Raw genomic sequence first — 48,681 nt, 5'->3', positions numbered from 1 at the left:
CGGGGTTGTGAGCCACAGACCCGAGACTCAAGATCCAAGAAACACGCCCTAGGCGAGGTCGTTGCCACGAATCCCAGAAAGGGCGGAGCGGGTACCGTCGCGGTCGAGGCTCATGCCGGTGGCGTGGAGGTCTTGAATGCGCGCCCGCTGTTCCGACGTGACAGGGCATCCGTGAGGCGCAATCCGGCCACCTCCTGTCGTGGCGGGGTGTGTGGGGGCATGCTGGTCGGATCGTTGTCCCCCGTCGGAGGGTTTCCGGGATGCGTGCGGTGTTAGCGGTTGTTCCGTTGGTGTTGGTGGTGTCGGCGTGCGGTGGCGCGGGGCTGGGGGTGCCGGCCGAGGAGACGTCGCCGTCGGAACAAGGGGAAGAGACGGTGGGGATCCCCGTGCATCTGACCACGAGCACGGGGCGGGCGGCGGCTAACCACGACGGGGTGTACTGCGCGTGGGTGGGAACGTCGTATGTGCTGCGCGATGCCGAGGGGGTGATCGTGGCCGAGGGGGATGTGGAGTCCAGCATCGAGGGCGATGCTCAGGTGGGTGGGGAGCAGGCGCAGATCGGAACGGTGCGCGAGTCGGATCCGTATGAGTGCCGGATGGACTTCCGGATCGAAGACGTTCCTGTGTCGGACTTCTACGAGATCGCAGTGTCCACGGACGTGCTTCCACTCCTGGAGGGGGAGGAAGCGGCCGGGGAGTTGACGGCTCAGGACACCTTCTCCTTAGAGGAGGGAAAGTTGCCTGATGTGGAGCTGGAGTTCTCCGGGTGATGAGATGGCTGACCCGGTCCGGTGCGACCTTCGGCGTACGGGGACCGTGTGGTTGTGACCCGCGCCCGCGCTGGTGGGCATGACGCGGGTAGACGCCGCGAGCCTGCGTCTTCCTTTTCCGGTGAAGTGCGACGAATCTGATTGGCCTTCACGGAAGACGCCCGTTTCCGCTCCCCTCCGATCCGCTACCCGGCCTCGCCCTCCACGAGTTTCTCGACCTCGTCGATGAACGTGGTGTGGTGAATGCCCGTATAGACCTCTTCGATCTCGTCGATCGGTGAGTCGCCGATGACGGCGATCGGACAGTCCTCCGCCCCGGCCGGGACGTCGCCCGTGGCGACCTCGTCACCGGTGTGCAGGGCGTACGCCGTGTACTCGTAGGTCCGCGCGTACAGCGGGTACTCCTGTCCGCCGGTGTACGCGCAGGTGTCGAGGCGCTCGTCCTCCTGGGGGCCGGGGCGCAGGCACACCACCAGCTCGACCTCCTCAGGGGTTTCGGGAAGCCACTTGGTGTAGCTCGGGCTGTCCTTGAGCTTGAAGTCGGCAAGGTGGGCGTTGTTGGACGGGACATCGGCGAAGACCGCGGCGGGGTGCGGCCCCCCGCCCGCGTACTCGGGCGCGGCCGGGTACCCGGCGACGGACTTCTCCTCACTTGTCACCGTCAGCTCCTCGTTGGGGCCGGGGCCGCAGTAGACGTTCAGGTCCTCCATCTCCTTCGGGCTGGGCGTGAGGAGAGTGGAGGAAGGCGACGGGGACGGTGACGGAGACGCCGGGTCGGCACCGGCGGCCTGCCCGCCGCCGGTGCAGCCGGCGACGGCTGCGACCAGGACCACGGGGGCGACGCGTGCCGCGGCCCGAAACCGCCGGGCATTCCAGGGGGAGGGGGGCTGGGGGTTGGACACGGAGGCGATCCTTTCCGGGGGGGGGCGCGCCCACTCTTCCACGAGACACCCGTCCGGGACCTATGGGATCTTTCAGCACGGGAGTGGGCCGTCCGCCGTTCCTCCCCTGACATGCGGCGGACACCGGAATCCCTTGTCGGGACGGGCTTCTCGGGCTCCGGACCGGTAGATTGGTGCGGTGGGCCCGCTCCGGCGACGGCGGCGCGGGCCGCGCGGAATCGGGACCGCTCCGGGAGAGATCGGGTAGAGCGCACATGGACATGAACGTGGTCTGGGGGGTGCTGTTCGGGCTGCCGATCCTGGCGATCATCGTGATCATCGGGTTCGCCCGCTACCAGGCCTCAGAAGTGCAGCAGGACGGCCGGGACGACCGGCCCGAGGAGGAGTGAGCCCGGCCGGTGAGGCACCGGCCGGGCCGCGGGCACCGGCCGGGGTCAGGCACCGGAGCCCGGCGGCGCGTCGAGCACCGTGGGCACGTAGTCGAGCAGCTGGAGCCGACCGTCGAAGGTGCGGCTCTCCACCAGGTCGAGGGTGATGTCGGGGTAGGCGTCGAAGATGCGGTCCCTGCCGGTGGCGCCGGTGATGACCGGGAAGATGACCACGCGGAAGCGGTCCACCACCCCGGCGCGCAGCAGCGACCGGCACAGGCTGAGGCTGCCGATGGTGCGCAGCGGCCGCGTCTCGGTCCGCTTCATCTCCCGCACGGCCTCGACCGCGTCCCCCGCGACCAGTTCGGAGTTCTTCCACTCCAGCGGCGCCTTCAGGGTGGAGGAGAACACCGCCTTGGGCAGCGCGGTCAGCTGGGCGAACCCGGGGTCGTCGGGCGCCTCGGCGGCGAATCCCGACATCAGCCGGTAGGTCGTCGCCCCCATGAGGGCGACGTGCTCCTGTCCGGCCTCCTCCTCGATCAGGGCGAGGTACTCGGGCCCCTCCATCCCCCAGAAGCCGGGCCACCCCTCCGCGGCGCCGTAGCCGTCGAGGGAGATGATGAAGTCCACCATCAGGGTCGCCATGGTTCCTCCTTCTGCCTGGGGGCTCCCGGCCCCCGTGTCCGGCCGTATCGGTCGATGGCCTCTCCCTCCTTGACCGGCCCCGGCACCGAAACTCATCGGCGCCGGGGCCAGGGGACCGGTCCTAGGCGTGCTCCCGCTCCGGCGGCGGCCCGCCGACAGGGCCGAGGGGGCCGCGCGGGCCGGGGATCCTGCTCCCCACGCCCCCGTCCGCGACCGGCACGAACGCGCCCTGCAACGGGTCCAGCACCCGCACCTGGGCGGTGTCCAGGTCGTAGAACATCCCGGTCAGCTCCAGCAGCCCCTGCTCGCTGCGGCGCCGCACCGCGGGGTAGGTGAGCAGGTGCTCCAGCTGCTGCTCGACGTTGGCCTGCGCCAGCGCCCGCAGCGCCTCGGCCCCCGGCGCCGCCTCCAGCGCCTCGCGGGGCGTGCGCTCCAGCGCCGCGCGCCCGTGGCCGAGCCACCGCCGGAGCCGGTCGGCGCGCACCGCCTCCGGGGCCTCGTGCACACCGTCCAGCAGCGCCTTCATCGCACCGCAGTGCGAGTGCCCGCACACCACGACCGACGGCACCTCCAGCACCTCCACCGCGTACTCCACGGCCGCGCCCACCGACGCGTCGTCCCCCCGGTCGTGCGGCGGGACGAGGTTGCCGATGTTGCGCACGGTGAACAGGTCGCCGGGGCCGCTGGCGGTGATCAGGTTGGGCACCACGCGCGAGTCGGCGCAGGTGATGAACAGCGCCGTGGGGCGCTGCCGGTGCGCCAGGCGGCCCATCATCGCGCGCATCCGCCCGGCGGTGCTGGAGTGGTACTCCTGGGCCCCGGCCACCAGCAGCCCGGTCGGCGGGGCGGAGCTGTCGTAGCCGCCGCGCATCCGCCAGGGGGCCCACCAGCGCGCCAGCCCGCCCGGCGCGGTCTTGCCCACCGGCGGGGCCTGCATGCTGCTGCGCTCGTACCAGTTCTCGTGCACCTCGTCGATGTCGACGCTGCCGCCGGTGCGCTCGTGGTCCACGCGCCAGGCGTGGATGGACTCGAAGGCCGCGTGGTCCATGAAGTCCACGTGCAGGTCCAGGTCGACGTGGCAGCCGGTGGGGAGGGTGCGCAGCATGCGGGCCACCCGCGGCACCCCGAGGAAGGTCAGCGACCCCTGCACCACCACGTGCCAGCGGCCGTCGCGCTCCTCGGTGAGCACGGTCAGGCGGGTCAGCCGCCGCAGCGACACCGCCAGCGCCAGGGCGAAGCCGATCAGGACGCCCTCCAGCAGGCCCAGCAGCACCACCGAGGCCAGGGTCACCAGGTAGACGCTGGCCTCGTGGTGGCGGCGCAGGTCGGCCACGTGCCGGGGGCGCACCATCTGCGCGCCGATCATCACCAGCAGGGCGGCCAGCGCCGCCATCGGGATGAGCTCCACCGCCGGGGCGAACAGCAGCACGAACACCACCACCCACACGCCGTGCAGGGCGGCCGCCATGGGGGTGCGGGCCCCGGCGCGGGCGTTGGCGGTGCTGCGCACGATCGCCCCGGAGACGGGCAGGCCGCCCAGGGCCCCGCTGGCCGCGTTCGCGGCGCCCTGGCCGACCAGTTCGCGGTCGAGCCGGATGCGGGGGCCGTCGTGCAGGCGGTCGGCGGCCAGCCCGGACAGCAGGGACTCGACGCTGGCCACCAGGGACACAGTGACCACCCCGATGGCGACCCCGTGCACGTCGGCGCGGTCGGGCAGGACCGGGCCGGTCCACCCCTCGCCCATGGAGGCCAGCAGCGACACCCGTTCCACGTCCAGCCCGGCGGCCACCGCCGCCGCGGTGGCCGCGGCCACCGCCACCAGCGCGGCGGGAACGGCGCGCAGGGCGCGCGGCCCGGGCAGGCGCGGCCACAGCAGGAGCAGGGCGGTGGTGAGCGCGCCCACGGCGACGGCGGGCAGGTGGGCCCCGGCCAGGGCTGCGGGCAGCTCCCGGATGGCGGCCACGGCCGAGCTGGGCGGGTCGCCGCCCAGGACCACGTGGACCTGGGCCAGGGCGATGGTGACGCCGACCCCGGCGAGCATGCCGTGGATGACGGCGGGCGAGACCGCCAGGGCGGCGCGGGCGATGCGCACGGCGCCCAGCAGCGCCTGGAGCACCCCGGCCAGCAGGGTGATCAGGCACATCACCTCCCAGCCGTAGCGCACCACCAGGTCGGCGATGATGACGGTCTGGGCGGCCGAGGGGCCGGTGACCTGGATGCGGGAGCCGCCGACGAGCCCGGCGACGACGCCGCCGACCGCGGCGGCGATGATCCCGGCCATCAGCGGCGCCCCGGAGGCGGCGGCGATGCCGAGCGAGAGCGGGACGGCGACGAGGAAGACCACGAGCGAGGCGCTGACGTCGCCGACGGGGTTGGAGAGTAAGGGCAGCGAGCGGAGCCGGGCGGCGGGGCCCGGACGTCCTGGATGGCCGGCGTGTGCTCCCGGGGCGTCGTGACGCATGTGTCCCCCTCGATCGGGTGTGACGAACTGGCGCTCTGGGGACAGCGGCCCACCGGTGGACGAGGACGCGGGGGTGCGCGGCGCCGCACGAGGGCGGCACGCCGCACGGCCACGCACCGGACGCTGTCAATCACTAAATGTAATCAACCGCGGATGGGAAAGTGTGGCCGCGGACGTGATCTTGATAACCATTTTTCACGTCGGAGGAGGCGGGGCCTGCGGTTTCGTCCGCAAACGCCCGCCTTCGCCCCCGTTTCACCGGTCGGTGGGGTCAGTCGGCGGCCTGAGCCGTGCGGGAGCGCGCGGTGAGGAACGCCAGCGTCGCCATCACCAGCAGCACGGGCACCGTCAAGGCCATCACCGGTATCCGGTCGTACCAGGCGAGCCCGGCCGCTCCGATCACGAGGAGCACGGCCACGGCCACGAGCCGGGAGCGGGCCACCCGGCTGAAGCGGGACCGCAGGAACAGCAGGTTGCCCGCCAGGTAGACCAGCGGCCCCCCGACCACCACCAGCACCGTCGCGGGGTCGAGCCCGTGGTGGGAGATCCGCAGTTCGATCGAGACGGCGACGAGGATCGCCCCGAACACCATCAGCGCGTGCGCGTAGGCGAACGCGAAGCGCAGCGCCCCCGTCCCTCCCTGGCCGCCCGCGACGTCGTGCCCGGCCAGAGCGAAGTAGTTCCACCACAGCACGGTCAGCCCGATGAACCCGGTCAGCAGGCTCAGCAGGACGCCCGCGTCGGCGACGCCCTCGTCGGACAGGGCCCCGCCCATCAGCAGGATGGACTCGCCCAGCGCGATGATGAAGACCAGCCGGTTGCGCTCGGCCAGGTGCTCGGGGTCGGTCTGCCAGCGGTCCATCGGGGCGCTCACGAGCCCGGGGATCGTGAAGTTCACCAAGGGCGCCGCGTAGTCGATGGCCACCGCCAGCAGCCACACCCACAGCCGCTCCTCGGGCGGCAGCACCGCGCCCACGATCCACACCACACCGGCCAGAGCGGACCAGGCCACCAGGGCCCGGTAGTTCGCGGCCAGCCGCTCGCCCCTGAAGCCGACGATCATGAACAGCGGGCGGACGATGCCCATGAAGACGAAGCACCCGGCGAACAGCAGCCCCGAGTCGGCGAAGGCGTAGGGGATGGCCACGGCCATCCCCAGGGAGGCGAGCATGAGCACGGCGTTGAGCAGCTGCACCCGGGTGTTGTTCGGGTTCAGCCAGTTCATCGCCCAGGCGGTGTAGTTCCATCCCCACCAGATGGCGGCGAAGACGACGGCGGTCTCGGCGAACCCCCTCCAGGTGAGGTGCTCGATGAACAGGTGCGATATCTGGATGATGGCGAAGACGTAGACCAGGTCGAAGTAGAGCTCGACCGGCCCGACCTCGGAACGGCGGTCCGCGCGGCGCCCGATTCCGCGCCACGGCGGCGGGGTGGTTTCAGTGGCCATGGGCTCATGGTGGAACGCCCCGGGGCGCGAAGCACCTCTCACGGGGCGTGTCGTCCGCTCCGGCGCCGCCGGACCCCGGTCAGGGCCTCGGCGCCAGGCGCACCGACGGATCCAGGCACCACTCCAGGACCGAGGGCCACGGGCCGTACCCGTCCGGGACGGCGATGTGCCCCGCGCCCGGCAGCAGGTCGACCTCGCACCCCATCGGCTCGCCGTAGGCGTCGGCGGCGCCCTCCGGGCAATAGGGGTCGCCGTCCGAGCAGACCAGCCTGGGGGCCGCCGCGGCGGGCCTGAGCGCCTTCAGGTCCAGACCCGCCGGGGTGAACCCGGCGACGGCGTCCCAGTCGAACACCGAGGGCCCGGGCGGGGCGACCAGCAGCACCCGGTCGGCCGGGGGTTCGGCGCGGTCCGCGGCCACGTGCAGCCACGCCACGCACGCCAGGCTGTGGCAGACGACCACGCGCTCGCCGCGCATCATCCCCAGCTCGGCCTCGACGGCCCCGGTCCACCCGCGCAGGGTGGGCCGGTCCGGGTCGGGGAGCTGGGGGTAGAAGACCTGCTCGCCCCGCTCCCGGAGGCGCAGCGCGAGGTCGTGCTGCCAGTGCTCGGCGGGGCGCCGGTTCTCCACCCCGTGGAGGATCAGGAAGCTTCGATTCCACATGAAGGGCAGCATGCCGGACATCTCCCCGGGAATCGCTAACGATTCGGCCGCACCGCCCCCTACGCCTCCAAGTGGTGCGTGTCGTTGAACGACCTCAGCAGCATCGGGCCGTCGCTGAACACGTCCACCCTCGTCACGCTCGACACGTCCACGTGCATCCGGTACAGCGCCTCCACGGGCGCCCCCAGGGCCTGGGCCACCAGCGCCTTGATCGGCGTCACATGCGTCACCACCAGCACCTTCCGGCCCCGGTGGCGCGCCGCCACCTTGTCGCGGCCCTCCCCCGCGCGGCGCACCGCCGCCGCCAGGCTCTCGCCTCCCGGCGGCGCCGCCTCCGGGTCGGCCAGCCACCGCGCCAGGTCCTCGGGGCGGCGCTCCTGCACCTCCCCGAAGGTCATGCCCTCCCACTCGCCGAAGTCGGTCTCGCGCAGCCCCTCCTCGGGCTCGACCTCCAACCCCAGCTCCCCGGCGACGATGCGCGCGGTGTCCATGGTCCGCCGCAGCGGCGACGCCACCACGGCCTCGATGCCCTCCCCCGCCAGGCCCCGGGCGGCCCGACGGGCCTGCTCGCGCCCGGCCTCGGTCAGGTCGATGTCGCCCGTCCCGGCGAAGCGCCGCTCCACCGACATGGGCGTCTCCCCGTGCCGCAGCAGCACCAGCCGCGTCGGCGCCGTGTCCGGCTCGGCCGACCAGCCGCTCCCCGAAGGCGGTCCCGCAGGAGTCGCGCGCGCGGCGGGGGGCGCCGCGCCGTCCCCGCCCAGGCGGACCGGGCGGCCCTCGGCCGCCGCGTCCATCGCCTCGTTCGCCAGCGCGTCGGCGTCCGCGTTCTCCGCCCGCGGCACCCACTCATAGACCACCGCCCCCAGGCCGGCCGCCGCCTCCTTCGCCCGCTCGGCCAGCGGCCGCATCGCCGGGTGCTTGACCTTCCAGCGCCCCGACATCTGCTCCACCACGAGCTTGGAGTCCATCCGCGCCACCACCGACGCCCCCGCGTCGATCCGCGCCGCCGCCTCCAGGCCCGCGATCAGGCCCCGGTACTCGGCCACGTTGTTGGTGGCCGTGCCCAGCGCCTCGGCCGCCTCGGCCAGCACCTCGCCCGTCCCGGCGTCGCGCACCAGCGCGCCGAACCCCGCCGGGCCCGGGTTGCCGCGCGACCCGCCGTCGGCCTCGACGATGAGGGCGCGGCCCATCACAGCCCCGACTCGGTCGTGCGCACCAGGATCCGGCGGCACTCCTCGCACCGCACCACCTCATCGGGCTCGGCCTGGCGGATCTGCCCCAGCTCGGCCGTGCTCAGCGCCAGCTTGCACCCCTCGCACCGGCCGTAGCGCAGCGCCGCCGCGCCCACCCCGTACTGGTCGCGCAGCTTGGTGTACAGCGCCAGCAGGTCGTCGGGCACCTCCGCGGCCACCCGCTCGCGCCGCTGGGCCTGGGAGGCCCGGTCGCCCTCGATGTCGATCATCGCCGCCGACCGCCGGTCCTCGGCCGCCTCGCGCTCGCCCCGGGCGTCCTCCAGGTCCTTGCGCAGCCGCGCAAGCTCCGCCTCGGCCGCCTCCCGGCGCTCCATCACGCCCAGCACGACCTCCTCCAGCTCCTCCTGGCGGCGCTGGAGCGAGGCGATCTCCGACTGCAGCGACTCCAGCTCCTTCGGGGAGGACACCTGCCCGGCGTCCAGGCGCTTGCGGTCCCGGTCGGAGCGGGTGCGCACCTGGTCCACGTCCGATTCGGCCTTGCGCTGCTCCCGGTCCAGGTCCGACAGGGCCGTCTCGGCGGCCAGCACCCGGTCCCCCAGCCCGGTGATGCGCCCGTCGAGCGCCTTCACCTCTTCGGTCTCGGGCAGGGTACGGGCCCGGTGCGCCAGCTGCGCCAGCGCGCTGTCGATCTCCTGCACGTCCAGCAGGCGCATCTGGTGTTCGGGTTCGGCTTTCACGTGTGCTCAGGACTCCCTCGGAACGCCTGGGACCAGGCGTCGGTGACGGTGGCGGATACGCGGGTCTCCACGGTAGCCCCCCGGGCGCTCAGTACGCCCCGCAGCCGCTCGGCGCCGTCGGCCAGCCAGGGCCACTCCCCGGCCCAGTGCGCGACGTCGAGCAGCGCGGGCCCGCCGTGCTCGGCGAACTCCGACGCCGGGTGGTGGCGAAGGTCGGAGGTGAGGTAGGCGTCGACCCCGGCGGCACGGGCCGCGTCCAGCAGCGAGTCGCCCGACCCTCCGGAGACCGCGACCTCGCGCACGGTCCGCTCCGGGTCCCCGGCCACCCGCACGCCGCCCGCCGTGTGCGGCAGCCCCGCCGCCGCCAGCTCGGCGAACTCGTGCAGCGCCATGGGCCGCTCCAGGCGGCCGATGCGCCCGATGCCGCGCCGCCCCTCCGGGTCCGAGGGGTCCGGGTCCAGCGGGCGCAGCTTCCCGACCAGGCCGACCGCCGCCGCCAGCGCGTCCGACACCCCGGGCCGCGCCGTGTCGGCGTTGGTGTGCGCCGTGTACAGCCCGATGCCCGACTCGATCAGCCGGTGCACCAGCCGCCCCTTGGGGGTGGTGGCGGCCACGCTGGTCACCCCGCGCAGCAGCAGCGGGTGGTGCGTCACCACCAGCTCCGCACCCCACGCGGCCGCCTCCTCCACGACCTGGGCCACCGGGTCCACGGCGAACAGCACCCGCCGCACCGGGCGGGCGGGGTCGCCGGCCACCAGGCCCACCGCGTCCCAGGCGGCCGCCCACGAGGGCGGGTACAGCTCCTCCAGCGCGGACGTCACATCGTGCAGGGCCACCTGGGTGCTCGGAGTACTCACGGACCGCAGATTAGCGCCTCCGCGCCCCGCCCCGAGGCGACCGGACCCGCCCGCCCTCTAGGCTCTGGGCATGAAACTCCTCGTCCGCGAACGCATCTTCGACATCGGCGACGACTTCTGGGTGACCGACGAGAACGGCGAGCGCGCCTTCTGGGTCGACGGCAAGGCCCTGCGGCTGCGCACCACCTTCGAGCTCAAGGACCCCGAGGGCCGGCTCCTGCTGACCATCCGGGAGAAGAAGCTCGCCATCCGCGACACCATGCGCATCGAACGCGACGGCGGGACCGTCGCCACCGTCCGCCGCAACCTGATCAGCCCCTTCCGCGACCGGCTGACCGTCGAACTCGAGGACGGCACCGAATGGGAGGTGGCCGGGGACCTCCTGGACAAGGAGTACGCCATCAGCGACCAGGGCGGCCCCGTCGCCTCCATCTCCCGCAAGTGGTTCTCCCTGCGCGACACCTACGCCGTGGACGTCAACACCTACCGCACCGACGCCGGAGGCGACCCCGCGCTGGTGACCGCCGTCGCCGTGGCCGTCGACGCGATCGGCGAGGAACGGCGGGAAGAAGAGGAGGAGGACTGACCCCCCGCGCCCGCCTCGCCTGGCTCGTCCGGTTCGGCCTGCTCCAGGCCTCCTCCTGCGCCTTCGCCGGGTGCCTGCTCGCCGGGCTCGCCCTGTCCACCCTGCTGCCCGGCGCCGTCCCCCGCTACGACGCCCTCCTGGCCTACGGCATCGCCCTGACCACCGCCTTCTGGGCACTGCGCCTGGAGACCGGCCGCGAGGTGCTGGCCATCCTCGGCTTCCACGTCGTCGGCCTGGTCTTCGAGCTGTTCAAGGTGCACATGGGGTCTTGGTCCTACCCCGAGCCCGCCCTCACCAAGATCGGCGGCGTCCCGCTGTACAGCGGCTTCATGTACGCCGCCGTCGGCAGCTACGTCGTGCGCTCCTGGCGCCTGCTCGACCTGCGCCTGACCGGCTACCGCCCGCTGGCCACCGCCGCCGTCGCCGCCCTCATCTACACCAACTTCCTCACCCACCACTGGCTGCCCGACATCCGCCTGCCCCTGGCCGCCGCCATGGTCGCCGCCACCTGGGGAGTGTGGGTGCACTACACCGTCGGCGCCACCCGCCACCGCATGCCGCTGGCCCTGTCGTTCGTGCTCATCGGGTTCTTCCTGTGGGTCGCCGAGAACGCCTCCACCCTCATGGGCGCCTGGCAGTACCCGCACCAGGCCGACGCCTGGGCCATGGTCCACCCCGCCAAGTTCGGCGCCTGGGCGCTGCTGGTCACCGTCGCCTTCACCCTCGTCGCCACGTGGAAGGTGCGCCGCTCGCCCGCTGCCCCCGCCACGCCTTAGGCTGGTGACCAGCCATGACCAAGAAAACGCATTCACCGATCGGGGCGCACGTCCCCGTGTCCGGCGGCCTGGCCACCAAGGGCCTGGCCTACGCGTCCGAGATCGGGGCCGAGACGGTCCAGGTCTTCGTCGGCAACCCCCGCGGCTGGGCGGTCACCGACGGCGACCCCGCCGAGGACGCCGCCCTGCGCGAGCGCACGGACATCCCGAACTTCATCCACGCGCCCTACCTCATCAACCTGGGCACACCCGACGACGCCGTCGGCGACAAGTCGCTGTCCGCCTTGGAGCACGCGCTGCGGCGCGGCGCCGACATCGGCGCCGGGGGCGTGGTCGTGCACACCGGCTCGGCGGTGCGCGGCGGCCGCGACGAGGGCCTGGCACGCATGCGCGACCGCCTGCTGCCGCTGCTGAAGCGCCTCGGCGACAGCGTGCCGCCGGTCCTGCTGGAACCCATGGCGGGGCAGGGCCAGGTGCTCTGCGCCACCGTGGACGACCTGGCCGGGTACCTCGACGCACTGGACTGGCACCCGCGCGCGCAGGTGTGCCTGGACACCTGCCACGTGTTCGCCGCGGGCCACGACATCTCCAGCCGGGAGGGCATGCGCACCATGCTCGACCGCTTCGACGAGGTGGTCGGCGCCGACCGGCTGAAGCTCATCCACGCCAACGACTCCAAGGCGGAGTGCGGCAGCAACAAGGACCGCCACGAGAACATCGGTGTGGGGCAGATCGGGGCCGACCCGTTCGCCGAACTGTTCGTCCACCCGGTCACCGCCGGGGTCCCGTTGACCCTGGAGACCCCCGGCCCGGCCGCCCCGCACGCCAAGGACGTCCAAAAGCTCAAGGAACTCCGCACCGAGGTGACGGGCTCCTAGGGGCGCCTGGCCTCAGGCGTGGCCCAGGGCCGCCTCGTCGCCCTGGTCCGCGCCTTCGGCGTCCGTCCTCGGCTCGCTCACCCGCGCCTCGGCCGAACCGCCCCGGCGGACCGTGACCGCCAGCCCGGCACCCCCGTCGCCGGTGTCCACCACCATCGTGTCCCCTTCGGTCGCGTCGCCGTCCAGCAGCATCCGCGACAGCCGGTTGCCCAGCTCCCGCTGGACCGTGCGGCGCAGCGGCCGCGCACCGAACTCGGGCTTGTACCCCAGCTCCCCCAGACGGTCCTTGGCCGCGTCGCTCACTTCCAGCGCGATGCCCTGGCCCCGCAGCCGCTCCCGCGTCTTCTCCAGCATCAGGTCCACGATGCGGCGCAGCTGCACCTGGTCCAGCCGGTGGAACACGATCGTCTCGTCGATCCGGTTGACCAGCTCCGGGCGCATCGACCGCAGCAGCAGGTCCATGACCTTCTCCCGCAGCTCCTCCTCACCGCCCGACCAGTCCAGGATCATCTCCGCGCCGACGTTGCTGGTCATGATGACCACCGTGTTGCTGAAGTCGACCGTGTGCCCCTGACCGTCGGTCAGCCGCCCGTCGTCCAGCAGCTGCAGCAGGATGTTGATGACGTCCGGGTGCGCCTTCTCGACCTCGTCCAGCAGCACCACCGAGTGCGGGCGCCGCCGCACCGGCTCGGTCAGCTGCCCCGCCTCCTCGTACCCCACATAGCCGGGAGGCGCCCCGATCAGACGGCTCACCGTGTGCTTCTCGCCGTACTCGCTCATGTCGATGCGGACCATGTGGTCCTCACCGCCGAACAGCACCTCCGCCAGCGCGCGCGCCAGCTCGGTCTTGCCCACGCCCGTCGGGCCGAGGAACAGGAAGCTCCCCTCGGGGCGGTCGGGGTCGGACAACCCGGCCCGCGCGCGCCGCACCGCCTCGGCGACCGCCACCACGGCCTCGTCCTGGCCGACCACCCGCTCGTGCATGTGCTCTTCCAGGCGCACCAGCCGGTCCCGCTCCTCCTCGGTGAGCTGCGACACCGGGATGCCCGTCCGCCGCGACACCACCTCGGCCACGTCCGTCGCCGTCACCAGCGGGACCTCGTCCCTTCCGCCGCGCGCCGCCTCCAGCTCGGGGCGCAGCCGCTCGATCTCCTCGCGCAGCTCCTTGGCCCGGTCGAAGTCCTCGGCCGCCACCGCCTGGTCCTTGTCCCGGTGCAGCGCCTCCAGGCGCTCCTCCATCTCCTTGGCGTCGTCGGCCGGGGTCAGTGACCGCAGCCGCACCCGCGCCGCCGCCTGGTCCATCAGGTCGATCGCCTTGTCCGGCAGGAACCGGTCGGAGACGTAGCGGTCCGACAGCCGCGCCGCCGCGTCCAACGCGTCATCGCCGATGCGCACCTGGTGGTGCGCCTCGTAGGTGTCCCGCAGGCCCGACAGGATGCCGATCGTGTCGTCCACGCTCGGCTCGGCCACGAACACCGGCTGGAACCGCCGCTCCAGGGCGGCGTCCTTCTCGATGTTCTTGCGGTACTCGTCCACCGTCGTCGCCGAGATCACGTGCAGCTCGCCCCGCGCAAGCGCGGGCTTGAGGATGTTCGCCGCGTCCATCCCGCCCTCGGACGAGCCCGCGCCGATCAGCGTGTGCACCTCGTCGATGAAGACGATGACCTCATCGGAGTGCTCACGGATCTCGTCGATGACCTTCTTGATGCGCTCCTCGAACTCGCCCCGGTACTTCGACCCGGCGACCATGCCCGTCAGGTCCAGCGCCACCACCCGGCGCCCCTTGAGGGTCTCCGGGACGCTTCCGTTGACGATCCGCTGGGCGATGCCCTCCACGATCGCCGTCTTGCCCACGCCGGGCTCCCCGATCAGGCACGGGTTGTTCTTGGTCCGCCGCGACAGGACCTCGATCGCCTGCTCGATCTCCTCCTCGCGGCCCACCACCGGGTCCAGGGACCCCTCCGAGGCCTCACCGGTCAGATCGCGCCCGTACTCGTCGAGCGTCGGCGTCGACGACGGGCCGCGCCCCTGGCCGCCCGGCGCCCCGGACCCCGATAGCCCGGCCCCCGAGCGCGCGGCCCGCGCACCGGTGGTCATGGCCTCCTGGAGCGTGTTGGCGTCCACGCCCTGCTCCTGAAGGAGGCGGGCGGCCTGCGACTGCGGGTTGGCGGCCAGCGCCAGCAGCAGGTGTTCGACGCCGACGTAGCTGGACTCCAGCGCGCGGGAGATGCGCAGCGCGTCCTGCAGGGTGCGCTTGGCGGCCGGGGACAGGGTCTCGGGCGCCTCCCCGGGCCTGCCGTCCCCCGTCAGGTCGGCGATGCGCGCCGCCAGCGCCGAGGTGTCGGCCCCGGCGGCGGCGAGGATCTGCTTGGCGGGGTCGGTGTCGGCGGCGGCCGCCAGGAGGTCGACCACGTCCAGATCGGGTGCGCCGCGCCTGCCCGCCCGCTCCAGCGCCTCGCCTACCAGCTCGCGTGCGGGCTCGCTGAGCAGCCTGCCGATGTCGACGCGCTGGACCCCGCCCGCCCGCGGCGGCCACACGTCGGCCCCCGGGCCGCCCATCATCCGGCCGCTCAGGTAGTCGAAACGGCGGAACGCGTCGTCGAACATGGAGCCGAAAGGCGATTCGCTCACGGCTTCCTCCCCAGTGTCTCGGGTTCACTCAGGCCGGTGGCGCCTGGCCAGGGGGGGAAGTCGGCACCGCTGCCCACTGTCGCGAACGCCCTGGCAGCGGACAACAATCGAGGCCCAAAAGTTCCCCCATGCGGCTCACTCCCGGTCGGCAACGGCGTGCCGGACCCGCTCCCCCTCCGCGTCCGCTTGGGCCGGTTCCACCTGCTCGATCTCCACCTCCAGCGGCCGCTCCTGCACCGGCGGTGCGGGGCGCCTGCGCCGCCACGCCCATACGCCCGCGGCGACGGCCGCCGCGGCCAGGCCTCCGCCGGCGATCCAGCCCAGCGGCGGGGACGGGGCGATGGGCATGGTGTGCGATGCGCAGTCCACCAGGCCCGCGCCGGGGCGGGGGCGGACGCACGCGATGGTGGTCAGCCGCTCGAACCCCGGGTCGGGCTCGCCGACGTGCCCGGTGACGCCGACGAAGGTCTCGGCGTCGGCGGGCAGGCCGCGCTTCCAGGACGCCTGCATCGGCCCGATCTCACCCTCGTCGGAGGCGTGCGGCTCCTCCAGGCCGGGCGGGAGCAGTTGGACGATGACCGCGTCGGGGTGGTCCTCGCCGCTGTGGTTCTCCACCTCGACCGTGTACTCCAGCTCGTCGCCCGGCCGGAGGCCCTGCTCGACGGGGGTGATCCCGACGGCGAAGCCCGCCTCCCCGGGCGCCGCGCCCCCGTTCTCCGCCGCGGCCGGAGCCGCGGGGACCAGCGCGGCCGCCAGGACGGCCCCGGCCGCCGCGATGCGCGGATGCTGCACGGAAAACGCCCCCTGATCACTTTTCGCATTCACATGACTACTCACCGTTGGTGATGTTGATAACACGGAGGCGGCCGGGCGGGGCCGCGCCATGCCGACGACCCGCGCCTTGACGACGTAGATCAGGAGATTCCCGACTTGTCCGTTCCGCCCGGCCCAGAACCCGGAAAATCCCCGTCGGCCCGGCGCCACCGCGCCCCGCGTCTGGGCGACAATGAGGGGACGGTGCGGGCTCTCCCCCACCGGGACGGAAAGGTGGTGCGCCAACGTGGACCCGGTGACACTCGTGGTCGGTGCCGCGGTCGCCCTCGCCGGGGTGTTCGTCGGGCGGATGCTCCCCCGCCGCGACCGCGCCCCGCAGCGGACGCTCCCCGAGCACCCCCCGCCGCAGCAGGCCCGGAGCCCCCAACCCATCTGCGGCTGCGGGCACCACCTGGTCTTCCACGACAAGCAGAGCAGGCTCTGCCAGGCCCAGGTGATCATCCCCGGCCGGTGGACCGGCCAGCACGGCGGCACCTACGCCCAGTGCAAGTGCCAGGGCTACCGCGGCCCGGTCCCGGTCGACGAGTTCTACGCGCCGGACCTGCTGGAGGACAACGGCCCCTGAGGGCCCACGGGCGCCCCGCTCACGCCCACGCCATGCGCTGGGCCGTGGTCACGTCCGCCGGGTCGGTGCCGTGGTGGACGTCCAGGACCTCCCGCCCGCGGCCGCTCGCGGCGTAGACCGGCGCCCCCGCCGACACCCAGGTGTTCCACGCCCCCTGGAACGCGCCCGCGTCCTCCTTGTTGCGGGCGAAGACCGAGGGCACCGCGTGGTACACCGCCCTGTTCTCCGCCGGGTCGCCGCGAAGGAGGGCCTTCGCGGCCGCCTCCGCGGCTTCGCCGTCCGCCGGGACCTCCACCACATAGCGGGGGACGATGTAGCGCGGGCTCCCCACCAGCGGCGCCAACAGTTCGTCCAAGGCCTCGGTGAACTCCTCCGCCGCCTCAGGGCCCGCCCCGGTGAGCGTGTAGCGGTACACCCCGTCCGCGTCGACGGAGATGCGCACGTTCTGCGCTCCGGCGCCGGAACGGCCCAGCGCCTTGAGGGCGTCCGCCACCGCGCACGCGTACCGGGCCGAGTCGACGGGGCGTGCCGCCTCCCGCAGCCGTCCGACGGCCGCGCGCAGGCGCCGCCGGGCCGCGCTCCTCTGCGCCGCGACGGCGGCGAGCACCAAGCCCGCACCGACCGCGGCCGCTACGGGCCATCCCGGTATCCCCACGACCGCCAGCACGAGGAAGAGGCCTCCGACCGCCCCCAGCCCGACCGCGGGGAACGAGAGTGCTCGGCGCTCGGCGTCGGCCGTGCCGCGCTCCGCGGGCAGGGCCCGCGGCGGTGACAGGGTGTGCCCCGCCCCGGCGGCCGGGAAGGGCGACGCATCGGCCGCAGGTTCCGCGTTCGGCCGCACGCGCAGGGTCGGCAGCAGGTCGTCACGGTACGGGCGGCCGATGTTCCACCGCTCGCGCGTCTCCCCACGGCGCTCCGCGCGCGCGAGCATGCGCGCGTTGAGCGCGTCCAAGGCCTCCTCGGCGGGCGGCTCGAACGGCGAGAACGACGGGTCCACGTGCGCGACGCCGCTCATCACCTCGCCGTCGGCGTCCACCCCCAGGTACCCCTCGTGCTTGCGGACGAACCGCTCCCAGTCCGCAGCGCCCCTGGGGTGCCCCTCGGCCACGCACACCACCGTCCACGTGTGCGCGGTCTTCTCCGGCCATGTGGGGTCGAGCCGCAGCGCGCGCCCCCTGCTCTGCACGACCGACGTGGGGGTGGTGGCGGTCGTCGCGTCCACGACGGTGTTCACCCCTCGGGCGTCCCACCCCTCCCCCAGCAGCGCGCGCGTACCGACCAGCGCCCGGCACCGCCCCTCCTCGAAGAACCGGGTGACCAGGCCGACCCAGACCCGGGAACTCCACGGCCCCTCGACACGGCAGAGCCGCCCGGCCGGTTCGGCGCGCAGGGCCAGGCCGGGGCGGTGCTCCCCGGCGAACGCGATGAACGCCTCCGCCGTCTCCGGGGCGGCCGCCACGGTCCGCCCGGTGACCAGCATCGGGTGCAGGGCGGCCGTGCGCTCGTCTCCGGCGAGGAGTTCGAGCTGGAGCCACGCCGACCCCGCGTCGTCGTCGAGCACGCCGCGCAGGCGGGCCGGGGCGCGCGCCGTGGCGCGTTCGTGGTCGCACAGGACCAGGGCGCGCAACCGCTCCCCCGTCGCCGCTCCCTCCGCCGCCACGATCTCGACGGCCGCATAGGACTTGGAGGCGCTGCGGGCGACGACCCGGTCGACCGGCGAGGCGCCCCGGCGCACTCCGCGCTTGGTGAGGTGGTAGCCGACCGCCGGGAGCGCGGAGCGCAGGCGCTCGCGGGCCGCCCGGTCGCGGTCGGTGTCCGAACCGGTGAGGCAGTGGCGCGCGTAGTCGCCGATCAGCGCGGTCCAGTCCTCCGCGCGCGGGGGATGGCGGTGGCGTTCCAGCAGACGCGCCCCGTCGGGGAGGTCGCACAGCCCGCCGTGGTGCAGCCGGAGCACCGCGTCGGCCAGATCGGGCTCCTGCCCGGCGAGGCGCGACCACGGCAGCCGCGCGCCGCCCTCGGTCTGCCGGTCATGGAAGCGGGCGCGGACCCAGGCGAGGAAATCGGTCTCGGCGAACCCGGGCTCGAGCAGGTCGGTGCACATCTCGGTGAAGCGCGCCCCCTGTTCGGACAGGTAGTCGCGCTCGACGGGTGTACACCGCGTCACATAGGCCAGCTCGGCGAACGGCGCCAGGTAGCCGTCGCGGACCAGGGCGGGGATGGAGGCGCCGGTGACGGGCGGGCCGAAGAGCCGGTCCACCAGTTCGCTCTCCGAGGCCGTCAGGCTGGCGGCGGGTGTGCCGGTCAGGCCGATCACGTAGGCGTCGTCGAGCTCGGCCAGGACCTCGTCGAGCAGTCGCCCCCAGGCCTGCAGGAGGTGGTGGCACTCGTCGAGGAGCACCGTCAGGGGCCCGGCGGCGTGCAGGGCGTCGACGAGCGCCGCGCCGTTGGCGTGCAGCCGCTCCTTGAGGGAGGACGCCGCGCGGCCCTTTTCGCGGCCCTCCTCGTCGGTCTCGGCGTCCGGGTCGAACACCGCGAGGGACTGGTAGGTGAGGACGGAGACGTCGTCCTGGAGGGCGCGGCCGGTCCCGGCCTCGCAGCCGTCGGGCCGTTCGAACGCGTGCCAGTGCGCGGCCCATTGGCCCTGGATGGCGGTGTTGGGCGCGAAGACGACGGTGCGGCGTCCCAGGCGCCGCGCGGCCTCCAGCCCGACGAGGGTCTTGCCCGCACCGGGCGGCAGGACGATCCAGGTGCGCCGCCGCCCCTCGCCCCACAGCTCGTCCACCTGTTTGAGGACCGAGCGCTGGTAGGGCCGCAACTCGCCGGGCCAGCGCGTCCCGGCGAGGGCGGGCGAAGGCGGGTGTGGGGCCATCCGCCCAGCATAGGTCGCCGGGCGGACGGCCCCTCGGCCGCTGCTCGCGGGTCAGGCGATGCGCTCCTTGATCCACTGCCCGGCCGGCTTGAGGCTGTCGCCGCTCCAGGGGCCGCCCGCGTCGCAGGTCCCCTCCTCGAACACCGCGCCCGAGCGGTGGTCGTCGGAGTAGTTCCAGTTGGTCCAGCTGATGCCGCGCTCCTCCATCAGGTCGATGTAGCGCTGGGCGCTTTCGAAGTCGTTGGGGCCGTCGCCGGTGTACTCCTGGGTGCCGAACTCGGTGACGAACATCGGGATCTGCTGGGAGGCCCGGTCCAGCGCGGACAGGTACGCGTCGTGGTGGGAGGCCGCATAGAAGTGGAAGGTGTACATGATCTGCTCGGCGTCGACCGGGTCGTCGACGACCTCCTGCTCGTCGGAGCCCTCCGAGACGCCCAGCGAGGACCAGCCGCGGGTGCCGACCAGCACGACCGAGTCGGGGTCGTGCTCGCGGATGACCGGGATGACCTCTTCGGCGTAGGACTTGATGGACGCCCAGGACACGCCGTGGGGCTCGTTGGCGATCTCGTAGAGGACGTTGCCGTTCCCGCCGTGCCGGGAGCCGATCTCGGCGAAGAACTCCTTGGCGGCCGGGGTGTTGGCGTTGGGGTCGCCGGGGTTGAGCGTGTGCCAGTCGACGACGACGTACACACCGCGCGCGGTGACCTCGTCGATCAGGGAGCTGACCAGCTCGGTGAAGCCTTCGGGGTCGGTCTCGTAGCCGCCCTCCTGGACGTACATGGACAGGCGGACGACGTCGGCGCCCCAGTCCTGCGCGAGGGCGTCGATCGAGCCGCCGGTCATGCAGTGCTCGAACCACTGCAGCCCGTGGCTGCTCATGCCCTTGAGCTGGACCGGCCGCCCGTCCTCACCGCACAGGGTGGTGCCGCAGACGCTCAGGGCGCCGTAGTCGTCGACGGGCCCGGCGGCGGCCGGGGCGGAGCCGGACGCGGGCGTCGCGTCGGCGGCGGGGGCGGGGGCGCAGGCCGCGAGAGCGGCGAGTGAGGCGGCGGCCGCGACGGCGGGAAGAGGGCGGTGGGGCGTAGGGGGACTGAAGGGGGACCTCAATGGGCTCTCCATCGTAAGCGGGGATGATGGGGTGCCCGCTGGGCCTGCGGTTCCCCGTCCGCCCCCCTCATCGGACGGAACGCGGCCCCGCGGGTCTACCGGTCCGTGCGTCGGCAACATAACGCAGCGGTCACCCCACGGCAATACTCGGATGCACAGCGTTCCCATCGCCGCACCGCACAGCCGCCCGGGTGCGGTTTCCCGCACCCGGGCGGAAGGGGCGCCCCATGGCGGCGGCTCCGCCGCGCCCTCTAACGTTTCCAGGCGGCCCCGAGTCGCACCGTCCCGATCACCCATCGCACACCGCCACTGGGAGGAACACCGTTGGAGGGCCTGAAGTGGACGCGGCTGCCGGTCGCCGTCGCACTCGGCGCCGCGACCGCGCTGGCGGGCCTGCTGGTCCTCGCCGCCGCCGTTCCGGCCCTGGCGGTCGCCTCGCCCTCCCCCCGGGCGCGGCGCGGGGTCGCCGCCTGGGTACGGCGCTGCGCGGGGCGCCTGGTGGAGCTGGAGCGGCGGCGCTTCGACGCGTTCGGCCTGACCTCCCCCGGCGGCCCGGCACCCGACTCCGCCCCGCGCGCGTTCGGCTACCTGGCCTCCCGCGCGCTGCCAGGGGCGCTCGGCACGCTGACCGTGGGCCTGCTGGCGATCGGCACGGTACTGGCCCTCATCGTGCTGGCGGCACTGCTCCGCGGCCGGGTCGACCTGCCCGAACCGGTCGTGCGCGCGCTGAGCCACGACGTCGCGTCCGGCGCGTCGGAGAGCGGGATGGGGCTGCTGGAGTTCCTCGGGCAGGTGGTCATCGGTGCGGCGCTGCTCATGCTGAACCTGCAGGCGATGGCGAGCGTGACGGCGCTGGACCGGCGCATCTCCGCGGCCTACCTGGCGCCCAGCGAGCGCGAGCGGCTGGAGCGCCGTGTCAGCGAGCTGGCGGAGAGCCGCGCCGGGGTGATCACCGCTGTCGACGCCGAGCGCCGCCGTATCGAGCGCGACCTGCACGACGGGCTGCAGCAGCGGTTGGTCGCCCTGGGGATGCTGCTCGGGCGGGCGCTGCGCAGCGACGACCCGCAGCGCGCGGCCGAGCTGGTCGCCCAGGCGCGCGAGTCGACGGGGCTGGCCGTGGAGGAGCTGCGGGAGGTGGCCTGGCGGGTGTACCCGTCGGGCCTGGACTCGGCGGGCCTGGAGAAGGTGCTGGCCCTGATCGCGGAGCGGTCCAGCCTGCCGGTGGAGGTCGACTGCGCCCTGCCGGTGCGGCCCGCCCTGGAGGTGGAGACCGTGCTTTACTTCGTCGTGTCCGAGGCGATCACCAACGCGGCCAAACACGCGGGGGCAGGCCTCGTGACGGTCCGGATCAGCGAGGAGGACGGGATGGTCACCGCGCGCGTGCGCGACGACGGCGCAGGGGGCGCCGCCCCGGAGGGGGCGGGGCTGTCCGGGCTGGCCCGGCGAGTGGCGGCGCTGGACGGGACCTTCGCCGTGGACAGCCCGGCCGGAGGGCCGACGGAGCTTCGGGCGGTGCTGCCGTGCGGGTGATCCTGGCGGAGGACTCGGCGCTGTTCCGGGACGGGCTGGCGCGCCTGCTGGCCGACGAGGGCCACGAGGTGGCGGCCGCGGTCGCGCACGCCGACGACCTGCTGGCGGCGGTGCGGCGGGAGCGGCCCGACGTCGTCATCGCCGACGTGCGGATGCCGCCCACGCACACCGACGACGGGCTGCGGGCCGCCCTGGAGGTGCGCAAGAGCCTGCCGGAGGTGGGCATCCTCGTGCTGTCGCAGTACGTGGAGACGCGCTACGCCGCCGAACTGCTGGCCGAGCGCTCCGAAGGCGTGGGGTACGTCCTCAAGGACCGGGTGATGCACGTGGAGGAGTTCCTCGACGTGCTGGACCGGGTGGCGGCCGGGGCGACCGCCCTCGACCCGGAGGTGGTGCGCCGCCTGATGGACGGGCGCGGCCGCACGGAGCCGCTGGGGCGGCTGACCGAGCGGGAGCGCGAGGTGCTGCACACCATGGCGCAGGGGCACACCAACGCGGCGATCTCGGAGAAGCTGCACCTGTCGCTGAGCGCGATCGAGAAGCACATCAACGCGATCTTCGACAAGCTCGACCTGTCGGGAAGGCCGGGGTACAGCCGCAGGGTGCTGGCGATCCTGCGGTACCTCGACCTCTGACCCGCCGCACAGATGAGTTTCCGCGCCGCCGGAGGTCTCCACCTGGGAGCCGATCCCACGACGCCCCCTGGAGGTTTTCCAATGGATCCGGTTATCGAGGCCAACGGCGCCACGCTCGGCGTCGAGCACTTCGGCGACACGGCGGGACCGCTGGTCCTTCTCGCGGGCGGCCCGACCATGCTCTCCTGGCCTGACGCGCTGTGCGAAGCCCTGGCACGGAGCGGGCACCACGTGGTGCGCTTCGACCTGCGCGATTCCGGCGCCTCGACCACCGGCGACCCCGGGGCCCCGGCGTACACGCTGCGCGATCTGGCCGCCGACGCCGCGGCGCTCGCCCGCGCTCTCGACGACCGGCCGGCGCACCTGGCGGGCATCGGCGTCGGAGGGATGGTCGCCCAGGTCGCCGCGCTCGACCACCCGGAGGCGTTCTCGGCCCTCACCCTCGCCGGAACGCGGCCCGTCGCCCCGGGCCCCGTCGACGACGACCTGCCCGACCATGACGCGCCCACGATGGACCGGCTGTTCTCGCGTCCGATGCCCGACTGGTCCGACCGTGCCGCGGTGGCGGAGTTCGCCGCCTCGGGCGCGGAGATCCTCGGCGACGACCCCGCCGCCGCGCAGGCGGTCGCCGAACGCATCTTCGATCGCGCACCGGGCACGGAGCCCGCGGTGCAGATGGCCAATCACCTGGGCACGGTGTTCGCCAAGCTCGACTGCACACCGCGGTGGCGTGAGCGCCTGCCCGAAATCGCGGTCCCGACGCTGGTGGTGCACGGTGCCCGCAACCGGTTCTTCCCGGTCGGCAACGGCGAAGCGCTCGCGCGCGAGATCCCCCGGGCGCGGCTGCTCGTGCTCGACCACGCCGCGACGGCGATCCCCCGCACGGCCACCGGTGAGGTCGCGGCGGCGATGACCGCGGGCCGGGGATGACGCTCCGGCACGTCGTGGCGTCCTCAATCGGCCTGCTGTTCGGCCAGGCGGACCGAGCCGGTGATCGCCCGGTGGAAGACCACGGTCACGGCCGTGATGATCAGTCCTCCGACGACGACCGGGATCGCCAGGTCGATCCGGCCCAGGACGCCGCCGAGCAGGGCGCCGACGGGGGCCAGGCCCCATCCGAGGGCCTTGCGCACGCCCTCCACGCGCCCGAAGAGGCCGTTGGGCGTGATGGCATGCAGAACGGCGTACCCCATCGCGTTCGCCGTCAGGTTGGCCGCCCCCAACAGCCCCCAGAGCAGCGCCGCCGCCCACGGCGACGCCATCGCCCCCATGGCGGCCAGGAAGAGACCCCCGAGCACGAACCCGCCCGTGATGAGCACCCGCTTGGAGATGCGGCGCGCGAGCGGGGCCGCGACGGCCGCACCCGCCAGCGCCCCCACCGCGGACGCCGCCACGAACACCCCGAACAGGTGCGGCGGCACCCCCAGCTTCTGCTGGACGAACAGGACCAGCACCGAAGACGCCGTCTGGAAGCCGAGGCCGAGCCCGAGGGTGAGCCCTACCAGCCCCGCCTGCACCCGGTTTCGGGCCAGGTAGCGGAAGCCGACGCGGGTGTCGGCGGCGACCGAGCGGAGCACCGCACGCCGAGGGGGCCGCCCCTCGCCCTGCACCTCTGCCTGCCCTTCTGCCTCCTCGGCCGTGGGGACCCGGCGCGCGGTCGCCGGGACCGCGATGAGCACGACGGCGCTCAGGAGGTAGGCCAGACCGCCCGTGGCCACGGGGAGTGCGGCGGCGGCACCGAAGAGGACCCCTGCGACGGGGGCACCCGCGAAGTCCTCGGTGACGACGCGGCCGCCCTCCATACGGCTGTTGGCCACGTCGAGCCGGTCCCGCGCGACGATCACCGGGACGTGGGCGCGGGCTGCGCTGTCGTAGACGGTCTCGCACACCATGACGGTGAACATGACGGCGTAGAGGGCCCAGATCGTGGCGTTCCCGGTCGCCAGGAGCGCGGCGAGGAGCCCCATGGCCGAGGCCCGCACGAGGGCGACGGCGCGCATGGCGCGAACGCGGTCGACCCGGTCGACGACGGCCCCGGAGAGGACCCCGAAGAGGAGCCACGGAAGGAACCGGACCGCCGTGAGGCCGCCGACCAGCAGCGGATCGGAGGTGAGGAGCGCGGCGACCAGGGGAAGAGCGGTGAGCATCATCCCGTCCGCGAGGTTCCCCGCCGTGTACGCACCCCAGAACCGTCGGAACACGGGGCCCAGTCCACGCCGCTCCCGGCCGGCGTCGGCCTCTGCGTGCTCGGTCACGACCACCGCCCCCGCTTTCCTCGGCCGTCGCCGTCAAGGCGGTCGGAGCCGCTGGGAGGCTCCACTGTCGAGCGCTCCGGCGGCGCGGTGCACCTGGTTTTCTCCGGGCCGGTGCCGCGTGCGTCCAGGTGGGGGAAGACGAAGATCTGCGTCTCCACGACCGTGGTGCCGGGGCGGACGCGGCCCGGGTCCTCTCCCTCCGTACGGCCCCGCCACCGCTCCATGACCGCTGTGAGCTCGGCGGTGAGTTCGGCGGCCTCGGCGCGGGTCAGCTGGAGGACGTAGTCGGCGTCGGCGGTCGCCTCGACCCACGGGACGACCTCCGCGGGGTTCTCCTCGGCGAAGGACCACCAGCGTGCGCGCCGATCGGAGCGCCCTTGGTCCAGCGCGTCGAGGACGACCCCGGCGGCCTCCCGTGTCGCCGGGTCGCGGCGGTGGGCGAACCCGCGCAGGCTGTAGCCGCCGGGGACCCGCCGCCACCACCGCTCGCGCCCGCCCGGAGCGCGGTCGGGGTCGTCCTCGACGAAGCCGTGCCGGGACAGCACCCGCAGGTGGTAACTGGTGGAGCCGCTGTTCTCCCCCAGCCGGGCGGCGAGCAGCGTGGCGGTGGAAGGGCCGCCGATGGCCAGTTCTTCCATGAGCCTCATCCGGAGCGGATGGGCGAGCCCGCGCAGGGTCTCCGCATCGACCTGGCGGAGTGGGGGCGCGGGAGGGACGTCTTCGTGTTCGTGCGGATTCATGGGCGGGACGCTATGGCAGAGGTTCCTTTGCAGAGATTCCTTGACAGTTTCCGGCCAGGCGTCCTGTTTTCGCTGGTGATGAGGTTGGGAGAGGCAGATGAACCGCTTTTGGGCACCCACGACGACAGAACGGAGGACCCGGCCGCGGGCGCCCTTTGCGGTCGTGTGCCGCGCTATGCCTCGCCGCCGATGTCGGGGCGGCGGTCGGTGAAGAGGTGGACGCCGTCGGCGAGGTTGTGGGAGCGGTGGGAGAGGTGGTCGGCGTCGAGAAGCGAACGGTAGGGGCGGGCGGCACGCCGGGGCGGGTCGTCGAGTTCGGCGAGGAAGCGGTTGACGTCGGGCTGGACGAGGGTGGGCGCGTGGTCGGCGTCGCGGTCGCGGGCGGTGGCGATCCAGAGGTTGTCGGTGCGGCGGATGGACCACCGGTGGCCGTAATAGGTGCGGAGGAGTTCGAGGAGGGGGTCGCGGTCGCCGGTCATCGGAGGCCTCCCCGGAGGGCGGCCAGGACCTGGTGCAGGTCCCGCGAGCGGTGGACGGCGGCGATCGCGCGGTCGGCTTCGAGCACGAGGAGATAGGGCCGTACCCGGGATGCGGGTGGGTGGTTTCGGCGGATAGTGTCCATCTGTCGTCAGCTCCAGTTAGCTGGTGGCCACGCCCCCGGACGGCTGCCACCGTCGCGGGGGTCTTTTCAGGGCCATCAGCCTCACCGCTCACCCGTAATTCGGGAGCTGCCTATCTGTCGGCCAATCTGTAGGCCAGACTGGGACCATGCCCCCCGAAGCATTCGGCGACATGGTCCGGAAAGCCCGACAGGTCCGCGGATGGTCGCAAGCGCGCCTCGCCGAAGAGCTGTGCCGCGTCTCCGAGCGGCCGACGGTCACTCGGCAAGAAGTCTCCCGCTGGGAAACCGGGCGACGCATCCCACGGTTCTGGCTTCGCCACCTGGCCGCCGCTCTTGAGATACCGCGGGCTCGTCTGGAAGAAGCGACCGTCGACCGTTCCGGCTCGCCGACGGCGGCCCCGCTCCTCCCAGAGGGGGACCCGCTCGCTCCGCTTCGTACTGCCGGTGGGAGGCGCGTCGGGCAGGATGCCGCACGCGGCGTCGCTACGCGTGTCCACGCGCTACGGCTCGCCGATGACGTCCTGGCCGGTGGCGACCTGATCGCCCCCGCACGACGGGAGCTGTCCGCCGCCGTTCGCCTGTATCGGGAAGGTGCGCATTCCGAGTCCGTCGGACGCGCGCTCTTGGCGGCGATCGGCGAATTCGCCCAGATCACCGGGTGGATCGAATCCGACGCCGGTCAGCATGACCATGCCGAGTCCACCTACCGGCTCGGCCTGTCGGCCGCCCGTGAGGCAGGGGATGCGACCCTCGCGGGGAACCTCGCCGGGTCGCTCGCCTACCAGTGGTCGAACACCGGCCGGGAGACCGATGGCCTCGCCCTCGCGCAGGCCGCTGTCACTGAGGCCGGACCGCACGCGGTCCCCAAAGCGCGTGCGCTCTTCCACGGCCGCGTCGCCTGGGCTCACGCGAAACTGAACGACGCCCGGCCCGCAATGCACGCTCTCGACAAGGCACATGAAGACCTGGAGGACGAGGAGACAGAGCCCGCCCCCGAATGGGCCTACTGGGTCAGCGCCGACGAACTCCGCATTATGGACGCACGGGTGTACACCGAACTCCATCGTCCCCTTCGCGCAGTACCACTCCTCCGCGAAGTCCTGGAGCGCTACGACGCCACGCACACCCGTGAGCTCGCGCTGTACCTCTCCTGGCTGGCGGTCGCTTATGCGGACGCCAACGAACCCGAAGCGGCGGCCGAGACCGCTACACGGGTAATGGAACTCTCGGCGGAGATCACCAGCGACCGTACGGCCGAACGATCGCGCATCGTACTCCAGCGTCTCACCGCGTACTCCGACGTCCCCGAGGTCCGCGCCCTTCTCGATGCCGCCTGATCCGGTTCTCTCCTCGGAGCCCCCTCCCCGGCCGTGAACGGGCTACGCCGGTCCCCTCGGACGGGGTCCTTCGCCCCCGTGGGGCCCACCCGACCGGATCTGGTGCGCGCCCCGCCCGTGGACGTTCATGGAAGCAGACGAGGAAAGGAGCCTTCCATGGACTGGCCCACCGCGGCGATCATCATCGCGATCATCCTCGGCGTGGCGTTCACCGCCACCGCCCTCGGCACGACCTTCATGGTCAGGGGCCAGAAGGAGGAGAAGAAGAACAAGAAGGAACGGTAAGGGCCCCGCATCCGGCGGGCGCGGTCGGCGGGCCCGCTAATCCGTCCGCCCCTGCCTCCCGGCGGCCGTAGGCGGCGTCCTCTTCCCCCCGAACCTCCTGCGCAGGAACAGCGCCCCCAGCACCACCGCCACCGCCCCACCGATCCACGGCAGGGCGCGCCCCGTCTCCGACGCCAGTGCCTCGCCGAGCGCGCCGCCCTCCGAGGCCTCCACGGCCGCGGCCGGGCCGCCCTTGCCGGTCCCCAGCACGCCCTTCCCGTCGAGCTCCACCAGCATGCCGTCCAACGACTCGCGCACCGAGTCCTCCACCTTCCCGAAGAACACGGCCCCCTCCAGCGACCCCCAGTTCCCGCCGGCGTCCTCCCCGCCCTTCACCGGGGAGCCCGTGATCGCGCCCGCGCCGTCCACCGCGTACACCGCGACCGGCCCGTCCGCCCCCTGCGCCACCGCCGCCGCCAGCGCGTCATCGCCGGGTCCCGTCCCGCCGGTCTCCAGGAACGCTCCTTGCGGCACGACCGCCACGCGCACGGGCTCCTCTCCCCCGTCGCGCTCAGCGAGCGCCGCGTCCACCTTCTCCGCGTCGCCCTCCTCCAGGTCGGTGGCGGCCAGCGGGTGGACGTACAAGTGCCCCTCGGCCAACCCCTCCCGGGCGTCCTCGACCACTCCCCCGTACACGGCCCCCGCGAACGACGCCACCGCCGCGCCCAGCTCCCCCTTCGCGCCGGCCGCCCCCTCGGGCAGCACGGACGTGATCTCCGAGGGCTTCGGCCCCTCCTCCCCCGTCGCCGGGGTCAGCTCGAACGCCCCGTCCCGCCACTGGGCCAGCAGCGCGCTCCCGTCCCCGCCGAGCGGGGCCAGCATCTCCTCCGCCAGCTCGTCGGCCCCCTGGCCGTCGGCGACGTCAGCGAGCGCCGGGACCACCGCGACCCGCACGTCCTCCAGCCCGCCGAGCCTCCGCGCCAGCGCTTCGGCGTCGGCCCCCGGGAAGCCCTCCGCGATGGACGGGTCGACGTACACCCGCTTCCCCGACTCTGCCGCCCTGCGCACGGCCCCGCGCAGGTCCCGGTCGATCAGGTCCACGACCCCCGCCACGCGCTCCAGGGGCCGACCGGCCGACGAGGCGAAGTGCTCGTCCAGCTCCCCGTCGGTGACGGCGGCGGGACCGACCCACGACCAGCCGAAGTCGGGCTCCTCTGCCGGGGCGCCGCCATTGCGCACCGCGGCGACGTACAGCCCCGGCCGTCCGACCCGCGCGGCCGTCCGCTCCGCGGCCTCCTCCGCGTCGCCCTTGGACAGGACCTCCGCCCGCACGACCACGTCGGCGCTCTCCAGCCGCGCCCGCGCGTAGTCCTCCACCTGTTCGGCCCGCGCGCGCTCGGTGGGCCCCGCCCCGCCGTCCCCGGCGCCGCCGTCGATGTGGACGACCTCGCCGGAGGCGAACGCCTCCACAGCGGCATCGACCCCGTCCCCCCGCGCCGACGCCCCCGCGGGCACCGCCGGGGCCGCCCCCAGGACCGGCCCCGCGACCGCCGCCAGGCACACCAGAGCACCGGCCCGCACGGCCTTCCGCATTCCCAGAACCTCCGCATCCCCGCGCCCGGGACCCAGGCCCGGCCAGGTTAGCCCACCCCCTTTGCCCGCGTTTCGTCGGGCCCGAATCCGCGTGCGCACATCGACGCAGTTCACAGCGGGTAGGAGTCCCCCATGGACGGAACCGTGACACTGAACCTGCTGATGGCACTGGTGCTGCTCGTCGGGATCCTCGCCCTGATCGGAACCGTGGGCATGCTGATGAAGCACGAGAGCGACCGGGCCCACCGGTGACCGGACCGGGAGAGAAACGGAAAAAGACGCACGCGAGAGGGGCGCCCCCTACGGGGCGCCCCTCCTGTCGTACCTGTCGTACCTGTCGCGCCGGATGAGCGGCGGCGGTCGCCGCCCGCCCCGCTACCAGCGCAGCTGCGCGGCCACGCCCTCGTCCTCGGACAGCACGTCCGCCGCCTTCTCCGGCAGCACCGTCACCTCGGACCCGTTGCCGAGCGCCATCTCGATCATGCGCTCGCCCATGTCGCGCTCGGGCGCCATCTCCGCCTTGTCGACGCCTGGGGGCACCTCGCCCTGCGGGAAGTAGGCGCCGTCGGGCGTCCGCTGCCCCGGCATCCGGGCGGCCCCGTCGAGGAACAGGTGCGCCACCCGCCCCTCGCGGAAGGCCCCCAGCACGTCGCTCAGCCCCACGGCGCCCGAACCGCCGGACAGGGCCGCGTCCCGCGCCTTCTGCGCAGTGTCCCTGGCGCCCTGCACGCGCACCGCCTCGATCTCCGGGCCGATCTGCGCGGCGATCTCCGGCGGCGTGCGGGTCTCCACCACCTGCCCCAGCACGATGATGTCCCGGTGGCTGTCCTGGGCGAAGCGCCCCCGCAGCGGCTCGGTGAGCTGCGGCTCGCCGGTGATGGCCACCGACGACCACCCGCACTCGTCGGCGATCCGCTTGAGCTGCGGGCGCATGTCGTTCAGGTACCGCAGCATGTGCTCGGCGACCTTGTGGTTGAAGCGGTCGATCTGCCCCGAGGCGCGGTTGAACGTGCGCGGGTGGCCGCGCGCGGGACCGCGCATCTCGCGCCAGTCCTCATCATCGAGCTCGATCGGCAGCCAGGTGATGTCCTTGGCGGTGCCGAAGCGCATGTCCACCACGCGCACCCCGTCCGCCGACACCGCCAGCACGCCGGCCGGGGCCCCGGTGGCCACCGCCGCCGCCAGCGGCCGCAGGTAGGCGGTGCGCTCCAGCACCGCGCAGTCCTCCAGCGGCATCTGCATCGTGTACACCCGCACGTCATCGCTGCTGACCGGGGCGAACAGGGCGCGCCCGACCCCCGACTCGGCACCGCTGTCCAGGACATCGTCGAGCTGCGGGCGCAGCGCCTCCAGACGCGCCAGAACCGCCTCCTTGCGCCGCTTGTCGCCGTTGGAGCTCACCTCGTTGCGCAGGGCGGTGATCTCGTTGGCGACCTGCAGGCGCCATGCGGGGGAGGACGACCGGTCGCGCGGGTCGGCGGTGGCGTAGACGGACAGCACCCCCATGTCGTCCGTCATCGTCGCAAGGTCTCGGAGCGATGTCTGGTCAAGGAGCACGTTCATCCCGCCAATCGTCGCGATGTGCTCGCCCCGGAGGGCCGGGGAGAGATCCCTTCCTGCATAACAGGAGATCAGGAGGCATATCAACGGTCGGTCGGGATCGCACCATGCCGGATCCAAGAAATCCCGCCGCCCGGTGTGACAAGGCGGCGGCGCCCCAGGAGAATGCAGCGTGGACAATCCGACGAAGATGGACAAGGCAACGTGACGACCTCTATCGAACAGCGGATCGCCGAGGAGCTCGGGGTCGCCGGGAAGCAGACGGCGGCCGCCATCGGGCTGCTCGACGAGGGCAGCACCGTCCCGTTCATCGCCCGGTACCGCAAGGAGGCCACCGGGGGCCTGGACGACGCCCAGCTGCGCACCCTCGAAGAGCGCCTCCGCTACCTGCGGGAGCTGGAGGACCGGCGCACCAGCGTGCTGGAGTCGATCGACTCCCAGGGCAAGCTCACCGACGAGCTCCGGGCGAGCATCATGGCGGCCGATTCCAAGGCCCGCCTGGAGGACATCTACCTGCCCTACAAGCCCAAGCGGCGCACCAAGGCGCAGATCGCCCGCGAGGCGGGCCTGGAGCCCCTGGCCGACCTGCTGCTGGGCGACCCCGGGCAGGACCCCGACGGCAGCGCCGCGTCCTACGTCGACGCCGACAAGGGGGTGGCCGACGCCAAGGCCGCGCTCGACGGCGCCCGCGCCATCCTCGTCGAGCGCTTCGCCGAGGACGCCGACCTCGTCGGCGACCTGCGCGAGCGCATGTGGGAGCGGGGCCGGGCGGTGTCCCGGGTCAAGGAGGGCAAGGAGCAGGAGGGCGAGAAGTTCGCCGACTACTTCGACTTCTCCGAGCCGCTGACCGCGCTGCCCGCGCACCGGGTGCTGGCGCTGTTCCGCGGCGAGAAGGAGGACGTGCTCGCCCTGACCCTGGACCCCGAGCCCGAGGACGCCGGCGAGGGCGCCGAGCCGGGGCCGACGGTGTACGAGCGGGCGATCGCCTCCCGGTACGACATCGCCGACCGGGGCCGCCCGGCCGACCGGTGGCTGCAGGACACGGTCCGCTGGGCCTGGCGCACGCGCGTGTTCGTGCGCCTGGACATCGACCTGCGGATGCGGCTGTGGCAGTCCGCCGAGGACGAGGGCGTGCGCGTGTTCGCGGCGAACCTGCGCGACCTGCTGCTGGCCGCCCCGGCCGGGCAGCGCGCCACGATCGGCCTGGACCCGGGCCTGCGCACCGGGGTGAAGGTGGCGGTGACCGACGGCACCGGCAAAGTGGTGGCCACCGACACGGTCTACCCGCACGCGCCGCGCAACCGCTGGGACGAGTCGATCGCGGCGCTGGCGAAGCTGGCCGCCGAGCACGGGGCCGACCTGGTGGCGATCGGCAACGGCACCGCCTCGCGGGAGACCGACCGGCTGGCCGCCGACCTGATCAAGCGGCACCCGGAGCTGAACCTCACCAAGGTGATGGTGTCCGAGGCGGGCGCGTCGGTGTACTCGGCCTCCGCCTACGCCTCGCAGGAGCTGCCGGAGCTGGACGTGTCCCTGCGCGGGGCGGTGTCCATCGCGCGGCGGCTGCAGGACCCGCTGGCCGAGCTGGTCAAGATCGACCCCAAGTCGATCGGTGTGGGCCAGTACCAGCACGACATCTCCGAGGCGAAGCTGTCGCGGACCCTGGACGGCGTGGTCGAGGACTGTGTGAACGCGGTGGGCGTGGACGTCAACACGGCGTCGGCGCCGCTGCTGACGCGGGTGTCGGGCATCGGGTCGACGCTGGCCGACAACATCGTGGCGCACCGGGACGGCAACGGGCCGTTCCGCACCCGCGGCGACCTGAAGCAGGTGGCGCGGCTCGGGCCGAAGGCGTTCGAGCAGTGCGCGGGCTTCCTGCGCATCCCCGGCGGGGACGATCCGCTGGACGCCTCCAGCGTCCACCCGGAGGCCTACCCGGTGGTGCGGCGCATCATCGACCGCACCGGGACGGGGCTGACCGGCCTCATCGGCGACGGGAAGCGGCTGCGGGGGCTGCGCCCGGAGGACTTCACCGATGAGGCGTTCGGGGTGCCGACGGTCAGCGACATCCTCAAGGAGCTGGAGAAGCCGGGCCGCGACCCGCGCCCGGCGTTCGCCACCGCGTCCTTCAAGGAGGGCGTGGAGACGCTGTCCGACCTGGAGCCGGGGATGCTCCTGGAGGGGACGGTCACCAACGTGGCCGCCTTCGGGGCGTTCGTGGACGTGGGCGTCCACCAGGACGGGCTGGTGCACGTGTCGGCGATGGCCAAGCGGTTCGTGGAGGACCCGCGGGAGATCGTCAAGCCCGGCGACATCGTGCGGGTGAAGGTGATGGACGTCGACGTGCGGCGCAAGCGGATCTCGCTGACGATGCGCCTGGACGACGAGGTCGAGGGCGCCGCCAAGGGCGGCGGCGCCGAAAGCGAGGCCGGTTCCGGCGGCGGTGGCGGTGGCGGTGGCGGCCGGGGCGGTCAGGGCCGTCGCGGCGGCGGAGGCCAGCGCGGCGGCAAGTCCGGTGGCGGCAAGCCGGGCGGGGGCAAGGGCCGCAGCGGCGCCTCCGAGCCGGGCGGCGCCATGGCCGACGCCCTGCGCAAGGCGGGCCTGGACAAGCTGCGCTGACCGCGCGGTCGGCGGCCCCGGCCCGGGCCGCCGGTCACTGAGCGGGCGGGGGTCCTACCCCCGCCCGCTCCTTCGTGTAAAGGGACCGACGGACCGGCTCAGGGGACGTCGGTCGCCGCTTCTCCGGGACCAAGGCCGTCGAAATGCCGCGCTCGCCCGTCTTTGCCGAGCTTCACCCTGTACCTCCGCTCTTGCGCACTAGGCTTGCCTCCTTATCGCGGAGTGGACGCTGTGGCTGAAGCGAAACGGGTGACCATCATGGCCGCAGATGACAGACCCCTCACGGATGACCGGCCCCTCACGGGCCCGGCCGGAAGACGGCGGGCACCGGCGTGGTCGGCGGCGGGGTGCCTCATCGCACTGGCGCTGGCGGGGTGCGCGCTCGACGACCCCGCCGCGGTCGACACCGGGAGCGGGGCGGCGGAACCCTCGCCCTCGGAGTCCGCCGAGGCGGCGCTCCCCGACGGGGTCCCCGAGGACGCCCAGGCCGCCGAGGTGGAAGAGGTCCTCGGCGCCGACTCGGTGAAGGTGCTGGCGCTCGGCGGCGGGACGGACGGCCCACTCCCCGAAGGGGAGAGCGCGCAGGTCCTGTTCTCCGGGATCGACGCCCCCGCCTCCGGGGAGTGCTTCACGGACGAGGCCGCGGACCGCACCGAGCTGCTGCTCGCCCCGGGTGACACCGTCTACATCGGCGACGCCGACGACACCGGGGACGGGCTGCTCGCCCAGGTGTGGAGCGCCGACGGCACCTGGGTGAACGAGGACCTCCTGAGCAGCGGGCACGCCGAGTACGCGTCGGTGGACGACTCGGCCGACCGGGCGGCCGACCTGCAGGAGGCGGCGGACGGGGCCGAAGACGCGGGCGAAGGGCTGTGGACCGAGTGCGCACCCGAGCCGCCGCCCGAGCCGGAGCCGCCCCAGGAGCCGGAGGAGCCCGCCGCCCCGGAGGTGGAGGAGCCGGAGCCGGCGGAGCCCCCGGAACCGGCCGAGCCCGAGGAGCCGGAGGAGCCCGCGGCGCCGGACGGGGGGATCATCATGGCCCCGTCCGGGAAGCACTACGCGGCCGGGCAGTTCTGCAAGCACGACCACCTGGGCATGACCACCCAGGACGCGTCGGGCCACACCCTGTTGTGCTCCTTCCACGACGGCGAGGCCAACGCCCGCTGGAAGCGCGTGTAGAACCGGGGCGGCCGGGGTTCAGGTGCTCGTCAGGACCACCAGCCGCCCGGTCGCCCTGGTCATCGCGACGTAGCGGTCGACCGCCCCCGTGATGCCCCCGCCGAAGGAGCCGGGGTCGACGAGGACCACCAGGTCGAACTCCAGCCCCTTGACCAGCTCCGGGGACAGGGACCGGACGCGCGGCCCCTCCCGGAACTCCGGGGCGCCGATCACGCAGGCGGTCCCCTCGGCGTTCTCGGCGAGCCAGGTGTCGACGACCTCCTCCAGGTCGGACGCGGCCCCGTGCGCGACCGGCACCCCGCCGGTGCGGATGGACGTCGGCACGTTGGCGTCCGGCAGGGCCGCGCGGATGACCGGTTCGGCCTCGGCCATGACCTCCTCCGGGGTGCGGTAGTTGATGCTGAGCGACGCCATCGTGACCCGGTCGAACCCGACCCGCTCCAACCGTTCGCGCCACGCCTCGGTGAACCCGTGCCGGGCCTGGGCGCGGTCGCCGACGATGGTGAAGCTCCGGGACGGGCAGCGCCGCATCAGCATCCGCCACTCGGCGTCGGTCAGCTCCTGCGCCTCGTCGACGACGATGTGCGCGAACGGCCCGGCGAGGCGGTCCCGGTCGGCGCTCGGCAGCGCCCCCTCGTCGACCAGGGTCTCCTGCAGGTCCTCGCCGAGCAGCATCGTCACCGCGCCCTCGCCGTCGTCGTCGGCGCCGACGATGTCGTCGATGACGGTGGCCATGCGCGCGCGTTCGGCCGCCGCCGAGGAACGGCGCTCGCGCTCCCGCCGCGCCGCCCCCGGGTCGCCGAGCCGCTGCCGTGCGGCGTCCAGGATCGGCAGGTCGGACACGGTCCAGGCGTGCGGGTCGGGGCGCTGCAGCCGGCGTACCTCCTCGATGTCCAGAGTCGGCGCGCACATGCGCAGGTAGGCGGGGACCGTCCACAGGTCGCCCACGATGTCGGTCGGTTCCAGCAGCGGCCAGGCCCGGGACAGGGCCCGGATCAGTTCGGGGCTGCGCACCAGCGCCGCCCGGACCGCCTCGTCGGGCGCGTCCTCGTCGTCGGGGTCGGCGAGGGCGTCGGCCCCGAGTGCGGCCAGTTCCGCGAGGATCTGCCCGCGCGCCTCGTTGTGCGGGGTGCCCGGCTCCACGGCGTCGAACGCCTCGGCCCAGTCGCGGGCGGTCAGCCGGACGTCGCCCCACTCGGTGGCGACCGTCACCGCCTCCTCGGGCGGGCGCTCGTAGAACCGGACGGCCGGCTCGACCGCCCCGGCCAGGGCGGCGGAGGACTTGAGCCGGGCGGCCTCCGGGTCGGCCTCCGGCGGGGCGTCCTCCCCTTCCGGGACGAGGTCGCGCACGGTGCAGGTGAGGACGCCCTCCTCGCCGAGGCTGGGCAGCACGTCGGAGACGTAGGCCAGGTAGGGCCGGTGGGGGCCGATGAACAGGACCCCGCCGCGCCGGTGGCCCAGGCGGGGGTCGGCGTAGAGCAGGTGGGCGGTGCGGTGCAGGGCGACGACGGTCTTGCCGGTGCCGGGGCCTCCGTCGACGACGAGGGCGCCGTCGGACCCGGCGCGGATGACGGCGTTCTGGTCGGCCTGGATGGTCCCCAGGACGTCGCGCATGCGGTCGGACCGGTTGGCGCCGAGGCCGGCGATGAACGCGGACTGGTCGTCGAGGGCGGCGTGGCCCTCCAGGCCGTCCTCGGTGAAGACCTCGTCCCAGTAGTCGGCGACGCGGCCGCGGGTCCAGCGGTACCGGCGGCGGCTGGCCAGGCCCATCGGGTCGGCGTGGGTGGCGGCGAAGAAGGGCTCGGCGGCGGGTGAGCGCCAGTCGACCAGGAGGCGGCGGCCCTCGGCGTCGGTCAGGCCGAGCCGGCCGATGTAGAGGGGGCCGGTGCCGTCGGCGGCGACGGTGCGGCCCAGGCACAGGTCGAGGCCGAAGCGGCGCAGGGTGCGCAGGCGGGCGGCGAGGCGGTGCACCTCCAGGTCGCGGTCGAGGGCGGCGCGGCCCTTGCCGCCGGGGGCGCGGCGGGCGGCGTCGAGGCGGTCGGACAGGTCGGCGGCGGACTCCGCGAGGGTGCGGGCCACGGCGGCGAAGTGGCGCTCGTCGTCGGCGATCAACGCGGGGTCGGTCTTGCCGGTGTGGTTCTCGGCGAGGGCGGAGAGGTCGAAGGCGCTGGCGGCCTGGGTCGTCACGGCGTCCCCCGGAGTGCGTGTGCTGGTCACGAGCGACGATTGTGCGCCCCGACGGGGGTCTTGCCGCAAGCCCCGGGGTGCGCTATAGATTGAGAGTGGCAGGGAGGTCCCTGCCCACGACCGTCCACAGTGGACGGTCTTTTCCTTCCCCTCCCCCGTCGAATGTCGTCGCCGGGGCACATACTCCAGGGGACGGCACCACCGCGTGCCGCCGGTGTCAGCAGCGGTGCGAACGGGGGGTCCACCATGGCCGAGGTCGTCGTCTTCCACCATGCGCTGGGCCTGACGCCCGGGGTCCGCGTGTTCGCCGACGGGCTGAGCCGGGCCGGTCACCGGGTGCACGTGCCCGACCTGTACGAGGGGCGGCTGTTCGGAACCCTGGAGGAGGGCACGGCCCACGCGCGGGAGATCGGGGTCGGCACCGTCATCGAGCGCGGGGCCGCCGCCGCGGAGGGCGCGGCGTCGGCACCGGTGTGCGTCGGCATCTCGTTGGGCGTGCTGCCCGCCCAGAAGTACGCTCAGACCGCCCCGGGAGTGAGGGGCGCCGTACTGCTGGAGGCGTGCGTACCTCCGTCCGAGTTCGGCCCGGGGTGGCCGGGGGGCGTTCCGGTGCAGGTCCACGGAATGGACGCGGACCCGTTCTTCGCAGGAGAGGGCGACCTCGACGCGGCCCGGGCCCTGGCGGAGGAGTCACCCGATGCGGAGTCGTTCCTGTACCCGGGCGACCGGCACCTGTTCACCGACAGCGGCCTGGCGTCCTACGACCCGGAGGCGGCGAAGCAGGTGACGGAGAGGGTGCTGGCCTTCCTCACCCGCATCGACGACGCCCCACGGCCTCCGACCGGCTGAGCGTTGCTCCCCTGCGGTCGGGGTGCTCAGAGCCTCTCGTCCGGATCCCTGGGGTCGACCTTCGGGGCCGGGGGCTGTGGGGGCGCCTGGCCCTGACCAGGGGTCGGGGCTCCCGCTTCCCCTCCTGGGGCGGGTCGGCCCGACCGGTGCAGGCGTACCCCGGCCCAGCTCACGCCCAGCAGTACCGCACCCGCGATGGCCAGGATCGCCGCCGCCGACACCTGCCCGTCGGTCAGCTCCCACACCATCTGCGGCACGCCGACGGTCGCGGCGATGGTGCCGAACACCAGCAGCACCCCCGCGCGGCGCCATGCGTACAGGCCGAAGAAGGCCGCCGCCAACCCGAGCACGCCCAGGTAGCTCCCCGGAGACGGCAGCACCTCCGCCGCCGCCAGGGCCGTGCCCGCCCCGAGGCCGATCGCGGTCCCCCGCTCGGCCAGCAGCCCCGACAGCGCCACAGCGATCCACACCGCGCCGAGCAGGATGTAGCCGGTCCCGTTGATCGCCATCTCGTCCGAACCGGCGAACAGGATCCCGCCGCTCATGCCCAGCGTCTCCAGGGTCCGCCGCAGCATCCCGGCCACGACGACCGTGCTCATCGCCCACGTGGCCACCACGCCCGGCGCCGACCGCACGAGGGCGTACCCGCCGACCGCCACCACCAAGCCCGCGCCGCCCGCCACCAGGAGCGGGTCCTCCCAGAGCGGCAGCATCGACGAGAAGAACACCTGGACCGCGGCCAGCGCCGCCACCGACGCCAGCGCGAACAGCGTCCCGCCGACGCGGCGCCTGACCTTGGGAAGCCGGTCACGCGGAACGGCCATGGCCTTCGGCCCGCCCGCCATCGCCATCCCGGCCAGCGCCAGCACCGGGACCGCCGCCGCGAGCAGGGCGACGCGGGTGGCGTCGCCGAGGTCCTCCCATGATGTGGCCGCGAACGTGGCGACGGCGGCGAGCAGCAGGCCGCCGCCGATGTAGCCGACGACCTCCGACCAGCGCACCCCCGACGACGTCTGAGCCCGGTCGAGCTCGCCGCTGACGGCCTGGGCCTGCTCGGCCGTGATGACACCCCGCTCGACCAGCCGTCCCAGCGCCTCCTCCCGGGAGCGCCGCGCGTCGTCCGACACCGTGTCCGCCTTCCGCCGTCCGGGATCCGTGTGCTGCGGCGCCGGAACGCCGTCCTCGTTCCGGCGCCGCGTCGCGTCCATCCCATCACGCACGCCCCGCCCGTGGATGAGTACCGGTACTCACCCGCCTGCACGGCGCGCGTAGAGCACCTCGGCGGCGTGCAGGAGCACGCGGTCGTGACCGGGGGCGGCCAGCAGTCCCACGCCCGTGCTTCGGCCGCCGGGAAGCCCTTCGCTGTCGACCGGGACGGTGAGCTGCGGTGCTCCGGCGAGGCTCGCGGGGGTCGACAGCCGCACCGTCGTCCCCCGGAAACGCTGCCGCTCCGCGAGGTCGGCCCCCTTGTGCGGGGCTCCGTCCGCCAGGACCGGCAGGGCGATCACCGCCCCGGGCGGGCAGACACGCGCGAAGGTGTCCCGGTAGTGCTCCCGGCCGGCCTCGTCGGCCTTCCGGTCGGCGAGGGGCGCGGCGGCCAGCGATTCACAGCGGCGTAGGCGTTCCCGCACGTCGGCATCGAGCGCCTCGGCGTTGGCGGTGACCCATTCGGCGTGCTCGTCCCAGATCTCGCGGGACTGGAGGCGCGCGAAGAGTTCGGTGTGCTCGGTGCCGACGAGGCCGGTCAGGTCGGCGCGCAGCAGCGGCAGGCCGAGGTCCCCGGCGAGGAGGACGGCGAGCCCGCGCACGGCGAGCACGGTGGCCTCGGAGGTCTGGGGCGGGAAGTCGTCCGGAAGGTAGATGGCGGTGATGCCGTGTTCCTCCGTGCCCAGGCCCGGCGACGCCCCTTCGACCGTGTCGAAGGAGGCCCGCAGCACGCCCGGTTCACGGGCGAACAGGCCGACCGTGTCGAAGGAGGAGGCGAGCGGGAGCACCCCGGTGGAGTCGAGTGCCCCGTGCGTCGGCCGGAGCCCGAGGACGCCGCAGCAGGCGGCGGGGACGCGCACCGACCCGGCGGTGTCGGTGCCCAGGGCGATGTCGGCGGCGCCCCCGGCGACGGCCGAGGCGCTGCCCGAGGACGACCCGCCGGTGTGGCGGTCGGGGTGCGCCGGGTTGAGCGGGGGCTCCCCCTCCCCCACGTCGCCGACGACCGAATAAGCGAGCTGGTCGAGCTTGGCCATCCCCACGAGGTGGGCCCCGGCCCCGCGGAGGGCGGTGACGGCGGGGGCGGTCCCCTCGGCAGGGCCGTGTGTGCCGCGCCAGCGCGGATGCCCGAACGAGGAGGTGTGCCCGGCGACGGCGAAGAGGTCCTTGGCCGCGAACCCGACCCCGCTCAGGGGCCCGCCGGCGAGCGGGTCGAGGGCGAAGGTGTCCGGCACCCAGCAGTGGAGGTCGCCACAGGTCTCATCCGTCTCGGCCACCATCTAAGGGACCCGCCTCTCCACCCGGAGCACCATCGGCGCCCTGAGCATAACCACCGAGGGCGCTATGCGGGGCGACGTGGAGCGCGGGCAACCCGGAGAACCTGCGCTACGTCTCAGGATCCCGGCGGTCTTCACTCGTGCTCCGCTGACCTCGCTCTTTCCTCGCTGGCTCGCCTCCATGACGCCACACCGTGTAGAGCACCGCCAGCGCAGACGAGAGGCTCGCGATTTGATCAGGCGAAGCTCCGAGCGCGATCATAGCGACAGTTGATACAAGGACGGACACGAAGGCACACAGGTCAGTGACACGATGGCGCATGAGGCCCCCTTACTGGCGTCGTTCATCCAGGGGCCAGCCTGATGTATGCGCTAGACGACATCAGGATTGATCGATTGATCACCAAAATCAATGAACGATTTCACTTGATCAAATAGAGGAACATGATGGGAAACTCCTCCCGGCAGCGCGGACGCCCATGGTCGGACACGGGAACCCTGGACCCGGACACCGCCGCACTGGCGAATTTTCTCCGAAAGCTCATTTCCGACTCCATGAGCTTGCGCACCTTTAGCGAGAAACTAACCGCCGAGCACTACGAAGCCAATCCCCCCAGCTACTCAACCCTTTCAGCAAGACTGGCAGGTAAAGGCCTGGCACGCGACGGACGCCTAGTTCACGCCGTCGTCACACTGTGTGCGCCAACAGGAAAGACTGAGATCCTACGCGAAGAGGCACAGAGACTCCTCCGAAACGCGCGGAACACAAACGCATCCCCAAACCCCACAAGGCGCAACGACGATCAAAATGAAAGTGACAGTGGCCTGCGAAATGAAATAGTTGAACTTAAAAACACGTTAACAAGTATTCAGAAATCTCAGACCAATACTCAAGACATGCTTCTGGCGATCATCCGAGATTTAACACAATTGCGAGACGCCCCACACGCTCCCACCCAAGACAGGAAACTCGACACCGCTGCACCGGTTTCCGGTGAACCGCAGGAATACCCCGACCTCCTCCTTCCGCCCCCCCAGAATCAGATAAACACACGCCAACACGATCGAGATGAGAAACTCCTTGAACACATAAAACACGACATCCTGAGATCCGACCCACATGGGTACCGTGGCTCGCGAGCGATCCGTGAATCCATCGACCGCGTTCTCTACGGGTCTCGGACAGGTCGATTCGACATATTCGAACTCACGAAGAGTGAGCGGACTTACCTTGTATCCCTTATCAAAATGGAGCTTACTCGCTACCTGTCCACCAACCCACCTGAGGCGGAAAATGCGCGAACAAGGAGCGAGGCGAACTACGCACAAGTAAATGGCATCGATATCGACGTAGTCTTTAGTTGGCGCATGAACTGGACAATCTCGAACGAACAGGTCGGCAAGCCATTACTTCTGGCGACTGCCAACGAAAAGAAATCCGTTTGGAGCCTCGGCATCGCACGGGCGTCCCCAGAAAACCTGAGGTCAGCCGCCAATCGCGACGGCAAGCGATCCCTCGCCCCTTCCGGAATGAAGCTCATAACATGGATCTTTCGAGATTCCCCCCTCCCGCCAAACACTCTCCTCTCCCTACCAGAGGAGACAATTAACAAAATTCTCTCATATTCCACCGCACAGAAGCGGGTCGACGCACTGTTCCGCATCGTCAGACAACGCCCGATCAGCTTGACCGCAGCAAAAACCGTGTCAATGCAAGAAGACGCCGGCAAGAGAATCAGGAACTCGAGAAGAATCTTAGCGGAAGAAGGATTGACCATACTTAGCGGAAGAGATCAACAAGACGTCGACACCGCCCAATCATTGGGGCTGCAAAAAATACACCCAGAGGAATACATGACCATTAATCTCATCTCCCCCTAATCAAAACATGTGAACCTACCCACAGTCACACACAAAGGTAAACAATACATCTTCGTAGACTCTCACTTCCCACCCTCGCAAGATCCCTCTATACACAACCGATCGACACTCTAAGGCGGGCTCCCATTCATTCGGGACGGTAGCGACCAAGGCTCGCCCCCGCTCCTCTTCTGGACTGCGCAGGTCTCTAAAACTCCGGAAATGACGAAGCCGCCCCCGGCGCTCACGGCCGGGGGCGGCTTTGCGGGCGGACGCGGCCCAGGTGGGTGTGTCAGCCGCCGTACTCGGCGCGGATGCGGTCGGCGAAGCGGGCGAAATCGGCGCCGTGCAGGAACGCCGACTTCATCGTCGCCGGGTCGGCCTTTCCGGTGCCCGCGATGTCGAAGGCCGTTCCGTGGTCCACCGACGTGCGCAGGATCGGCAGGCCCACCGTCACCGAGATCGTGCCGTCGAAGTCGAACGTCTTCGCCGCGATGTGCCCCTGGTCGTGGTACTGCGACAGCACACCGTCGAAACGCCCCTGAAGGAGCTGGTGGAACACCGAGTCCGCCGGGACCGGGCCGGCCACGTCGGCCCCCCGCCCCCGCATGCGCTCCACGGCCGGTGTCAGGTGCTCGATCTCCTCGTCGCCGAACGCGCCGTTCTCCCCGCCGTGCGGGTTGATCGCGGCCACCGCCAGCTTCGGCTCGTCGTGGCCGAACACCCGCAGCGCCGTCAGCGCCTCCTCGATCGCGGCGGTCTGCTGGTCCACGCTCACCTGGTCCAGCGCCTTGCGCAGGGACACGTGCCGGGTCGCGAAGAAGATCTTCTTCCCGCGCACCACGAACATGGTGTTCTGGCGCGTGGTGCCGGTCAGCGCGCCCAGCATCTCGGTGTGGCCGAGGTGTTCGCTGCCCGCCGCCCAGATGGCCTCCTTGTTGATGGGCCCGGTGACGATCCCCGACACCTCGCGGTCCATCGCCGCCTTCGTGGCGACCTCGATGGCGCGGACCGCGGCCTGGCCCGCGCGCTTGTCGACCTCGCCCCAGGCAAGCTCGGTGTCGCCGAGGGAGGCGATGTCGTAGCAGTCGATGACGCCGTCGCGCTCCTCAGGCAAGCCGGTCCACGAGTCCAGGGCGCGCACCTCCACGTCGAGCCCGCACACGCGCGCCGCGCGGCGCAGCACCGCCGGGTCGGCGGCGACGACACCGCGTGCGGGGGCGCCGGAGCCCACCTGTGCCAGGGTGCGCACGGTGATCTCCGGGCCGATGCCGACCGGGTCGCCGACGGTGACGGCAAGGGTCGGTCGTTCAGTCATGGCGGGTTCCCTCCCTGTTCGGTGGCCGGGACGCCTCCTCCGCGCCCCGGCCGGTCACGTGTTCTCCTGCGGCTCGCCGCGGCGCAGCTCGGCGGGCACTGTGCGGGCCCGCGCGCGGGCGGTGGTGCGCAGCCGGGACAGGCACTCGACGAGGGTGCCTTCGTCGCCGACCATGCCGCCCTTGGTGACGACGGGGACGCCGTCGAACGCTCCCCCGGTGAGGGACCCGTGCACCGCCAGGGGCACGACCTCCCCGCCGACCTCGAAGGCGTGGGCGCCGAGGGCGTCCAGCACCGCCGAGGTCACGTCCCCGCCGCTGGTGTAGAGCCCCGACGGGGCCGGGGCGCGGCCGAGCACGTCGGCCGCCAGGGCCGCGAGCCGACCCGGCAGCGCGCGCTTGGCCTCGTGGGACAGTTCCACGACGTCGCGCGCGCTGGAGGCGGTGCGCACCACCACCGCCTCGGGGAAGGCGGCGTCGCGCAATTGGGCCTCAAGGCGGCGCGCGACCGCCGCGGTGTGCCCACCGTCCCCTTCGGCCAGAGCGCGCGCGTCGACATCGACGAAGCGCACCCCTCCGGCCCGGGCGGCGGCCTCCAACTGGCGGCGGGTCAGGGCGGTGGCACTGCCCACGACCGCGAGCAGCGGGCCGAGCGCGCCCCCGCCCCCGCTCAGGCCGAGCGCCTCGGCGAGCATCGCCCCGAACGGCCCGGGGTCGACCGCCAGCCACACGGTGCCGTCGCGGCGGTGCACCTCGGCGGCAGCGGCGGCGACCGCCGCCAGGTGCCCCTCGGTGAGCGCGTCGCACAGCACCACCGGCTCGTCCCCCTCGGCGAGCCGATCGGCCAGGGCCGGTCCGGTGACCTCCCGCAGCGGCACGTGCCGCACCGCGAGGTCGCTCTGACGGGCCACGATCTCAGCGACGACGCTGCCGGTGACCGGGCTGAGCGGGTCCATCGCCAGCTCGGTCTCCTCCAGCGGGACGCCGTCGAGCAGCTGCACGCCGTCCGCGGTGACCCGCCCGGAGGCGGGGAAGGCGGGGGCGAGCAGCGCCCGCACCCGCGCCCGCCCGGGGGCGCGCTCGCGCACCGCCCGCCAGGCCGCCTCCAGCTCGGCGCCGACGTTGCCGCGCAGGGTGGTATCGGTGCGCTTGACGACCAGCGGCACCGGGCCGCCGCGCCACACCGCGTCGATGGTGGCCTCCACCAGGCCCGCCGCCTCGGCGGCGGGCAGGTGGCGGCTGTCCAGGTCGGCGACGACCACGTCGAACTCGGCGGCGGCGCGCGGCGCGTGCGCGGGCGCCACCGCGGCCACCCGCATCCCGGCGCGGGCGAACCGGGCGCCGGTGGCGTTCGCGCCGGTCAGGTCGTCGGCCACGACCAGTACCTGGGCCATGTCCCCACTCCTATCCCAGCACCAGGGCCGCCACGCCGAGCAGCGGCAGGCTGGCCAGCCACAGCACCGTGGTCATGCCGCTCCACATCTTCATCGCCGCGGTCCCGGACAGGCCGGTGAAGCGGGTGACGACCCAGAAGTAGGAGTCGCTGACGTAGGAGAAGACCATCGAGCCGGAGCAGGCGGCGAGCACCGCCACGGCGGGGTCGAGCCCGGAGGACTGCACCAGCGGCGCGGTGAGGGTGGCCGCGGTGATGATGGCGACCGTGCCCGAGCCCTGGGCCAGCCGGACGAAGGTGGCGATGAGGAACGGCACCAGCATCAGCGGCACCGGCCACCCGGCGACCGCCTCGGCGAGGGCGTCGCCCACGCCGGAGGCGCGCAGCACCTCGCCGAAGGCCCCGCCGGCGCCGGTGACGAAGACGATCATCCCGGCCGAGGCGGCGGCGGTGGTCAGCCAGCCGACGACGGTGGAGCGCGGCGTGCCCTTGCGCGGCAGCAGGTACACGGCGGCCACCAGGCCCACGAGCAGGGCGATGGCGGGCTCGCCCGCGAAGGCGAAGAAGGAGGCCACCGCGGAGCCCTCGGCGGCGGCGCCGCTGACGGTGTTGCCGATGATGAGCACCAGGGGCAGCAGCAGCGGGACCATCGCGAGCAGGGCGCTGACCGGCGGGTCCGGCGGCTCCTTGGAGATGTCGCGGCCGTCGGCGCCGCGCAGCTCCTCGGGGACGTCATCGCCGACCGCGGTACCCGGGACGCCCGCGCCCGCGCCGTCGCCCGACGCCGCACCGGCGTGCACCGCCTCGCGCTCGCCCACCAGGGCGGGGTCGAGGTGGGGCTCCAGGCGGGGGCCCATAACACGGGAGTAGACCACCACGACCGGCATCAGCACGACCGCCATGGCCAGCGCGGCGACGATGACCGTGCCCAGGTCGGCGCCGAGCAGCCCGACGGCGGCCAGCGGCCCGGGGGTGGGCGGCACCAGGTGGTGGGTGATGGCCAGGCCCCCGGCCAGCGCCAGCGACAGGCCCACCAGCGGCCTGCCGTAGCGGCGGGCCAGGGAGCGCGCCAGCGGGTGCAGAATGACGAAGCCGGAGTCGCAGAACACCGGCACGGACACCACCGCGCCGGTGGCGGTCATGGCGGCGTCCTCGCGCCCCTTCCCGGCCATCCGGACGAACATCTTGGCCAAGGCGTCGGCGCCGCCGCTCTCCTCCAGGACCTTGCCGATCATCACGCCCAGGCCGATCACGATGCCGATGCCGGCGAGGGTGCCGCCGAAGCCGCTGGTGACGGTCTCCAGCAGGTCGGCCGGGGCCATCCCGGCGACCGAGCCGGTGACCAGGGCGCCGGCGAGCAGCCCGACGAAGGCGTCCAGGCGCGTCCACAGGATGATCGCCACGACCGCGGCGACGCCCAGGAGCAGCGCCGCGAGCAGGAGCGGATCCATGTCTCCCCCTTTCTCGGGGTCAGTCGCCCCGGGCAGGGGTACGGGGTGCGCCCGGGGCGGGGACGGTGAGGAGGGTGCAGTGGGGGTCGCCCTCCAGTGCGCGGCGGGCGCGGGTGTCCAGCCCGTCGTCGGTGATGAGCGTGTAGGGGCCGGACAGCGGCGCCCAGTAGGGCTCGGCGTCGGAGCCGACCTTGGTGGAGTCGGCGACCACCACGGTGCGGCGGGCGGCGCGCATCTGCTGCTCCTTGACGGCGGCCAGCTCGGGGCTGGGGCAGTTCACCCCGCGTCCGGGGACCAGCCCGTCGGCGCCGACGAAGGCCAGGTCGGCGGCGACGCGGTCGAGCACGCCGCGGGTGAACTCGCCGACCATGGCGCCGCGGCGGCGCCGCACCCGGCCGCCGACCAGGACCAGCTCGATGCCCTCGGCGTCGATCAGGGCACTCATGGGGCCCATACCCGTGGTGAGCACGGTGGGGCCGGAGCGTTCGGCGAGCCGCTCCGCGATGAGGGTGGTGGTGCTGCCGGCGTCGAGCACCACCATGTGGTCGTCCTCGACCAGGGCTGCGGCGCGCTCGGCGATGCGGCGCTTGGCCGGGGCGTTGCGCAGGCCCTTCTGCACCCAGGTCAGCTCGCCCCCGGCGGGCGCGGGGACGGCGCCGCCGTGGGTGCGGACCACGCGCCCGGCCTGCTCCAGCTCGGTGAGCCCGCGCCGGACGGTGGAGGGGCTGATGCCCAGCTCCCGCGCGAGGTCCTCGACGCGCTGGACCCCGTCGGCGACGGCGTCCAAGAGCTTCTGGTGGCGCACCGGACCTCCCGCGTCTGCTCATTTCGATCACGTTGACCCGGACAGAATGACTGAAATGAGCACCATGTGCAACCCCTCACCCTGATTCTTGACCGTTGTGAGCAGTGGTGGGAGGGCGGGACCGGTCCGGGTGCAGCAGGGTGAGCGCCGCGAACGCGGCGAGCGCCAGGGCCTCGGTCCCGGCCGCCGCGGCCAGCACCGCGCCGGTGCCGCGCTCGGCCAGCACTCCGGCGATCGCGGCGCCCGCGGCCATGCCGCTGATCTTGAGCCCGGCGCCGAGGGTGAACACACGGGCGCGGACGGCGGTCGGAGCGTCCCGGTGCCGGACCGCGAACAGCGCCGTGAGCTGGGGGCCTTCGGCGGCCCCGGTGAGGACGGCGGCCAAGGCGAGCACGAGGGGCGCCGCAGCGGCGGCCGGGCCCGGCGGCAGCGTGCGGGCACAGGCGGCCAGGAGCGGGACGGTGCACAGGGCGGCGCCGCACACCCAGAGCAGGGTGTCGGGCGCCAGGGCCGAGGGGCTCCGGGCCAGGAGGGCGTTCGCGCCGATGGCGGAGACGGCGGCCACGGAGAGCATGAGGGTGCCCCGCTCGGGGGCGCCGAGCAGCTCCGCACCGAGGAGGGGCCAGCAGACGGCGACCATGCCGCCCGCGGCCAGCGAGAGGGTGGTGGCCGCCGTCGCCCGCGCGAGTCGGCGCCGTCCGGCGACGACACGGAGGCCGTCGAGGAGCTCGACGGCCACGCGGGAGGGCGTCGGGACGGACGGGCGGTCACCCGAAAACGGCGCCGTGACCTGCACTCCTCTGCCCCGCTCGTCCCGGGCGAACGGCATGGCGGCCGCGATGAGCAGCATGGCGGCCACGAGGGCGCCCCACGGCCCGGCGACCCCTGCGGCCGCGGCGGCGGCCGCGGGCCCGGCGAGCCCGGCGGCACTGTAGGTGATGGCGTCGAGGGAGTTGGCGCGTGGAAGGACGGTCGCGGGCACGAGCCGGGGCAGCCGCGAGGTCATCCCGCCCCCGGCCGCCGGGGCCGCCAGACCTGCGGCCGCGGCGACGGCGAGCACGGCACCGAAGGGCACACGACCGAGCCCGGCGGCGATGAGGGCGGCCCCCAGGGCGTAGAGGCCGAGCGCGCACGCCAGGAGCCTCCCCGGCCGGGGGCTCCGGTCGAGGAGGGCCCCGAGGACCGGACCGCCGAGGGCCGCCCCCGCCGTCGCGGCGGAGAAGAGCAGCGCGGCGGCGCCTTCGGACCCGGTCGCGGCCAGCCCCGCGAGCAGGAGGGCGGGGCCGACGGCTTCGTCCCCGGCCCGGGCGGAGGCGGCCCCGGCGAGGTAGCGCACGAGGGGGCGGCGATTGCGGAGTGTCGTCACCCGGGCGAAGGTAGGCCGGTAACGGAGGTACGGGAAGTTGCCGTTACATCCCGACGACAGCCCTCACGGTTCGGGTCGGCGGGCGGCTCGGCTGGTCCCCCACTTCCGGGCCCCGACTGTCCGTCAGGACGCCGAAACGCAACGTGGAGGTCGGCGACGGCGAAGGGCGGCGGCACAGCCTGCAACGCTGTCGGCCGCCCGGCGCGTGCATGGTCACCGTGACGGGCAGCGACGGATCGGCAGGTACCCCGCTCATGGACTCCAGTCGGGCGGCGGGCCACCGGGGTGCGAGGAAGCTGGCGGCGACGGAGTGAGCGGTGCGGTTCCCCGGGCCTGCCTGCCGTCCGGCGGGC

General features: G+C 73.2%; 40 protein-coding genes. 15 read left to right on the top strand and 25 right to left on the bottom strand.

Annotation, left to right across the window (positions count from 1 at the left end; genetic code table 11):
* Window positions 1-290: 290 nt before the first annotated feature.
* Window positions 291-770, top strand: coding sequence for a hypothetical protein (locus tag O4U47_RS23215; protein ID WP_408639016.1), 480 nt, complete (start codon window positions 291-293; stop codon window positions 768-770).
* Between the two features lie 185 nt (window positions 771-955).
* Here the strand turns inward: O4U47_RS23215 and O4U47_RS23210 are convergent, their stop codons facing one another.
* Window positions 956-1,480, bottom strand: a complete 525-nt coding sequence (locus tag O4U47_RS23210) for a hypothetical protein (RefSeq protein ID WP_270680063.1) — start codon at window positions 1,478-1,480, stop codon at window positions 956-958.
* Between the two features lie 446 nt (window positions 1,481-1,926).
* On the opposite strand from O4U47_RS23210, the gene O4U47_RS23205 reads away from it, so the two are divergent.
* Entirely contained in the window at window positions 1,927-2,061 is a 135-nt protein-coding gene (locus tag O4U47_RS23205) for a hypothetical protein (RefSeq protein ID WP_270680062.1), read from the top strand.
* Window positions 2,062-2,106: 45 nt separating this feature from the next.
* On the opposite strand, the gene O4U47_RS23200 is transcribed toward O4U47_RS23205, so the two are convergent.
* The 7 genes from O4U47_RS23200 to O4U47_RS23170 form a co-directional block, all read right to left on the bottom strand.
* Window positions 2,107-2,685, bottom strand: a complete 579-nt coding sequence (locus O4U47_RS23200; RefSeq protein WP_270680061.1) for a dihydrofolate reductase family protein — start codon at window positions 2,683-2,685, stop codon at window positions 2,107-2,109.
* 121 nt (window positions 2,686-2,806) lie between these two features.
* Window positions 2,807-5,146: a SulP family inorganic anion transporter gene (locus O4U47_RS23195; RefSeq protein ID WP_270680060.1), complete on the bottom strand. Its 2,340-nt coding sequence runs from the start codon at window positions 5,144-5,146 to the stop codon at window positions 2,807-2,809.
* Window positions 5,147-5,417: 271 nt separating this feature from the next.
* Entirely contained in the window at window positions 5,418-6,593 is a 1,176-nt protein-coding gene (locus O4U47_RS23190; protein ID WP_270680059.1) for a low temperature requirement protein A, read from the bottom strand.
* A 79-nt stretch (window positions 6,594-6,672) separates the two neighbouring features.
* On the bottom strand, window positions 6,673-7,254 hold the full coding sequence (locus tag O4U47_RS23185) for an RBBP9/YdeN family alpha/beta hydrolase (RefSeq protein WP_270680058.1): 582 nt from the start codon (window positions 7,252-7,254) through the stop codon (window positions 6,673-6,675).
* 59 nt (window positions 7,255-7,313) lie between these two features.
* A complete protein-coding gene (locus O4U47_RS23180) occupies window positions 7,314-8,444 on the bottom strand; it encodes a bifunctional RNase H/acid phosphatase (protein ID WP_270680057.1) in 1,131 nt (376 codons plus the stop codon).
* The gene (locus O4U47_RS23175; RefSeq protein ID WP_270680056.1) at window positions 8,444-9,184 is read right to left on the bottom strand and encodes a zinc ribbon domain-containing protein; all 741 of its coding nucleotides are present in this window, start codon (window positions 9,182-9,184) and stop codon (window positions 8,444-8,446) included. The genes O4U47_RS23180 and O4U47_RS23175 overlap by 1 nt, the downstream gene beginning before the upstream one ends.
* Window positions 9,181-10,020: a Nif3-like dinuclear metal center hexameric protein gene (locus tag O4U47_RS23170; RefSeq protein ID WP_270680067.1), complete on the bottom strand. Its 840-nt coding sequence runs from the start codon at window positions 10,018-10,020 to the stop codon at window positions 9,181-9,183. The genes O4U47_RS23175 and O4U47_RS23170 overlap by 4 nt, the downstream gene beginning before the upstream one ends.
* 91 nt (window positions 10,021-10,111) lie before the next feature.
* On the opposite strand from O4U47_RS23170, the gene O4U47_RS23165 reads away from it, so the two are divergent.
* Genes O4U47_RS23165 through O4U47_RS23155 form a run of 3 tightly spaced genes read left to right on the top strand, consistent with a single transcriptional unit; the run spans window position 10,112 to window position 12,281 of the window.
* Window positions 10,112-10,627, top strand: coding sequence for an LURP-one-related/scramblase family protein (locus O4U47_RS23165; protein ID WP_270680055.1), 516 nt, complete (start codon window positions 10,112-10,114; stop codon window positions 10,625-10,627).
* Window positions 10,624-11,403, top strand: a complete 780-nt coding sequence (locus O4U47_RS23160; protein ID WP_270680066.1) for a DUF817 domain-containing protein — start codon at window positions 10,624-10,626, stop codon at window positions 11,401-11,403. Before O4U47_RS23165 ends, O4U47_RS23160 begins: the two co-directional genes overlap by 4 nt.
* A 14-nt stretch (window positions 11,404-11,417) precedes the next feature.
* On the top strand, window positions 11,418-12,281 hold the full coding sequence (locus tag O4U47_RS23155) for a deoxyribonuclease IV (RefSeq protein ID WP_270680054.1): 864 nt from the start codon (window positions 11,418-11,420) through the stop codon (window positions 12,279-12,281).
* Window positions 12,282-12,293: 12 nt separating this feature from the next.
* Here the strand turns inward: O4U47_RS23155 and O4U47_RS23150 are convergent, their stop codons facing one another.
* Window positions 12,294-14,912 carry an ATP-dependent Clp protease ATP-binding subunit gene (locus O4U47_RS23150; RefSeq protein ID WP_270680053.1) on the bottom strand — a complete coding sequence of 873 codons (2,619 nt, stop codon included), beginning with the start codon at window positions 14,910-14,912 and terminating at the stop codon, window positions 12,294-12,296.
* A gap of 135 nt (window positions 14,913-15,047) precedes the next feature.
* A complete protein-coding gene (locus O4U47_RS23145; protein ID WP_270680052.1) occupies window positions 15,048-15,704 on the bottom strand; it encodes a DUF11 domain-containing protein in 657 nt (218 codons plus the stop codon).
* 268 nt (window positions 15,705-15,972) lie between these two features.
* On the opposite strand from O4U47_RS23145, the gene O4U47_RS23140 reads away from it, so the two are divergent.
* Window positions 15,973-16,311 (top strand): hypothetical protein, encoded by a 339-nt coding sequence (locus tag O4U47_RS23140; RefSeq protein ID WP_270680051.1) that lies wholly within the window; start codon window positions 15,973-15,975, stop codon window positions 16,309-16,311.
* Window positions 16,312-16,330: 19 nt separating this feature from the next.
* On the opposite strand, the gene O4U47_RS23135 is transcribed toward O4U47_RS23140, so the two are convergent.
* Window positions 16,331-19,180 carry a DEAD/DEAH box helicase family protein gene (locus O4U47_RS23135; protein ID WP_270680050.1) on the bottom strand — a complete coding sequence of 950 codons (2,850 nt, stop codon included), beginning with the start codon at window positions 19,178-19,180 and terminating at the stop codon, window positions 16,331-16,333.
* Between the two features lie 51 nt (window positions 19,181-19,231).
* Window positions 19,232-20,299, bottom strand: coding sequence for a glycoside hydrolase family 5 protein (locus O4U47_RS23130; protein WP_408639015.1), 1,068 nt, complete (start codon window positions 20,297-20,299; stop codon window positions 19,232-19,234).
* A 312-nt stretch (window positions 20,300-20,611) separates the two neighbouring features.
* Between O4U47_RS23130 and O4U47_RS23125 the strand changes: the two genes are divergently transcribed.
* From O4U47_RS23125 to O4U47_RS23115, 3 genes are all read left to right on the top strand, one after another.
* The gene (locus O4U47_RS23125) at window positions 20,612-21,817 is read left to right on the top strand and encodes a sensor histidine kinase (RefSeq protein ID WP_270680048.1); all 1,206 of its coding nucleotides are present in this window, start codon (window positions 20,612-20,614) and stop codon (window positions 21,815-21,817) included.
* Window positions 21,808-22,452: a response regulator gene (locus O4U47_RS23120; protein WP_270680047.1), complete on the top strand. Its 645-nt coding sequence runs from the start codon at window positions 21,808-21,810 to the stop codon at window positions 22,450-22,452. Before O4U47_RS23125 ends, O4U47_RS23120 begins: the two co-directional genes overlap by 10 nt.
* Window positions 22,453-22,533: 81 nt before the next feature.
* Complete coding sequence (locus O4U47_RS23115) at window positions 22,534-23,382, top strand: alpha/beta fold hydrolase (RefSeq protein ID WP_270680046.1); 849 nt, start codon at window positions 22,534-22,536, stop codon at window positions 23,380-23,382.
* A 23-nt stretch (window positions 23,383-23,405) separates the two neighbouring features.
* On the opposite strand, the gene O4U47_RS23110 is transcribed toward O4U47_RS23115, so the two are convergent.
* The 3 genes from O4U47_RS23110 to O4U47_RS23100 form a co-directional block, all read right to left on the bottom strand.
* Entirely contained in the window at window positions 23,406-24,707 is a 1,302-nt protein-coding gene (locus O4U47_RS23110; RefSeq protein ID WP_270680045.1) for an MFS transporter, read from the bottom strand.
* Window positions 24,704-25,447, bottom strand: a complete 744-nt coding sequence (locus O4U47_RS23105; protein ID WP_270680044.1) for an ArsR/SmtB family transcription factor — start codon at window positions 25,445-25,447, stop codon at window positions 24,704-24,706. The genes O4U47_RS23110 and O4U47_RS23105 overlap by 4 nt, the downstream gene beginning before the upstream one ends.
* Before the next feature lie 173 nt (window positions 25,448-25,620).
* Window positions 25,621-25,926, bottom strand: coding sequence for a hypothetical protein (locus O4U47_RS23100; protein WP_270680043.1), 306 nt, complete (start codon window positions 25,924-25,926; stop codon window positions 25,621-25,623).
* A gap of 289 nt (window positions 25,927-26,215) precedes the next feature.
* Here O4U47_RS23100 and O4U47_RS23095 point away from each other — a divergent pair, with 289 nt between their 5' ends.
* Window positions 26,216-27,406, top strand: a complete 1,191-nt coding sequence (locus O4U47_RS23095; protein ID WP_270680042.1) for a helix-turn-helix transcriptional regulator — start codon at window positions 26,216-26,218, stop codon at window positions 27,404-27,406.
* Between the two features lie 156 nt (window positions 27,407-27,562).
* On the top strand, window positions 27,563-27,691 hold the full coding sequence (locus O4U47_RS23090; protein ID WP_270680041.1) for a hypothetical protein: 129 nt from the start codon (window positions 27,563-27,565) through the stop codon (window positions 27,689-27,691).
* A 36-nt stretch (window positions 27,692-27,727) separates the two neighbouring features.
* Here the strand turns inward: O4U47_RS23090 and O4U47_RS23085 are convergent, their stop codons facing one another.
* Entirely contained in the window at window positions 27,728-29,263 is a 1,536-nt protein-coding gene (locus O4U47_RS23085; RefSeq protein WP_270680040.1) for a hypothetical protein, read from the bottom strand.
* A 375-nt stretch (window positions 29,264-29,638) separates the two neighbouring features.
* Complete coding sequence (locus O4U47_RS23080; protein ID WP_270680039.1) at window positions 29,639-30,781, bottom strand: VLRF1 family aeRF1-type release factor; 1,143 nt, start codon at window positions 30,779-30,781, stop codon at window positions 29,639-29,641.
* A gap of 246 nt (window positions 30,782-31,027) precedes the next feature.
* On the opposite strand from O4U47_RS23080, the gene O4U47_RS23075 reads away from it, so the two are divergent.
* Complete coding sequence (locus O4U47_RS23075) at window positions 31,028-33,442, top strand: Tex family protein (RefSeq protein WP_270680038.1); 2,415 nt, start codon at window positions 31,028-31,030, stop codon at window positions 33,440-33,442.
* Window positions 33,443-33,700: 258 nt separating this feature from the next.
* A complete protein-coding gene (locus O4U47_RS23070; protein ID WP_270680037.1) occupies window positions 33,701-34,621 on the top strand; it encodes a thermonuclease family protein in 921 nt (306 codons plus the stop codon).
* 18 nt (window positions 34,622-34,639) lie between these two features.
* On the opposite strand, the gene helR is transcribed toward O4U47_RS23070, so the two are convergent.
* The gene (gene helR / locus O4U47_RS23065; RefSeq protein ID WP_270680065.1) at window positions 34,640-36,808 is read right to left on the bottom strand and encodes an RNA polymerase recycling motor ATPase HelR; all 2,169 of its coding nucleotides are present in this window, start codon (window positions 36,806-36,808) and stop codon (window positions 34,640-34,642) included.
* A 246-nt stretch (window positions 36,809-37,054) separates the two neighbouring features.
* On the opposite strand from helR, the gene O4U47_RS23060 reads away from it, so the two are divergent.
* Window positions 37,055-37,657, top strand: coding sequence for a dienelactone hydrolase family protein (locus O4U47_RS23060; RefSeq protein ID WP_270680036.1), 603 nt, complete (start codon window positions 37,055-37,057; stop codon window positions 37,655-37,657).
* A gap of 26 nt (window positions 37,658-37,683) precedes the next feature.
* Here the strand turns inward: O4U47_RS23060 and O4U47_RS23055 are convergent, their stop codons facing one another.
* Window positions 37,684-38,784 (bottom strand): DUF2157 domain-containing protein, encoded by a 1,101-nt coding sequence (locus tag O4U47_RS23055; protein ID WP_270680035.1) that lies wholly within the window; start codon window positions 38,782-38,784, stop codon window positions 37,684-37,686.
* Between the two features lie 120 nt (window positions 38,785-38,904).
* On the bottom strand, window positions 38,905-40,140 hold the full coding sequence (locus O4U47_RS23050; RefSeq protein WP_270680034.1) for an amidase family protein: 1,236 nt from the start codon (window positions 40,138-40,140) through the stop codon (window positions 38,905-38,907).
* A 441-nt stretch (window positions 40,141-40,581) separates the two neighbouring features.
* On the opposite strand from O4U47_RS23050, the gene O4U47_RS23045 reads away from it, so the two are divergent.
* Window positions 40,582-42,018 carry a NaeI family type II restriction endonuclease gene (locus O4U47_RS23045; RefSeq protein ID WP_270680033.1) on the top strand — a complete coding sequence of 479 codons (1,437 nt, stop codon included), beginning with the start codon at window positions 40,582-40,584 and terminating at the stop codon, window positions 42,016-42,018.
* Between the two features lie 271 nt (window positions 42,019-42,289).
* Here the strand turns inward: O4U47_RS23045 and pdxA are convergent, their stop codons facing one another.
* The 5 genes from pdxA to O4U47_RS23020 all read right to left on the bottom strand — a co-directional run bounded on the left by pdxA (window position 42,290) and on the right by O4U47_RS23020 (window position 48,328).
* Window positions 42,290-43,315 (bottom strand): 4-hydroxythreonine-4-phosphate dehydrogenase PdxA, encoded by a 1,026-nt coding sequence (gene pdxA / locus O4U47_RS23040; protein ID WP_270680032.1) that lies wholly within the window; start codon window positions 43,313-43,315, stop codon window positions 42,290-42,292.
* Between the two features lie 54 nt (window positions 43,316-43,369).
* Complete coding sequence (locus tag O4U47_RS23035) at window positions 43,370-44,707, bottom strand: four-carbon acid sugar kinase family protein (protein ID WP_270680031.1); 1,338 nt, start codon at window positions 44,705-44,707, stop codon at window positions 43,370-43,372.
* A gap of 10 nt (window positions 44,708-44,717) precedes the next feature.
* A complete protein-coding gene (locus O4U47_RS23030; protein ID WP_270680030.1) occupies window positions 44,718-46,157 on the bottom strand; it encodes a GntP family permease in 1,440 nt (479 codons plus the stop codon).
* 19 nt (window positions 46,158-46,176) lie between these two features.
* Window positions 46,177-46,962, bottom strand: coding sequence for a DeoR/GlpR family DNA-binding transcription regulator (locus tag O4U47_RS23025; RefSeq protein ID WP_270680029.1), 786 nt, complete (start codon window positions 46,960-46,962; stop codon window positions 46,177-46,179).
* A 76-nt stretch (window positions 46,963-47,038) separates the two neighbouring features.
* Window positions 47,039-48,328, bottom strand: a complete 1,290-nt coding sequence (locus O4U47_RS23020; protein ID WP_270680028.1) for an MFS transporter — start codon at window positions 48,326-48,328, stop codon at window positions 47,039-47,041.
* Between the last annotated feature and the right edge of the window lie 353 nt (window positions 48,329-48,681).

The sequence above is a fragment of the Nocardiopsis suaedae genome (assembly GCF_027706745.1).
GTDB lineage: Bacteria > Actinomycetota > Actinomycetes > Streptosporangiales > Streptosporangiaceae > Nocardiopsis_A > Nocardiopsis_A suaedae.
The sequence above is the reverse complement of the archived record's forward strand: the minus strand, read 5'-3'. Positions and strand labels throughout refer to the sequence as shown.

What these genes read in the sequence shown, in the direction of transcription:
- O4U47_RS23210 (WP_270680063.1), bottom strand. Translation starts at nt 1,480, where the DNA reads ATGGAGGACCTGAACGTCTACTGCGGCCCCGGCCCCAACGAGGAGCTG.
- O4U47_RS23205 (WP_270680062.1), top strand. Translation starts at nt 1,927, where the DNA reads ATGGACATGAACGTGGTCTGGGGGGTGCTGTTCGGGCTGCCGATCCTG.
- O4U47_RS23200 (WP_270680061.1), bottom strand. Translation starts at nt 2,685, where the DNA reads ATGGCGACCCTGATGGTGGACTTCATCATCTCCCTCGACGGCTACGGC.
- O4U47_RS23195 (WP_270680060.1), bottom strand. Translation starts at nt 5,146, where the DNA reads ATGCGTCACGACGCCCCGGGAGCACACGCCGGCCATCCAGGACGTCCG.
- O4U47_RS23190 (WP_270680059.1), bottom strand. Translation starts at nt 6,593, where the DNA reads ATGGCCACTGAAACCACCCCGCCGCCGTGGCGCGGAATCGGGCGCCGC.
- O4U47_RS23185 (WP_270680058.1), bottom strand. Translation starts at nt 7,254, where the DNA reads ATGTGGAATCGAAGCTTCCTGATCCTCCACGGGGTGGAGAACCGGCGC.
- O4U47_RS23180 (WP_270680057.1), bottom strand. Translation starts at nt 8,444, where the DNA reads ATGGGCCGCGCCCTCATCGTCGAGGCCGACGGCGGGTCGCGCGGCAAC.
- O4U47_RS23165 (WP_270680055.1), top strand. Translation starts at nt 10,112, where the DNA reads ATGAAACTCCTCGTCCGCGAACGCATCTTCGACATCGGCGACGACTTC.
- O4U47_RS23155 (WP_270680054.1), top strand. Translation starts at nt 11,418, where the DNA reads ATGACCAAGAAAACGCATTCACCGATCGGGGCGCACGTCCCCGTGTCC.
- O4U47_RS23135 (WP_270680050.1), bottom strand. Translation starts at nt 19,180, where the DNA reads ATGGCCCCACACCCGCCTTCGCCCGCCCTCGCCGGGACGCGCTGGCCC.
- O4U47_RS23130 (WP_408639015.1), bottom strand. Translation starts at nt 20,299, where the DNA reads ATGGAGAGCCCATTGAGGTCCCCCTTCAGTCCCCCTACGCCCCACCGC.
- O4U47_RS23115 (WP_270680046.1), top strand. Translation starts at nt 22,534, where the DNA reads ATGGATCCGGTTATCGAGGCCAACGGCGCCACGCTCGGCGTCGAGCAC.
- O4U47_RS23105 (WP_270680044.1), bottom strand. Translation starts at nt 25,447, where the DNA reads ATGAATCCGCACGAACACGAAGACGTCCCTCCCGCGCCCCCACTCCGC.
- O4U47_RS23100 (WP_270680043.1), bottom strand. Translation starts at nt 25,926, where the DNA reads ATGACCGGCGACCGCGACCCCCTCCTCGAACTCCTCCGCACCTATTAC.
- O4U47_RS23095 (WP_270680042.1), top strand. Translation starts at nt 26,216, where the DNA reads ATGCCCCCCGAAGCATTCGGCGACATGGTCCGGAAAGCCCGACAGGTC.
- O4U47_RS23090 (WP_270680041.1), top strand. Translation starts at nt 27,563, where the DNA reads ATGGACTGGCCCACCGCGGCGATCATCATCGCGATCATCCTCGGCGTG.
- O4U47_RS23085 (WP_270680040.1), bottom strand. Translation starts at nt 29,263, where the DNA reads ATGCGGAAGGCCGTGCGGGCCGGTGCTCTGGTGTGCCTGGCGGCGGTC.
- O4U47_RS23080 (WP_270680039.1), bottom strand. Translation starts at nt 30,781, where the DNA reads ATGACGGACGACATGGGGGTGCTGTCCGTCTACGCCACCGCCGACCCG.
- O4U47_RS23070 (WP_270680037.1), top strand. Translation starts at nt 33,701, where the DNA reads ATGGCCGCAGATGACAGACCCCTCACGGATGACCGGCCCCTCACGGGC.
- O4U47_RS23060 (WP_270680036.1), top strand. Translation starts at nt 37,055, where the DNA reads ATGGCCGAGGTCGTCGTCTTCCACCATGCGCTGGGCCTGACGCCCGGG.
- O4U47_RS23050 (WP_270680034.1), bottom strand. Translation starts at nt 40,140, where the DNA reads ATGGTGGCCGAGACGGATGAGACCTGTGGCGACCTCCACTGCTGGGTG.
- O4U47_RS23045 (WP_270680033.1), top strand. Translation starts at nt 40,582, where the DNA reads ATGATGGGAAACTCCTCCCGGCAGCGCGGACGCCCATGGTCGGACACG.
- pdxA (WP_270680032.1), bottom strand. Translation starts at nt 43,315, where the DNA reads ATGACTGAACGACCGACCCTTGCCGTCACCGTCGGCGACCCGGTCGGC.
- O4U47_RS23035 (WP_270680031.1), bottom strand. Translation starts at nt 44,707, where the DNA reads ATGGCCCAGGTACTGGTCGTGGCCGACGACCTGACCGGCGCGAACGCC.
- O4U47_RS23030 (WP_270680030.1), bottom strand. Translation starts at nt 46,157, where the DNA reads ATGGATCCGCTCCTGCTCGCGGCGCTGCTCCTGGGCGTCGCCGCGGTC.